The 45,412-nt window shown below is 68.1% G+C and carries 36 protein-coding genes and 1 pseudogene (1 of these 37 running past the window's edge); 15 read left to right on the forward strand and 22 right to left on the reverse strand.

Annotated features, from left to right (window positions below; genetic code table 11):
- Positions 1-888 carry the 5' portion of a serine hydrolase domain-containing protein gene (locus G554_RS14750; RefSeq protein WP_051232458.1) on the reverse strand. The gene continues 633 nt to the left of window position 1, outside the view, so the window shows 888 of its 1,521 coding nt (coding positions 1-888); the start codon lies at positions 886-888; the stop codon falls past the left edge of the window.
- A gap of 235 nt (positions 889-1,123) precedes the next feature.
- Here G554_RS14750 and G554_RS0104955 point away from each other — a divergent pair, with 235 nt between their 5' ends.
- Complete coding sequence (locus G554_RS0104955; RefSeq protein ID WP_051232459.1) at positions 1,124-2,662, forward strand: potassium/proton antiporter; 1,539 nt, start codon at positions 1,124-1,126, stop codon at positions 2,660-2,662.
- Positions 2,663-2,675: 13 nt separating this feature from the next.
- On the opposite strand, the gene G554_RS14755 is transcribed toward G554_RS0104955, so the two are convergent.
- Together G554_RS14755 and G554_RS0104965 are read right to left on the reverse strand one after the other, a co-directional pair.
- Positions 2,676-3,257, reverse strand: coding sequence for a LytR C-terminal domain-containing protein (locus G554_RS14755; RefSeq protein WP_051232460.1), 582 nt, complete (start codon positions 3,255-3,257; stop codon positions 2,676-2,678).
- 12 nt (positions 3,258-3,269) lie between these two features.
- Positions 3,270-3,563, reverse strand: a complete 294-nt coding sequence (locus G554_RS0104965; protein ID WP_027587040.1) for a type II toxin-antitoxin system VapB family antitoxin — start codon at positions 3,561-3,563, stop codon at positions 3,270-3,272.
- Positions 3,564-3,729: 166 nt separating this feature from the next.
- On the opposite strand from G554_RS0104965, the gene G554_RS14760 reads away from it, so the two are divergent.
- Together G554_RS14760 and G554_RS18650 are read left to right on the forward strand one after the other, a co-directional pair.
- Positions 3,730-4,890 carry a MalY/PatB family protein gene (locus G554_RS14760; RefSeq protein ID WP_027587041.1) on the forward strand — a complete coding sequence of 387 codons (1,161 nt, stop codon included), beginning with the start codon at positions 3,730-3,732 and terminating at the stop codon, positions 4,888-4,890.
- A 127-nt stretch (positions 4,891-5,017) separates the two neighbouring features.
- Positions 5,018-6,331: a PRC-barrel domain-containing protein gene (locus G554_RS18650; protein ID WP_051232462.1), complete on the forward strand. Its 1,314-nt coding sequence runs from the start codon at positions 5,018-5,020 to the stop codon at positions 6,329-6,331.
- Positions 6,332-6,469: 138 nt separating this feature from the next.
- Here G554_RS18650 and G554_RS0104980 read toward each other — a convergent pair whose 3' ends face one another.
- From G554_RS0104980 to deoC, 3 genes are all read right to left on the reverse strand, one after another.
- Entirely contained in the window at positions 6,470-7,441 is a 972-nt protein-coding gene (locus G554_RS0104980) for a septal ring lytic transglycosylase RlpA family protein (protein ID WP_027587042.1), read from the reverse strand.
- Positions 7,442-7,587: 146 nt separating this feature from the next.
- Positions 7,588-8,964, reverse strand: coding sequence for a M20/M25/M40 family metallo-hydrolase (locus G554_RS0104985; protein ID WP_084648320.1), 1,377 nt, complete (start codon positions 8,962-8,964; stop codon positions 7,588-7,590).
- 157 nt (positions 8,965-9,121) lie between these two features.
- Positions 9,122-9,784: a deoxyribose-phosphate aldolase gene (deoC, locus tag G554_RS0104990; protein WP_027587044.1), complete on the reverse strand. Its 663-nt coding sequence runs from the start codon at positions 9,782-9,784 to the stop codon at positions 9,122-9,124.
- 114 nt (positions 9,785-9,898) lie between these two features.
- On the opposite strand from deoC, the gene G554_RS0104995 reads away from it, so the two are divergent.
- Complete coding sequence (locus G554_RS0104995; RefSeq protein ID WP_027587045.1) at positions 9,899-10,822, forward strand: ribokinase; 924 nt, start codon at positions 9,899-9,901, stop codon at positions 10,820-10,822.
- A 61-nt stretch (positions 10,823-10,883) separates the two neighbouring features.
- Here the strand turns inward: G554_RS0104995 and G554_RS14770 are convergent, their stop codons facing one another.
- The 3 genes from G554_RS14770 to G554_RS16665 form a co-directional block, all read right to left on the reverse strand.
- Positions 10,884-12,530, reverse strand: a complete 1,647-nt coding sequence (locus G554_RS14770) for a glycosyltransferase family 39 protein (protein ID WP_027587046.1) — start codon at positions 12,528-12,530, stop codon at positions 10,884-10,886.
- Between the two features lie 89 nt (positions 12,531-12,619).
- Positions 12,620-13,813: a glycosyltransferase gene (locus G554_RS0105005; protein WP_027587047.1), complete on the reverse strand. Its 1,194-nt coding sequence runs from the start codon at positions 13,811-13,813 to the stop codon at positions 12,620-12,622.
- Between the two features lie 2 nt (positions 13,814-13,815).
- Positions 13,816-15,897 (reverse strand): glycosyltransferase, encoded by a 2,082-nt coding sequence (locus G554_RS16665; protein ID WP_154654179.1) that lies wholly within the window; start codon positions 15,895-15,897, stop codon positions 13,816-13,818.
- Positions 15,898-16,099: 202 nt separating this feature from the next.
- On the opposite strand from G554_RS16665, the gene G554_RS14790 reads away from it, so the two are divergent.
- Both G554_RS14790 and G554_RS0105020 read left to right on the forward strand, forming a co-directional pair.
- The gene (locus G554_RS14790; protein WP_245569950.1) at positions 16,100-17,221 is read left to right on the forward strand and encodes a DUF1972 domain-containing protein; all 1,122 of its coding nucleotides are present in this window, start codon (positions 16,100-16,102) and stop codon (positions 17,219-17,221) included.
- Positions 17,221-18,408, forward strand: coding sequence for a glycosyltransferase family 4 protein (locus G554_RS0105020; protein ID WP_036924678.1), 1,188 nt, complete (start codon positions 17,221-17,223; stop codon positions 18,406-18,408). The genes G554_RS14790 and G554_RS0105020 overlap by 1 nt, the downstream gene beginning before the upstream one ends.
- Before the next feature lie 13 nt (positions 18,409-18,421).
- Here the strand turns inward: G554_RS0105020 and G554_RS0105025 are convergent, their stop codons facing one another.
- From G554_RS0105025 to G554_RS14805, 5 genes are all read right to left on the reverse strand, one after another.
- The gene (locus tag G554_RS0105025; protein ID WP_036924681.1) at positions 18,422-19,126 is read right to left on the reverse strand and encodes a CDP-alcohol phosphatidyltransferase family protein; all 705 of its coding nucleotides are present in this window, start codon (positions 19,124-19,126) and stop codon (positions 18,422-18,424) included.
- 191 nt (positions 19,127-19,317) lie between these two features.
- Positions 19,318-20,259, reverse strand: a complete 942-nt coding sequence (locus tag G554_RS0105030) for a glycerophosphodiester phosphodiesterase (protein WP_027587050.1) — start codon at positions 20,257-20,259, stop codon at positions 19,318-19,320.
- A gap of 13 nt (positions 20,260-20,272) precedes the next feature.
- Positions 20,273-21,691, reverse strand: a complete 1,419-nt coding sequence (locus G554_RS14795) for a tyrosine-protein kinase domain-containing protein (protein WP_161626464.1) — start codon at positions 21,689-21,691, stop codon at positions 20,273-20,275.
- A gap of 94 nt (positions 21,692-21,785) precedes the next feature.
- The gene (locus tag G554_RS14800; protein WP_051232470.1) at positions 21,786-23,120 is read right to left on the reverse strand and encodes an O-antigen ligase family protein; all 1,335 of its coding nucleotides are present in this window, start codon (positions 23,118-23,120) and stop codon (positions 21,786-21,788) included.
- A gap of 29 nt (positions 23,121-23,149) precedes the next feature.
- Positions 23,150-24,667 carry a lipopolysaccharide biosynthesis protein gene (locus G554_RS14805; protein ID WP_071162159.1) on the reverse strand — a complete coding sequence of 506 codons (1,518 nt, stop codon included), beginning with the start codon at positions 24,665-24,667 and terminating at the stop codon, positions 23,150-23,152.
- Between the two features lie 333 nt (positions 24,668-25,000).
- On the opposite strand from G554_RS14805, the gene G554_RS14820 reads away from it, so the two are divergent.
- A complete protein-coding gene (locus G554_RS14820; protein ID WP_154654180.1) occupies positions 25,001-27,532 on the forward strand; it encodes a right-handed parallel beta-helix repeat-containing protein in 2,532 nt (843 codons plus the stop codon).
- Positions 27,533-27,632: 100 nt separating this feature from the next.
- Here G554_RS14820 and G554_RS0105055 read toward each other — a convergent pair whose 3' ends face one another.
- Together G554_RS0105055 and G554_RS17135 are read right to left on the reverse strand one after the other, a co-directional pair.
- Entirely contained in the window at positions 27,633-32,294 is a 4,662-nt protein-coding gene (locus G554_RS0105055) for a PKD domain-containing protein (RefSeq protein WP_245569951.1), read from the reverse strand.
- Positions 32,295-32,359: 65 nt separating this feature from the next.
- Positions 32,360-32,722, reverse strand: coding sequence for a DUF4352 domain-containing protein (locus G554_RS17135; RefSeq protein WP_051232472.1), 363 nt, complete (start codon positions 32,720-32,722; stop codon positions 32,360-32,362).
- On the opposite strand from G554_RS17135, the gene G554_RS17140 reads away from it, so the two are divergent.
- The 4 genes from G554_RS17140 (at position 32,709) to G554_RS14830 (ending at position 37,073) form a co-directional block, all read left to right on the forward strand.
- Positions 32,709-33,122, forward strand: a complete 414-nt coding sequence (locus G554_RS17140; RefSeq protein ID WP_051232474.1) for a hypothetical protein — start codon at positions 32,709-32,711, stop codon at positions 33,120-33,122. The genes G554_RS17135 and G554_RS17140 overlap by 14 nt on opposite strands.
- A gap of 295 nt (positions 33,123-33,417) precedes the next feature.
- Positions 33,418-34,827: an MFS transporter gene (locus tag G554_RS14825; RefSeq protein WP_084648324.1), complete on the forward strand. Its 1,410-nt coding sequence runs from the start codon at positions 33,418-33,420 to the stop codon at positions 34,825-34,827.
- Positions 34,828-34,837: 10 nt separating this feature from the next.
- Positions 34,838-36,130, forward strand: coding sequence for an alpha/beta fold hydrolase (locus G554_RS0105070; RefSeq protein ID WP_051232476.1), 1,293 nt, complete (start codon positions 34,838-34,840; stop codon positions 36,128-36,130).
- A gap of 34 nt (positions 36,131-36,164) precedes the next feature.
- Positions 36,165-37,073, forward strand: coding sequence for a hypothetical protein (locus G554_RS14830; RefSeq protein ID WP_051232479.1), 909 nt, complete (start codon positions 36,165-36,167; stop codon positions 37,071-37,073).
- 75 nt (positions 37,074-37,148) lie between these two features.
- Here G554_RS14830 and chaB read toward each other — a convergent pair whose 3' ends face one another.
- The 5 genes from chaB to G554_RS0105100 form a co-directional block, all read right to left on the reverse strand.
- Positions 37,149-37,379, reverse strand: a complete 231-nt coding sequence (chaB, locus tag G554_RS0105080; RefSeq protein ID WP_027587054.1) for a putative cation transport regulator ChaB — start codon at positions 37,377-37,379, stop codon at positions 37,149-37,151.
- A gap of 461 nt (positions 37,380-37,840) precedes the next feature.
- Complete coding sequence (locus tag G554_RS0105085; protein WP_027587055.1) at positions 37,841-38,932, reverse strand: YihY/virulence factor BrkB family protein; 1,092 nt, start codon at positions 38,930-38,932, stop codon at positions 37,841-37,843.
- A gap of 97 nt (positions 38,933-39,029) precedes the next feature.
- The gene (locus G554_RS0105090) at positions 39,030-39,326 is read right to left on the reverse strand and encodes a DUF4235 domain-containing protein (RefSeq protein ID WP_036924694.1); all 297 of its coding nucleotides are present in this window, start codon (positions 39,324-39,326) and stop codon (positions 39,030-39,032) included.
- Positions 39,327-39,358: 32 nt separating this feature from the next.
- Positions 39,359-39,739: a DUF3618 domain-containing protein gene (locus G554_RS0105095; RefSeq protein ID WP_127843499.1), complete on the reverse strand. Its 381-nt coding sequence runs from the start codon at positions 39,737-39,739 to the stop codon at positions 39,359-39,361.
- A complete protein-coding gene (locus G554_RS0105100) occupies positions 39,726-40,124 on the reverse strand; it encodes a phage holin family protein (protein WP_027587058.1) in 399 nt (132 codons plus the stop codon). The genes G554_RS0105095 and G554_RS0105100 overlap by 14 nt, the downstream gene beginning before the upstream one ends.
- 190 nt (positions 40,125-40,314) lie before the next feature.
- Here G554_RS0105100 and G554_RS0105105 point away from each other — a divergent pair, with 190 nt between their 5' ends.
- Positions 40,315-41,115: an SDR family NAD(P)-dependent oxidoreductase gene (locus tag G554_RS0105105; protein ID WP_027587059.1), complete on the forward strand. Its 801-nt coding sequence runs from the start codon at positions 40,315-40,317 to the stop codon at positions 41,113-41,115.
- A gap of 110 nt (positions 41,116-41,225) precedes the next feature.
- Here the strand turns inward: G554_RS0105105 and G554_RS0105110 are convergent, their stop codons facing one another.
- A complete protein-coding gene (locus tag G554_RS0105110; RefSeq protein WP_027587060.1) occupies positions 41,226-42,407 on the reverse strand; it encodes an NAD(P)/FAD-dependent oxidoreductase in 1,182 nt (393 codons plus the stop codon).
- A 535-nt stretch (positions 42,408-42,942) separates the two neighbouring features.
- On the opposite strand from G554_RS0105110, the gene ligD reads away from it, so the two are divergent.
- The 3 genes and pseudogenes from ligD to G554_RS17145 all read left to right on the forward strand — a co-directional run.
- Positions 42,943-43,896 (forward strand): non-homologous end-joining DNA ligase, encoded by a 954-nt coding sequence (gene ligD, locus G554_RS0105115; RefSeq protein ID WP_027587061.1) that lies wholly within the window; start codon positions 42,943-42,945, stop codon positions 43,894-43,896.
- 258 nt (positions 43,897-44,154) lie between these two features.
- A complete protein-coding gene (locus G554_RS16680) occupies positions 44,155-44,703 on the forward strand; it encodes a GNAT family N-acetyltransferase (protein ID WP_084648325.1) in 549 nt (182 codons plus the stop codon).
- Positions 44,704-45,194: 491 nt separating this feature from the next.
- Positions 45,195-45,412 (forward strand): annotated as a pseudogene (locus G554_RS17145) (ISL3 family transposase); the annotation flags it as partial.

The raw sequence follows: 45,412 nt of genomic DNA on the forward strand, positions 1-45,412 counted from the left end.
ATTGCGGCCCGGGATCCAGCGGTTGCCGATGGAGGGGATGACGGTGTGGATCCGCTGCATGCGGGCCCTGGAGGAGCCCGACAGCACGCTGACCCGCGGTTCGCCGTCCTGGCCTCCGCCGAAACCGGCCATCTCGAAGGGTTCGGACAGCCAGCCCGACCAGCGGGCGATGTTGTCGACGGTGGAGAACAGCGCACCGATCGGGGCGGTGGCCCCCGACTCCGACATCTCCCTCTCGATCCAGTTGCGGCCCTTGTCGAAGGTGGTGAAGCCGCGGGCCAGGCTGAACCGGTCGTCGTAGTCCCCGGCCCGGTAGCGGGTGTCGTCGAGGCCCAGCGGGTGCAGCAGCTCGCGCTTGAGGAAGCTCTCGTAGTGCTCGCTGGTGATGACCTCCAGGATCATCGATGCGATCGTGAAGGCGATGTTGGAGTACTGATATGCCTGACCCGGCGGCTCACTGAAGTGCAGCCCGCGTTGCAGCAGGCTGACGAACTCGCCGCGGGGGATGTCGAGATTGCGATCGGACCAGGCGTTGTCCTCGGGCAGCCCGGAGCAGTTGGAGATGATCATCTTCACCGTCACCACCTCCCCCGACAGGTTGCGGAAGGAGGGGATGTACTGGCCCACCGGAGTGTCGAGATCCAGCTCCCCGCGCTCGACCAGGAGCAGCAGGCAGGCCACCAGGAAGCTCTTGGACATCGAGGCGATCCGGAAGACGTCGGAGCGGGCCGGGGCCGTGAAGCCGTCCAGGCTGGTGGCGCAGTAGGCGATGACTCCGCTGCGGTCGAAGACCGCGGCGGCCCAGGTCGGAGCCTGCAACTTCCAACCCGGGACTGCCTCGTCGACCATCGCCGTGACAGTCGCCGGATCGATCCCCTCGCTCGTCATGTTCACCTCTCCGGTACCCCTCGCGGAGGCCGTCCTGGCCATCCCACAGCCCGAAGATAGCCCCACGAATGGGCCCGACAGCCCCAGAAAGGGGTCTGGAAACACAGCGGTTACGCGATTGTCCAGACCGCGTTGCGTTGGGGACCATCCGCCGCCCGGATCTGTCCTCCCCGAGGCTGCGATCCGGACCACCAGCCAGCGGCCGAGCCCCCGCGCAGCTGTCCGCGAGTCAGGCATGACAAGGCCTCGGTGGCACAATGACCCTGTGCCGATCTTCGACCTCGACCTGCTGATCGGGGCGGCAGTTGCTCTGCTGGCGGCCTTCGCGGCGCGAATCAGCTCGCGCCTGGGACTGCCCGCATTGCTGCTGTTCCTGCTGGTCGGCATGATGTTGGGGCCGCTGGGATTCGGTATCCAGTTCAATGACGCCGCGCTGGCCCACGGCCTGGGCTTCGCAGCCCTGGTGCTCATCCTGGCCGAGGGTGGCCTGAGCACGAAGTGGACCTCCATCAGACCGGCCCTACCGGTCGCCGGACTGCTGGCCACTGTCGGTATCGGCGTCTCGATCGGCCTGATGGCGCTGTTCGGACACCTGGTCATCGGACTGCCATGGAATGTCGCCATCCTGCTGGGGGCTGTCACCGCGCCGACCGACTCGGCCGCCGTCTTCTCGGTGCTGCGAGGGGTGCCGGTGCCCTCCAGGGTGCGGTCGGCACTTGAGGCCGAGTCGGGCCTCAACGACGCCCCGACGGTGCTCGTGGTCATCGCGATGACCGAGATGATCGCCGGCCACCCGCCGCACGGCGGTATCCCGGGCCTGATCGGCTCCATCGTCTTCGAATGGGCCGGGGGCATCCTCCTGGGTGTTGCTGTCGGCCTGGTCGCGGTGCGGGTCACCAGGCGGGCGAGTCTTCCCTCCTCGGGTCTCTACGCCCTGGCGGCACTGTCGTGGGGGGTGCTGGCCTATGGACTGGGGGTGTGGCTCGGGGTCTCCGGTTTCGCCGCGGTCTACGTGGCCTCGGTGGTGGTCGGCAACGGCGATCTGCCCTACCGCCATGCCACTGAGTCGTTCTCCGAGGGGGTCGGATGGATGGCCCAGATCGGTCTGTTCGTGATGCTGGGCCTGCTGGCCAATCTGGAACGACTCAGCTGGGCCGAGGTGATCCAGGGCACGGTGGCCGGGTTGTTCCTCACCTTCGTGGCTCGCTCGGTCTCAGTGGCGGTCTGCGCGACGCCGTTCAGGATTCCCTGGCGGCATCAGGCCTTCCTGTCGTGGGCCGGGCTTCGAGGAGCGGTCCCGATCATCCTGGCGACCATCCCGATGGCCGCACGTATCGATGAGGCCCAGCATGTCTTCGACATCGTGCTGGTCTTCGTGGTCGTCTTCACCAGCCTCCAGGGCCCGACCCTGCCGTGGGTGGGACGCAAGCTCGGCCTGGTTGACCCGGATGCCGCCAAGGACGTCGACATCGAGGTGGCACCCCTCGATCAGATCGACGCCGTGCTGCTGCAGGTCCATGTGCCCGACGACTCCCTGCTGGTGGGGGTGACGGTGCGCGAGCTGCGGCTGCCCCACAATGCCTTCATATCGCTGATCATCCGACGTGAGCAGTCCTTCGTCCCCCGGGCCTCGACCTCGTTGTCACAAGGAGACGAGCTGTTACTGGTGACTCCGGAGAAGGACCGGCGTCAGGTCCAGGAGAGGCTCACCGAGATCGGTCGCGGCGGCCGGCTGGCCCGTTGGCACGGGCTGCGGGTCACCACCGAGGAGTGAACCGGCCCCGGCGTCAGGAATTCGACGACCCGCTGGCCGCCGGGGTGGCCTGAGTCGACGACCCGGGGGTCGGGGTCGGACTGGCGCTGGGAGCCGGCAGACAGACCGCGCCGTTGACCGCGATCGAGGTGGGGGCCTTGGCGTTGAAGCCCTCGTAGCTGGTGCCGACCTTGACGGTCACCGAGTGGTCCACCTTCGCGGTGTCCACCTGGATGACCGCCTTCTGGAAGAAGCCGGCGACGAGCTTGACCTCGGGGGAGTCCTTGGCGGCGCCGACGATGACGGTCTGCTTGACCCGGTCATCGGTGTTGCCGGTCGCGGTGACATTGAACCCCTTGGCTGTCAGCTGCTTTCCGACGTCACTGGCCAGTCGGCGGGTGTAGCCGCCATTGACGACGTTGACACTGACAGATTTCGTGGTGAGGTTCTTGCCGACATCGGTGGGCACGCAGGGCGGGATCACGTCGCCGGGCATGGGCGCCGTGAGCCCCTTCCACCCGAAGCCGAGGGCCAGAGCGATCAGCGCCAGCAGGAACAGCAAGGTGATGGGGGTGGCGGCGATTCGCAGGTAGCGGCGGGTGGATTCTGAGGTCATTGCGGTCCCGTGTCAGCGCAGCTCGAGGACCCGGGCGTGGACGGTCTGGCGCTGCTGGAGGGCCGCTCGCAGGGCTCGGTGCAGACCGTCCTCCAGGTACAACTCGCCACGCCATGACACCACATGAGCGAAGAGGTCACCGTAGAAGGTGGAGTCGTCCTCGAGCAGGCTGCCGAGGTCCAGGTTGCTCTTCGTGGTGACGAGCTGGTCGAGACGCACCTGGACAGGTGGAATCTCCGACCATTGCTTCTGCACGTACCCGTGGTCGGGGTAAGGGCGGGAATCGCCGACTCGTTTGAAGATCACGCAGCGATCCTACCGGGTGGCGGGACAGACCACCGGAGTGTGCGCGCAGGTTCGGCCGGGCGAGCAGCCTCGGTGTCCATCCCGTCGCGGCTGCGGATCCGGACAGGTCGTCAGGCGTAGCGTTGTCGCGCGCACCGGGACCGGCCGGGCACCAGGAAGGATGACGATGACCCAGTTCGACTTCGACAGTCCCACCGCCGACTGGCTCCGCGCTCGCGGAACCGGTCGCTGGCATGACGTGACCGAGGACGTCATCCCGTTGTGGGTGGCGGAGATGGATTTCCCGGTGGCCCCTCCGGTGCAGGCCGCGATTCTCGACGTCGTCACCAGGCAGGCCTACGGCTACCCCCGCGACAACGGCCTCAAGGAGGCCTGGGCGGACTGGGCCGGGCGGTACGAGGGGCTGAGCGTCGACCCGCGCAAGGTCGCCATGCTGCCCGACGTGCTCACCGGTGTCCGGCTGGCCATCCGGACCTACTCTCCCGACGGCTCCCCGGTGGTGCTGCCCTCCCCGGCCTACATGCCGTTCTGGGAGGTGCCAGGTCTGGAGCACCGCGAGATCATCACGGTCCCGATGATCACCGGAGCCGACGGCCTGGGCACCCTGGACATGGACGGGATCGAGGCGGCCTTCGCCAAGGGCGCACGATCCATCATCCTGTGCCAGCCCTACAACCCGCTCGGCAGGGTCTTCACCGCCCAGGAGCTGGCGCCGCTGGCCGAACTGGCCGATAAGTACGACGCCTTCGTCATCGCCGACGAGATCCACGGACCGTTGGTCCCCGAGGGCCGCACGGTGCCCTTCGCCACGGTCTCCGAACTGGCTGCGGCCCGATCGGTGAACATCAGCTCGGCCTCCAAGTCGTGGAACCTGGCCGGTCTCAAGACGGCCTTCATCACCTTCTTCACCGACCAGAACCGAGCGGCCTGGCTCAAGGGGGTGCACGAGCTGGAGACCGAGGGGGCCACCACGGTCGGGATGGCTGCCAACCTGGCGGCCTTCACCTCCGGCCAGCCGTGGCTCGATGAGGCCAATGCCTATATCCACGCCAATGCGCTGTGGCTTCACGACGAGCTGGCCCGCCAGCTGCCGCAGGTGCACTTCGCCGTGCCCCAGGGCACCTACCTGGGCTGGCTGGACCTGCATGACGCCGGACTGCCCGACCATGCCGGCAGGTGGCTGCTCGAGCACGCCAGGATCCGCCTCAACGACGGGCCCACCTTCGGGCCGGGCGGGGCCGGACATGCCCGGATCAACCTGGCCACCCCGCGGCCGCTGCTGATCGAGGCCACCGGACGGATGATCGAGGCGATCAACCACCGCTGAGCGCTGGGACTCGGCGGGCTTGCGGCGCGGACGCTCGACTGGTGCGCCCATCCGTGCAAGCGTGGGCGTACAAGTGGCGCGGAGTGACCGATTTCCTGCTCCGGCCCCCTGAGGAGAGGCAGCACGAATGGACATCAGTGCCATGGATCCGCAGAACGTTCAGGAGCTCTTCGACACAGACGTCGTGGGACCCGACGGGGAGCAGATCGGTTCGGTCGAACAGATCTTCGCCGACGACGTGACCGGCACCCCGACCTTCATCACCGTGCGCAACGCCGACCGTGAGTGCTGCATCCCGGTCAGCGGCGCCGATCTCGGCGAGAATGCCATCACCATCCCCTTCTCCAAGGATGTCGTGGACGCTGCGCCCACCGCTCCCGATACCGAGGAACTGTCCTTGGAGCAGGAGACCTCGCTGTACCGCTACTACGGCATCCGTCCCCCGCGCAGGTCCACCGTGGGCAGGTCCGATTCCGAACAGGCCGCCTCCGAGTCCCCGGTGACGCCCAGCCACGCCCAGGCCGAGGAGCCCGATGAGCTCGACCACGAGCCCACCGAACCGGCGGCCCCGGTCCGCGATTCCACTGAGTCCGATTCCGCCGATTCTGATTCCACTGGGCCCGATTCAACCGGGGCCGACCCCATCGAGCTCGACCCCACCGTGCCCGACGCCACCGACCTCGACTCCGCCGGCTCCGAGGTCACCGAGCCGGCCGGACCTGCCGATCTGGAGCTTCCCGAGCAGACCGAGGCCGAACCCTGGGATGCCAACGAGTTCCGGTCCATCGCCGATGTCGAGGAGTCCCAGGACCCGGCCGCTCCCGAGCCGACAGCCGACGACGTCGCGGCCGAGGAGGCCGCGGTCCTCGGTGATGATGCCTCGGCGCTGGACGATGAGCCGTCCGAGGTCGGTGAGGCCGACCCGCCGGTCGAGGGGCGGCTGCCGGCCGAGGTGGCCGGCACGGCAGCGGTGGCCGGAGTCGCCGGGCTCGAGGGTTCGGCGATCAGCGAGGATGCCTCTCCTGATGAGGCGTTCGCCGATCAGGGATCCCCCGAGGAGCTCGAGGACCCGCTTGCTGCGCCGATCCTCGAGGCCGAGGACGTCGCCCAGATCGATGCCGAGGAGGACTCCGAGGTCTCGGCGGAGCAGCTGGCCGGGGGGCTTCCCGCCGGTGCCACGCTGCGCAAGTACGTCATCACCGAGATGGTCACCGTCCAGGTGCCGGTGCGTCGGGAGGTGGTCTGCTACCAGGACGCCGACGGGGTGCTGCACGAGCTGGAGACGGTGGCGCCGCCGGCCTCGGCGACCTCGGCCGAGAGTTCCACAGATCCGGCGAACTGGTGGTCCGGCAATGACCCGGCCAGCACTGACGAGCCGGCCGGTACCGATGCTGGAGACCCGGAGGACGGGAACGCGGCGGCCGACCGCCATCAGTCCTGAAGCCGGAGCCGATCCGGATGCTGACCCGGACTCAGACCACGGACACAGCGAGCGGGCCCACCGAGAACCCGGTGGGCCCGCTCGCTGTGTCCCGCTACCGTGCCGGCGTGATGCTGGCTCGGTGTGCGGGGATCGAGGTCACTTCACGACCTGGTATGAGACAGTGGCGACGCCGGCGCTGGTGCTGGCGATCTGCTTGAAGGCACCGGTCGACAGGTCCAGGCATCGGCCCGAGACATAGGGTCCACGGTCGTTGATCCGCACGACGACCGACTTGCCGTTGGCCTTGTTGGTCACCTTGAGGCGGGTGCCGAAGCTCAGGGTCTTGTGAGCGGCCGTCATCGCGGAGGAGCGGAAGCGCTCGCCGCTGGCGGTCTGCGATCCGGACTCCTCGCCGTAGAAGGAGGCCTTGCAGCTGCCGACCGCGCCGGTCGTGGTGACCCGCTCGGCTGATCTGGAGACCGTGCTCGTCCGTGTCGGCAGAGCGACCTTGGAGTAGCTCACGTTACGGCTGACGAGGTAGCCGACCTTGCCCTTGTAGAGCACCTTCGTCCAGCCATTGGAGGAGGCGGACAGCGCCTTGACGTGGGAGCCCTTGCTCAGCGAGCCGATGCTGGCGCTCGACTGGCTGGCCCGGCTACGGACGGCGACGCTGGTCTTGGCCCAGACCAGGCGCCCCCTGGAGGAGGCCGCAGTGGTGCTGGCCTTCTTGGCGGCGGCGACCCTCGCGTGGCTGAGGTAGCTGCTGGAGATGTAGCCGACCTTGCCCTTGTAGAGCACCTTCGTCCAGCCATGGGAGGAGGCGGACAGCGCCTTGACGTGACCGGAGCGGACCAGCAGCCCGATCTTCGCGCTGGAGGTGGTGGCCCTGGCGCGGACGTTGACATTGGTGGTCGCATAGACGAGCTTTCCCGCGCTGCTGGCGGGCTTCGGTGAGGCGACGGGCTTGGGTGCCGCGACCGGTTTGGGGGCGCTGGCGGTCTTGGCCTGAGCCGGGGCGGCGTGGGCCTGGGTGACAACTGATCCCATCACGGCGACGCCGGTGGCGGCGCTGAGGGCCACCATGCGTCGCAGGGGCTTGCTGTGCCCTGAGGTCTGAGTGCTGCTCATGTCGTGTTCCTTCCGCTGGGGGCCACGAATGGCCCGGCGAGAACCGACAATAAGGGCAATCTGAGAAATTCTCAACTATGTGGATGAGCTGAGGGCGTGAAACGCCTCGTCCCGCCGCCTGATGGCCCGTCCCATGACGGCGTCTCTCAGCTGGGGTTCACGAACCGTGTGACCAGACGTCGCAGTGCCTCGACCGTCAGCTCGAGGTCGGCCACCGAGATGTGTTCGTCGGTGGCGTGCCAGCGCCCCAGCATCCTGGCCAGGGAGCTGTCGCGGTGGTAGAGCGAGAATCCGTATCCCAGTCCGCCGAGTCGACGCGCGAAGCGCAGGTCCGAGCCGCCCGAACCGATCACCGGAACCACTGCGGAGCCGGGGAAGAACTCGCCGATGGTCTCCTCGATCGCGCGGTAGAGCGGTGTGTCGGTGGGACTGGCGGTGGCCTCCTCGCAGATCAGGCGCTCGATCTCCACCTCATCGGCGAGATCACCGAGGGCGGCGCGCAGTGCCCGGTCGACGTCCTCGTCGCTCTGTCCGGGAAGGGTCCGGATGTCCAACTCCAGATAGGCCGTCCCGGGGATCACGTTGATCGCCTTTCCGGCTCCGACGACGGTCTCGGCGACCGTCAGGTGGGAGATGGCGTGGGCGTAGGAGGCCAGCGGGCCGAACATCTGGTAGACGTCATCGCCGGCCCCGCTCAGCAGCTGCTGCTCGGTGGCCGGGTCGAAGTGGAAGGAGGTCACGAAATGGGTCCACAGCTCGTCGTGGGCGCCCGGCAGCTCCATCCTCGCGATCCGGGTGGCCACCTCGGCGATCCTGGTGACCGCAGAGGTCTTGCGATAGGGGGTCGAGCCGTGGCCTGGCTGGGTGTGCACCACCAGGCGACGTTGGGCGGCGCCCTTCTCGCCCACCGCGATCACGATGGCGTCCGCCCCATCGGCCGCCGTCAGATGTGAGCCGCCGAACTCCGAGATGCAGTTGCGCCAGTCCAGGGCTCCCGGCCGGTGGCTGGACAGCCAGGCTGCCCCCAGCCCGCCGCGGGCCTCCTCGTCGGCCACCCCGGCGAAGGTCAGGGTGCCCCTGGGCGGGCCGGCCAGTGCGATCTCGCGGGTCACGACGGCCATCGCGGCGGTCAGCCCCATCATGTCCACGGTGCCTCGACCCCAGATCTGGCCCTCGCAGATCTCGGCGCCGAAGGGGTCCTTGCGCCAGGCGGGGGCATCAGCCGGGACGACGTCGGTGTGGCCGAGCAGGGTCAGCGGCTCGGCCTGCGGGTCGGTGCCCTCGACAGTGACGATGAGGGTGACGCGGCCCGGATGGGGCTCGACCCGCTCGATCCTGACCGGAGCGCCGGCGAAGAAGGCCTCCAGGGTGTCGGCATTGCGCACCTCCTGGCCGGAATCGGGGGTGAGGTCATTGGCGCAGGCGTTGCGCACCAGCTCCTGCAACAGCTCGATGGTGGTGCGGGTCCGGTCCTCCGTGCCGGCGGTGCCGACCTGCGGGGAGAGCGAGGAATGACTGGACATCGATACTCCTGGGAGCGGAACTGTGCGGCTGCTGATGGGCCGCGAAGGTGGTTCCCAAGGCTATCGTGGTAGGCCCGGCCGGCCGGTGGGTCCCACACTCCGGCACCGGGGGAGACGTCGTCGCCAGCACGACGCCCGGCCCGGCCGGCGGCGTCCCTCAGTCCGCAAGGCCCGCCAGGATGGCCCGCGAGGAGGAGACGCCGAGCCGACTGGCTCCGGCATCGACCATGGCGATGGCGGTGGCGGCGTCCCGGATGCCGCCGGAGGCCTTGACCCCGAGCCGGTCGCCGACCGTCCGGCGCATCAGCTGGACGGCGTGCACGGAGGCGCCACCGGCGGGGTGAAAGCCGGTGGAGGTCTTGACGAAGTCGGCCCCGGCGCGTTCGGCGGCCCGACAGACCTGCACGATCTGCTCATCGGACAGCACTGCGGACTCGATGATGACCTTGAGGACGACGTCGGGGGCGGCGGCACGCACCGCGGCGATCTCGGCCTCGGTGAGGTCGTAGCGACCGGTCAGCGGGAGGGCCAGGTTGATGACCATATCGATCTCATCGGCGCCATCGGCGGCGGCGATCTCGGCCTCGGCGGCCTTCACCCGGGAGTCGTGGGCGCCGGAGGGGAAGCCGCAGACCACCGCGACCCGGAGGCTGCTGGGATGGTCGAGGGGCAACTGGCTGGGGGAGACGCAGACCGAGTAGGTGCCCAGCTCGAGGGCCTCCTCGACCAGGGCGCGGACCTGCTCGGGGGTGGCCTCCGGCTTGAGCAGGGTGTGGTCGATGATCCCTGCGATCTCGGCCTTGGTGGGGTGGTCTGTCAGAGGCATGACATAGCCTTTCGGTCGTCCGGTGTTCAGAGGTCAGACGGTCCTCGGGACCGATGCTGATCTCGCCGGGGTCCAGCATGGCGCACGCGAGGATGCGAGGGAACTCCAATGGATGCTCAGGTGGTCGTGGTCGGATCGATCAACGCCGATCTGCGGATCACCGTCGAACGCCATCCCCGGCCCGGGGAGACGCTGCTCGGCGGCGACGGCTCGGTGACCCCGGGGGGCAAGGGTGCCAACCAGGCCCTGGCCGCCTGCCGGGCCGGCGTTCGGGTGGCGATGATCGGGGCCGTGGGCCGCGACCCGAATGCCCATGCCGCACTGAGTCTGCTCGACGGGTCCGGTACCGACCTGTCGGGCGTCGATGCGGTGGACGGCCCGACCGGGGTGGCCGTGGTGATGGTGGCCGATTCCGGGGAGAACGAGATCGTCGTGGTTCCCGGCGCCAATGCGACCGTCAGCGCCGAGGCGGTCGAGGGCCATCGGGATCTCGTCGAGGCGGCGTCGGTGGTGCTCTGCCAGGGGGAGACGCCGGTCGACGGCATCGCCCGTGCCAGCCGGCTGTGCGAGCAGGCCGGTGGACGATTCATCCTCAACCCGGCACCGGTGATCGAGCTGCCCGCCGAGGTCGTCCGTCGGGCCGATCCGCTGGTGGTCAATGAGCACGAGGGCGCGCTGGTGGGCGAGATGCTCGGGGTCGGCGTCGACACCGGGGAACTCGAGGAGGATCCGGCTCGGTGCATCGAGCTCCTCAGGGCCCAGGGCTGCCGCTCGGTGGTGATGACACTGGGATCGAAGGGAGCCCTGGTGGCCACCGATGCGGGTGTGGCCGCGATCGAGGCGATCAGGGTCGAGGCCGTCGACACCGTCGGCGCCGGTGACGCCTTCACCGGCGCTCTGGCCGCCCGCCTCGCCGAGGGCCGGGATCTGGACGAGGCATGTCGCTATGCCACGCGGTTCGCGGCGTTGACTGTCGGCCGGGTGGGCGCCCAGGAGTCATATCCCACCCTGGAGGAGGTCGCATCGCTGTGAGGACGCGGCGGAGGACCGCGCCCTGGACTGCGGGCCGCAATGGTGCGAAGTCGAGGATGCCTCAGCACCGGTCCTGATAGATGTACAGCGTCGATGCACCGAAGGGCGCTGCGACGAAGGTGCGGTAGCTCACCGTCGTGGGCGTGCCGGTGGACTTCTGCGGGGAGCCGGAGATCAGCGTGCATGCCCGGGATCCGGCGAAGTGCTGCAGATACCAACCACCCGGCGGCCCGTCGACGTGGACGCTCCAGGTATAGGGATGAGAGCTGTGACTGCCGACCCACTCCAGCCCGGCATCCACATCCTGAGGGCGGGCACCGGCGACGACGAGTCGCTGCGCGGCCTGCCACCTCGCCGCGTCGTAGGAGTAGGTCGCCGATGTCAGCAGCACGCCGATACCAGCGAGCACCGCGGCCACGGCGAATCCGGCCGGCGTCCGCAGTGGTGGTGAGTCGGCGGTGGTGGGGGATCGCCTCAGAAGCAGGCCGCCCACCACTGGGACCATCAGCAGCAGGGCCCTGGCGAACATGAACTGGCCGGCCAGGGTCTGAGCGACCGTCCCGACCAGCAACAGCGCACCAGCGGTGCAGAGCAGCACATCACCGCGGGGGATGCCGTTGGCGACGAACTGGCCGACCAACAGTCCAGTTCCCAGCACAGCGGCTGCAGAAGTCCCCACCACCAGCGCCGCCGGGAACGGGATCGGTGCTCCGACGGAGGCCACCGGGTAGGCGACGGATCGACCGATGAGGTAGTTGCCGACGAGAAACGAGATGCCGTGGGACTGCCACCACACCGCCACCGCGGCGTACAGCAGGGCCGAGCCACCTGCCAGCCAACGGGCCAGCGGACGCCACTGCCGAGGGCGCGCCACCGCGACGAGCACCGGGAGCAGGAAGAGTCCCATCGTGGCCGGGATCTTGATCACGGTTCGTATCGCGTAGGCCCCCAGGGCTCCGGAACCGGTCGGCGGATCACCGCCCGGCAGGGACTGTCTCCAGACCTCGAAGGCCACCACGATCAGGACAGCGAGGATGCCGCTGGCGTACACCAGCCGTCGCGAGGGCCGTCTCAGCCACCAGCCCGCGACGAGCACCGCGCCGAGCCCCACCAGGGCCTGCTCCCGGATGGTGACCGCCCACAGCCCCGCCACCACGGCGAACCACCACCACGCCGCCGAGCTGCGCCGAATCGCCTGATCGCCGGCCCACAGGCACACCAGCGTGCCGGCCAGTGCCGGGATGTCGGCCATGAACTGTGTCGACAGCAGACCGAACTCGGGGACCGCCCCCAGAGCCGCCGCGATCAGCAGAGCTGCGGAGCCGCCCACTCGGGGCCGCACCAGCAGATAGCCGGCGACGATGCACACTGCGCCGCACAGCGCGACGAAGAGGTGCTGGACCACCAGACTGGTGCCGGCGGGGCCGAGAATCAGCACCTGACCCATCAGGGACGAGCGATTCCATCCGACCAGCCTGATCCGGCCCGTCTCGCCGAAGTACTGAGCGATCTTGGAGTACGCCCATGAATCATTGTGCGGAATGCTGAGGCTCCCGGTGATTCCCGAGATGACGAGCGGCAGCACGACGCAGATCATGATGATCACTGACAACCAGGCGATCTGGGAGGAGTTCTTGTCCAGACGTGGCGAGGCACTGGGAGATGTCAGCTCATCAGCGACGCGAATGTCGGATGTTCTCGACGCCATTCCTCCACTCCTCTGCCTGGAACTCTTCCTGGAATGTGGACGGTGATTCGTCGGGATGAGAGGCGATCCCGATATACCGTCTCCGGGATTCACCGGGCCTGCTGAGGCAGGTCCGCCAGTGCTGCCGCCAATGACTCGACGCCGAAGGTTCGTCTGGCATGGTCGCGGGTCGCCCGGTCGATCGCCGGCTCCGACAACTCGCGGGCCACGGCGGCCGCGAAGGCGTCGGGATCGTCGGCCACCTCGAAAGCCGCGCGGATATCCCGCGGCAGACCCGACAATCCCTGGGTCCTGGTGACGATCGGCGCGTCGGTCATCAGCATGTCCAGCATCTTGAGCTGGACGCCGCTCCCCACCGCCACCGGATTGATGAGTACTCGGGCGCCGAACTGGTAAGGGGTGACCTCCGGCACGTCGAAATGTGTGCGGACCTCCGGGACGGCCGCCAACTCCTGGGCGAGATCCGGCCCCGGGTGCGAACCGACGATGCGGACGACCACACCGGGGTGCAGTTCGCGAAGCCTGGGCAGTACCTCCCGGACGAACCACCGGACACCCCCGACATTGTTGGGGGTGTGAAGGCCACCGGTGAACACCACATCGCCGGGAATCCTGTCCTCAGGGGGCTCGGTCAGTGCCAGCTGTGGCAGCGGCGGAAGCCACCGCAGGTTCTCGACCCCGGCGTGCCGCCACTGGGCCATGTCGTCCAGGGAGATGTCGAGGACCTGGTCAGCGGCAGCCATCAACTTCAGCTGATAGTCCAGCAGGCCCACACAGGCCAGCCGCCAGGCGATCCGGTCGCGGGGATGAGTGGCTGCCGAGGCCTGTTTCCTCAGGTACTGGTGTTCGACATTGTGGGAGCGGTATGCGATCGGGAGATCCAGCTGCGCCTGCAACCTCAGGCCCAGCTCACCGAACCACGGCCCATCGAGCCAGATGAGGTCGGGCCCGAAGTCGGCGACCTTCTCGTCGATCTCGGCCATCTCTGCCGCATCGGGCACCCGGGTGGCGGCATGCCAGGGGACCCTCCGCATTCCGGCCAGCTGACGGACGGTCCGCAGCAGTCCGCCCTTGACCGGTATCGACACCCGCTGGCTCACGACACGGTCGGTGTCGGCGAGATCACCGGCGCTCGGCAGCTGAGCCCCGCGCGGATCGTAGGAGTTCACCAGCATCACCTGGTGCCCGAGCCGGACGAAGGCCTGAATTCGACGCCAGACGTCGGCCCGGCCGCCTCCCCGCGGCGGGTTGGGGTAGGCGAAGGCGCACACCAGCACTCGCATCGTCAGGTCCTCTCCGTCGCCCAGCCGGCAGCCGGGCCAGGCTCGCGGACTCGGGGGGCCCGGGGCGCTCTGGTGCGGCTGAGGCGGGATCGGGAGTCGGGACGCCGGCCGGCCAGTGCCTGTCCGAAGGCCGCACGGTGGCAGATCCCCGCCTGTTCCCACTCGCGCCCGCTCAGCCGGGGATGATCAGCGGTGCGTTGCTGCGCCGCCGCCAGGGCGTCGCCCAGTGCCTCGGGGGTCAGCTCGCCCTCGAACATCATCACCCAGCCCTCGCCCATCTCCCGGCTGAGCGCCTCATTGAACTCGTTATGGGGAACCAGCACCGGGCGGTCCAGCGAGAGGGCTGCCAGCACGCTCCCCGAGTTGTGCATCTCCTGGTAGGGCAGGGCGACGACCTCGGCGCTGCAGACCTCGCGGACGAAGTCGGCGTCGTCGAGGAAGTCCAGGGCCAGACTGATACGCGAGTCGGCTCGGGCCGCTGCCTGGAGGTCGGCGGCGAGCTCGCTGGAGGAGGGCCGCCCCGAGATGTGAAGCGAATAGCCGGGGCCGGCCAACCCGGAAAAGGCATGAACGAGCGCCTCGGTGTTCTTGTAGCGGCGGATCTTGCCGACGAATGCGACCCGCCCCGGAACGGCTGCAGGCGTGTCATAGCGGGCGAACCAGTCCCGGTAGTGGCCATGTGGAATCAGCACATCGGCGACGCCGGGCGCGGCCGGGGTGAACTCGTTGAGGACGATGCGTTCGCGGGTCAGCTGCTCAGTGGCATGCAGCAACCAGTACTCCGCTCTGGTGAGGCCCTCGGGGAGTTCGAGATTGTGGACGGTCCGCACGACGGGAGTCCTGGTGATCCACAGCCGCAGCAGGAACAACCCGTACAGGCACCGCCTGACCGGCGTCGAGAACGCTCCCCTCCGCTCGATCAGCACCTCTGGCCAGTGGGCATGGAAGACGTCGTAGGAACCCAGCAGGGCATCACGCCAGTTCCAGCAGATCACGCTGAGACCCGGGGTGGCGCGGATGGTGTCGCGAAGCTGCGTGATGTAGGGATTGGTGAGGCCGCTCGGCTGCTGGAAGGACTCCAGCACCCGGATCCGGCGGCCGCCCCCCCGATCTCCTTCGGCAGGGACGGCCGGCATCTCAGCGGGCGGCACCGGACCCGCCAGACCGATCCGGATCGCTGCGGTGACGCCGCGCAGATAGCCCCGCCACGGGCCCACCGACTGGAGGAACTGGCGTCGGCCTCCCTTGAGCAGGGTCTCCATCGCCGTGCGGGGGGTCTGGAGCAGCCATCTGCGGCGGTCGGCGGCATCCAGCCATTTCGCCGCGAAAAGGGCCCGGTTGCGGATGTTGTGGAAGTAGTAGGCCTCGGACTTCGCCGTGCTGCCGCCGGCGCGAGGACTTCCGCCATCGCGATGAGTCCCGCCCTCGTCATGGATGGCGACCACGGTGGGGTCGACCGAGACCCTCGCCCCCACCTCCAGCGCGCGCCGGCACAGATCCACGTCCTCCCAGTAGAGGAAGTAGTCCTCGTCGAAACCGCCGATTCGCTGCCACAGGTCGGTCGACAGTGCCATCACCGCCCCCGAGACCCACTCCATCACCGTCTCCTGGCCGCGGCGGTGACGAGACGACATCACCGTTCCGTCGCTGAGCCGCAGGTCCATGATGGCGCTCATCCAGGGCTTCGCCTCGGAGGTCACGATCCGCGGGGCGACCAGCAACGACCTGTCGGCGGCGACCGCCGCTGTGAGACGATCCACATCCTCGGGCGCCAATCGGGCATCCGGGTTGAGGAGGAGCAGCTCCTGGGCCCCCTGGGCGATCGCGCACGCCGCACCTCGGTTCATCCCGCCGCCGAAGCCGAGATTGGTAGAAGGGGTCTCCACCAGCCATCCGTGGATCCCGGCCAGCCGTCGGATCTCATCGCGTTCCTGCTGGTCGGTCCAGTTGTCGACGACCACGACAGTGGGCCGAGCCCGGACGCCTGACCCCGATGCAACGCTGGCTACCAGGTTTGTCGCCAACAGTTCACTGCTGCCGAAATTGACGACGATGACCGCAGCGGCACGGGAATCTCCAGACACAGTGTCACCTTTCGCGGCACGGACGGATCGGAGTGTTCTGAGCGATGTGCGGCACACGATATCGGTGCAAGGTCAACGTGATGGGGAGAATTCGTGATCCCGCCGAACAGCCAGCCTGTTGTCCACTGATATGACACCATGAGTCATGGTCGAACCGGCTCCGAACAGTTCGCTGAACATCGCATTGATCGGCACCCGCGGCGTGCCTGCACGATATGGCGGATTCGAGACCGCGGTCGAGGAGATCGGTCGTCGCCTCGTCGACCGCGGCCATCGGGTGATCGTCTTTTGCCGCAAGCCCGGTGACGGCTCGGCTCCCCTGGGCCAGTACTACGACATGGACCTCGTCACCTTGCCGGCCATGCCTCGCAAATCCCTGGAGACGCTCAGCCACACGACATTGTCGGTGCTGCACCGGTCGCTGGGACGCACGGATGCGGCGATCGTCTTCAATGCCGCGAACTCCCCGCTGCTGCCCGTGCTTCGGGCGCGGGGCATCCCGACCGCGACCCACGTCGACGGCATCGAGTGGCGCCGTGCCAAATGGCAGGGCGCCGGTCGCCGCTACTACCGGCTCGCCGAGTCATTGGCCGTCAAACTGTCCGACGCCCTCATCGCCGATGCCCGCGGCATCGCCGAGTACTACCGCGACGAGTTCGGCGCCCAGACCCGCCAGCTGGCCTACGGTGCCCCGATCATCGACTCCCCGGCCTCCGACAAGATCGCCGAGCAGGGCCTCACGCCACGTGGCTTCCATCTGGTGGTGGCCCGTTTCGAGCCGGAGAATCACGTTCTCGAGATCGTGAAGGGGTACAGCAACTCCCGGGCCAAGCTGCCCCTGGTCGTGGTCGGATCGGCCCCGTATGCCGGGGAGTACACCCGCAGGATCCACCGAGCTGCGGACGGCACCCGGGTCCGCTTCCTGGGAGGGGTGTGGGACCAGGAACTCCTCGACCAGCTCTACGCCAACAGCGCCAGCTACCTCCACGGCCACAGCGTCGGGGGCACCAATCCCTCCCTGCTGCGGGCTGCGGGTGCCGGCGCCTCGGTGATCGCCAAGGACGTGGTCTTCAACAGCGAGGTGCTCGGCGGCTGCGGCCTGCTCTTCACCGACACCGCCGATGTGGCCTCGGCCATCGAGGAGATCGAGGCCCATCCGGACCAGGCCCGTGCCCGCGGGGACCGGTTGCGGACCGAGATCGCCCGCTACTCCTGGGAGACTGTCACCGACGGCTACGAGGAGTTGCTCCATGATCTGGCGCGCATCGGGCCCACCCCGTTGCGCTCCCACCCGAGCGGGCGCCGGTCGGGGGGCGGCCGCTGATGCCGGTCTCCCCGTTGGCTGGTGCCACCATCCTGGTCGCCCATCCCGGTGCCGAGCTGTACGGCTCGGACCGGGTGCTCTTCGAGTCGGTCACCGGGCTGATCGATGCCGGTGCCGAGGTCGTCGTCGCCCTGCCCGTCACCGGGCCCGCCGTCGCCGAACTGGAGTCACGGGGAGCGCGGGTGGTGATCTGCCCCACCCCCGTGCTGCGCAAGAGCGCACTGTCGCCCAGTGGGTTGGTGAGCCTGACCGGCCGGATGCTGGCCGGTGGGGTGCGCGCGGCCCGGCTGATGCGTTCGGTGCGTCCTGAGGCGGTGGTGGTCAACACCATCACCATTCCGGTCTGGCTACCGGTGGCACGGGCGATGCGGGTCCCCTGCCTGTGCCATGTCCACGAGGCCGAGAAGTCCGCGCCGGCTCTGATCCGCAGGGCCCTGTACTCCCCGCTGGCCACCGCCACCCGGGTGATCGCCAACAGTCGCTACAGCCTGGCGGTCCTCAAGGAGGCTGTGCCGTTGCGGATCCCGCCCAGCGCGATCGTGGCGAACGGTGTGGCCGTCCCTGACGGCAGCGAGATCGTGGCCGGGCCCCGCACCCGACCCGGCGCCGGCACGGCGGAGGATCCGGTCAGGCTGCTGTTCATCGGCCGGCTGTCGCCGCGCAAGGGCCCCCAGGTCGCTCTGGAGGCCGTCGAGAGGCTTCGAGACGCCGGGACCACGGTCCGGCTGTCCCTGCTGGGAGCGGTCTTCCAGGGCTACGAGTGGTTCGAGTCCGAGTTGCGGACCTGGGTGGCCGAGCATCGGCTCGGCGATCAGGTGGACTTCCTGGGATTCCGCGACGACGTCTGGCCGGTGGTCGCCCAGGCCGACATCATCGTGGTGCCCTCCACCAGGGATGAACCCTTCGGCGACACCGCGGTGGAGGCGATGCTGGCCCGCAGGCCACTGGTGGTCGCCTGGACCAGCGGGCTGAGGGAGGCTGCCGACGGCTACGCCACCGCGCGATTCTTCCCGCCGGGAGACGCCGCAGGGCTGGCGGCCGGCGTCCAGGACATTCTGGAGCACTGGTCCGAGGTCTCCGAGCTCACCGCCGCGGATCGCCGGCTGGCGCTGTCGCGCCACGCCCCGGCGGTCTACCGGCAGGCCTTCGCCGGCCAGGTCGCGGCGATGCTGGCCGAGCACGGCTGAGCAGACCGGCGCCCTACAGCTGCTTCATCCGGCCGAACCAGGTCGGCAGAGCCAGGCAGAGGTACCCCACCTCGGCCAGGGTCAGCAGTGTGAAGACCACCACGAAGGCCCCCTCGAAACCCCACAGCAGGAATGACAGGCACACGACGCCGTAGTCGGTCGGCAGACCCAGCAGGGACCTGGTCACCGAGGAGCCGCCCATCTCGACGGCCTGTGCGACGCCTTGGCGGGCTCGCAGCAGGTCATTGAGGATCATCGCGAAGAACTGGACGGTGGTGGCGGTGGCCATCACCATCGGCACCAGCAGCCAGATCATCGAGGGCAGCGCGACGAAGCGGTACCAGCCGATCACCACCGCCAGCGGCAGGGCGACATTCTTGAAGGAGTCGATGACGTGGTCGAGCCACTCCCCGGCCGGCGACCCGCCGCCGCGCAACCTCGCCACCTGACCGTCGGCGGAGTCGAAGGCGTAGCCGAGGGCCAGCAGCAGCCACGCCACCACACCGAGCCAGACCGAGGCCGGCACCACCGCGAGGGCCGCGATGGCTGCGATGCTCAGTGCCGCGCTGATCGCGGTGACCTGGTTGGGGGTGAGTCCGATGGTGTGGGCCCAGGCGGCCAGGATGCGGCCGACCGGGCGGTTGACGTACAGCGAGTAGGCCGGAGCTCCGCGCCCGCGGCCCTTCTGCGCGGCCGCCAGCTGACGGTAGGAATCCATGTAACTCAGGGCACTCACCCCCTCATCAGGGGCTCTGTCATCCGCTGAGCCCATCGTGGCACGGTCATTGGGAGTGGGCAGGACAGTATCAGCTGGCGCTGCTCGGGGCGGCCAGTCGCACGGTTTCGGTGGCTGGACCTGAAACTCCCGAGCATCCCAGCACCCCCTCGATCACCCCAGAACCCCCTCGATCACCCCAGAACCTCGGTGACGCCGGCGATCATCAGTCCTTGAGCGCCATGATCCAGGGCCACCTGGCGCTGTGCACGCTGACTGAGCACGTGGGCGACCAACGGCCGGCCGGTCGCCGAGAGGTCCCTCCACTGCTGGGCGGGGGCGTCCCAGTCCAGCCCGAACATCGTCCAGGGCTTCTGGGTCCTGGCGAGCAGCTGCGGGTCCTCGTCGAGATCGGAGCTGAAGTAGAACCCCCAGCTCTGGATCCGGTGCGCCCCGGAGAGCTGGGCCCAGGCGGTGTTCTGGGCCATGCTCTTGGCCACGAAGACCTCCTTGGGCTGGCGCACGTGACGGGCCATCAGGGCCAGCAGCTCCGGGTACAGCTCCGGTTCTGCCGCCTTGGGATCGATCCACAGTGCGTGGGAGGACTTGTAGCTCTCGATGAACTCGTCCAACCTCCAGTAGGGACGGTTCGGCTGGTCCGGGTACCGGGCGGGCGGCGAGATGGTGTGCTGCTGGACCTCCCTCCAGGTGTGCTCGGCGATGACGAATCCGTTGGTCCCCGAGGACCTGTCGAGGGTGCGGTCGTGGCACCCGAACCAGACGCCGTCCGAGGTCCGGCCGACCGACATCTCGAGGGCATCGACCCCCGTCCGGACGGCCTGCTGGTAGGCGTACTGGGAACCCTCCGGCCAGTCGGCCGAACCTCCACGGTGGGCCACCGTGAATGGCCTGGCCGAGCGCATCCTGGCGACCGGTGACAGCCGTGCAGATGCCGCCGGTTGCGGTGAGGAGTGCCGAGCGGAGGTCTCCGGGGGCTGCGGCGACTGTCCCCCGTCGGCCTCGCGTGAGCCCACGACGGTGCGGGCAGCGGCCCCTGCCGCGGCCAGCACGGCGAGCGATCCCGCACCGATCAGCAGCGCCCGCCGGGGGAGATGGCCCCGCTGGTCCTCAGCCATCTGTGGGCCGCCATCACGATGCGGCCCGGGAGCGCCGGGACGCCGTTGTCGGTGCCTTGACGGCGGCATCCAGGGCCGCTCCTGCCTGGCGGCCGAGTCGGCACTGATTGAGGACCAGTCCCAGCACCGTGTTCCCGGCACTGTCGAGTGAGGACAGCGCCTCGAGAAGGGTGCCGCGTCGGGTCCGGTCGGCATTGACGACCACGACTGTGCCGTCGGCCAGCGGAGCGAGCAGGTCAGCGTCGGCGACTCCCAGTGTCGACGGGGTGTCGAGGATCACCAGGTGATAACGCGGGGTGAGCGCTGCGAGCAGCGTCCTCATCGACTCCGAGGTGAGCAGCTCGGCCGGATCAGTGGCGATGCCGCCGGCGGGCAGGATGTCGAGGCCACTCGCGTCGTCGTGGCGTATCGCACCCTCGAGGCCGGCCCTGCCGTTGAGGACCCCGATCAGCCCCTCCGACTCCGCCAGTCCGAGCCCGGACGCCAGCTGGGGGCGACGGAGGTTGGCGTCGATGAGGAGCACCCGGCGGCCGAGCCCGGCGGCGGTCAGCGCCAGGTTGGCTGCCACGGTGGTCTTCCCGTCGCCGCTGCCCGGAGAGGTGACCAGAAGGCGGAAGTGATCCTGATCGGTGGCCGGTCGTTGTGCCGTCTGGTGGATCAGGGCTGCGTGAATCCGGCGGAACTGCTCAGCTGCCAGGCAGCCCGGATCGGAGGTGGCGGTCTGCTCGGTGATGCTCTTGACCCTGGGCACGGTGCCGAGAATCGGACGGTCGACGACTGACCTCAGCTGCTCGGGGTCGGTCATTCTGGTGTCGAAGATCGCACCGAGCAGCACCACAGCGATGCCGATGATCAGGCCTGCGAAGGCACCGAGCATCCCATTGAGGGATTTGTCGGGAGAGGACTGGAAGCGCGGTGGCACCGCCGTGTCGACAAGGGTCGCCTCGATACTGGGGGAGTTCTTGGCCTCCGAGCTGGAGGAGACGGTACCGACGACCTTGGTGAGGTTCCTGGCGATGGCATTGGCCAGGTCTGCTGCACGGGTGGGCGAACTCGACTCGACATCTATCTGAAGCACCAGGGTCTTGAGCGGAACGGTCACCACGATGGCGTCCGACAGATCCTTGACCGTCATGTCGAGGCGCAATTCGTCGATCACCGGCTGGAGCACCGCCGAGGAGGTCGTGATCTGGGCGAAGGTCTGCATCTGGTCCTGGGCGAACATGCTGCCATTGGCCAGATCGGCGGCCGTCGAACCGCCGTTGACCGAGAAGGCCAGAGTCGAGGTGGAGCGGTAGGTGGGAGCCAGCAGAGCCGATGCACCGTAGCTGCCGAGACCTCCGATCACCATGAGAATGAGGACCAGCGACCAGCGCCGGCGCAGGGCGTGCCGGATCCTGGCGAGGGTCCAGCTCGAGGGATCGGGTGTCATGTGAGCGATCCTCCTGTCGGCGGCGGACAGCTGATGGAGCGGGCTGGCAGCTGCCACCATTGCCCATCCATGAACGGAGCCTACTGTAGGGCCCTCACTGCCGCGGGAGTGAGGAGTTCCGGGTCAAAGTACGCGCCGATCCCTGCCCCACCGGAATTGCTCCGGTGTCGTCGTCGAAAGATGCTCGCAAAGCCGCGTCCGCCGGTGTGTCGCGTGACCTGGCGAAGCGGCTCCATGCCACCGACAGCCCAATCATGAACCAGAAGAACATCCCGAACTGAGTGATGAGGGCGACGGTGAACAGTGAGGGAATCACGGCGACCACGGAGATCGTCGCAGGATTGACCCTGTTCCTCATGAAGACCGGAGTTCCAGCGAGGATGAGAACCACGCAGACAATGACCAGCGCGACCCATCCGAGTCGCAGGCCGGTGAGCAGGATGGCATTGTCCGTCGAGCTGGCGAAGTTCCCGAGATAGTGACCGGCGACGGTCACTCCCTCGAAGCTGCGGGCCGAGCCGAAGAGACGGACGAACCTGAACAGCGAGAACAGGTCGCCACGGTAGGTGGCGCTGGTGGCAGCCTCCCCGTCGTCCTCCGCGAAGATCGTGCTCACGAATGGGGCCATCGCGACCGCGGCGGCACATCCCAGGATCACCACTGCGATGCGGGTCATCCGGCTGATCGCGGGCAACAGGGCCACCGACAGGACGACCGCCAGGACCAGAGCGATCATCCCGATCCTGCTCAGTGTCACCACGGTGCCGGTGGCGATCAGCAGTAATCCCAGGATGCGGAGCACCGGTTTCCAGGGGGCACTGAGAATGAAGGGGGAGGACATCGCCAGCGCGGCCCCCAGGGAGATCGAGTGTCCCCATGCCCCCTCCGCCCGTAGATCGCCTCCGCGCATCTGGAGGGATCCCCAGGTGGAGTACAGCGAGTTCGAGCTCCGCATCAGCATGAAGAAGTTGGTGTCGGTCATGGACTCGATCACCGCGAGCGCGGCGGCGACCATGGCACAGATCGCCAGACAGCCGCAGATGTATCGAGGATCCACCACGGACAGGATCAGCCTGCCCCATATGTAGAACAGCAGCCATTCGGTGACGATGGGGATGGCATTGCTGATCCCGACCAGCCCCAGACCGAATTCGAAGAACACGACAACGAGGAGCATCACCATGAAGGCGTCGGCAATGCAGGGCTGGATGTATCTGCCGAGGGCGGCGACCGCGAGCAGCGTCACCACCGTGATCGCCGAGAAGAAGAGGTGCGAGCCGACGAACTGGCCGATCCACACCGGCACGAAGAACAGCACCACCGACCAGATCGTGAAGGTGGTCCTCGGCATGGCCCGCATGGCTGCAGCGATCACGAAAAGAGCGCACAGGGCGACAACCCCCAGTCCGACAGTCGCTGCGGTACTCACGCGTCCTTCCTCCTCCGGTGGCGTGAACCCTACCGCCGGTCATGGTCCTCGGCGGCCGATGTGGTGGGCCTCGGATCGGTGGGTCCGGGGCTGCCCTTCTGCCGGGTGACCATGAGGCGAAGGAAGCCGACGAGAGAGCGGGCGTCTCGGCGGTAGACCGGCAGCACCAGGAAGATGCAGCCTGCAGCGAGACCGGCCGCCGAGCCCGCCAGGAGCAGCAGCCAGAGATTGGCGTCGAGCTGGTGACTGGTGGCCCAGGACGCCGCGGTGATGGTGCAGGTGAGGATGAGCACCCGAGCGCCTCCGAGCCACAGGGCCCGAACCGGGATCGGGGTGATCCGGCTCAACCAGATCCAGGAGAGCGTCCAGGTGAGCAGGGGCCCCGCGAGGACGCCGGCCGCCACCCCGTTCACGCCGAGGAATGAGCCGGCGACGACGCATGCCACGCGGATCACCAGGGCGACCATCGAGTACCGGAAGAGCTGATGGGCCAGGCCCCGGCTGACATAGACCCAGTAGCCGACGAAGGCCAAGGACGTCATCATCGAGGAGCCGCAGAAGAATCTCAGCAGCGGTGTGGCAGCCAGCCACTGGTCGCCGAGCGCGATCCGGACCACCGGATCGGCCAGTCCGGCCACCAGGGCCAGGGGGATGCCCAGGCCGAAGCCGAGGGCGAGCTGGCCCGAGATGACGAAGGAGTCGAACCTCCTGAGGTCCGCCTGGACCCGCGACATGACCGGGATCGCCACGCTCGACAGGGGCGAGCGGATCTGGTTGAAGGAGGAGGAGATGAGCTGATAGGCGCGGTTGTACAGCCCCAGGGCGGTGGTACCGAAGCGGGCGCCCACCAGCACGGTGTCCACCTGGTTGCCGGCGTAGCTGGCCAGGCTGGACGCCACCATGTTCCATCCGAACCTCATGAAGTGGCCCACCGGATGCCTGCGTGAGTACCACCGGGGCAGCCATCTGCCGGCGAGGGCCGCTCCGACCAGCAGAGTCAGACTGTTGACGATCTGCTGGATCACCAGAGCCCAGTATCCGGCTCCCATCAGCGCGCTCACGATGGCCGAACCGAGCGCGAGGACAGCTGCGACGATGTCGATGACGGCCATCGCGCGGAACCTCAGTGCCCGCATCAACTGCGCTCGGTACTGCGTCGTCACTCCATTGATGAGGAGGACGACCGACAGCACCTGGACGATCCCGATGAGATCCGGCTCGTGCATCAGAAGGTGCACCGGCCAGGCGGAGCAGAACATCAGGACAGCAAGGATGACGCCGATCCCCACGTTGATCCAGAACAGATTGTCCCGCTGCCCGTCGGACAACTCCGGCGCCTGGACCGATGCCGAGGTCAGCCCGAAATCGCGGAAGATCTCCCCGATGCCGATGATCACCAGCACGATGGCGATCAGGCCGTAGTCGTGGGGGGTCAGCAGCCTGGACAGGATGACCACCGACAGCAGCTGCAGCACCATCTTGGCGGCCTGGGCGCCCAGGGTCATCATCGCTCCGCGTGCGGCGGAGTGGCCTAGCGAAGGGGTCATCCCCCGCCTCCCGTGACTGTGGCTGGCTGGTCCATGCGGGGACGGCGTCGGCCTGGTCGAGTCATCGTGATCCTCCCTCTGCTCGACAGCTCGTGCCGGCGGCCGCCCTCCAGGGTTGTCGCAGACTCTGCCACGCAGGTCGGTCATGGCGGGGCTGTTCGGCGCTGTTGGTGGGGGAGGGCTCCCTGTCGCGGACCGATCCGGGGCGGCGTCTCATAAACTAATCCTGAGTAGAACCTGAAAAAATCAGATGTTAGTGTGACGCCACAGCGGAGGTCCTGGGGGGCCTCATCCACCTGACCCGGAGGAAAAGTGAGATATCACCACCACCATGTGACGCTGCCAGTGGCGTTACTCGCCGGCCTGGCGGCCACTGCGATCGGTATCGGATCGATCGCACCGCAGATGGCCTCGGCATCGTCGACCACACTCGCTCTCGACACCATGACCCGGACCACATCGACTGGCTGGGGATCCGCGACGACCGGAGGCGCGTACAGCACCTCGGTGGCCAAGACCACCAGCGTCAGGAACGGTTGGGCCAAGCTGGTGAGCCCGGCCCCGGGGGGAACCGGGACGATGACCCTGAACAAGGTGACCTCGCAGAACGCGGTCAGCAGGATCGACGTGTCACTTCCCGCACTGCCTGCCAAGGGCAGCACGGTGTACATCAGCAACTTCATCCGGGGGCAGTTCACCACCTCCTACTCGGTGATGATGGTGGTCCACTCCGACGGCACCAGCCTGCTGGTGCTGGACCGCAGGATCGCCAACCAGGAGACCAAGTTCAGCACGGTCACCGGTCCCAGGATCCAGCCGGGCCATCCGGTCTCCCTGGAGATATCGGCGGTGGGAACCAGCTCGGTGCGGTTGGGCGCGAAGGCCTGGCCGGCCGGCACGGCCGGACCGGCGAAGTGGGCCGCGATGGCCACTGACTCGACCTCCAGCAGGATCGTGAAGGCCGGGCCGATCGGCATCGCGGTGTACGCCTCCCGAACAGGCAAGGTCACCCCGGTCACCTTCGACAACCTCTTCGCGACCACCAGCAGCACCCCGGCGGCCAACCCGGTCACCCCTGCTCCCACGCCGACAGCCCCGTCCAGCACCGCCAAGCCGTCGACCACTGCCAAGCCGAGCAGCACTGCGACGCAGACGACCACCACTGCCACGCCGAGCAGCACTGCGACGCAGACGACCACCACTGCCAAGCCGACCTCCCCGGCCGCTGACCCGGGCAACGGCATCAGCTACCCGGGCAAGCGGTTCAACGCCGGTTCGGCGGAGCCCGGAAGCACCTCCTATCCCATCCCCGCCGGGGCGATCTTCGTGGCCACCAACGGCTCCGACTCCAATCCCGGAACCGTGGCGAAGCCCTTCAGGACCATCTCGGCGGCCACCAAGGCGGCCAAGGACCATGGCACGGTCGTGGTCCGCGGCGGCGTCTACCACGAGGACGTGCTGGTCTTTCCCCACAACGGACTGACGGTGCAGGCCTACCCGAAGGAGGCCGTCTGGCTCGACGGATCCGAACAGGTCACCGGTTGGACGAAGTCCGGTTCGACCTGGGTGCGCAGTGGCTGGACCACCTTCTTCGACTCCAGCCCGACATTCACCAAGGGAGCTGCCGACGGCCAGGCCCCCTACTGGCAGTTCGTCAACCCGTCCCATCCGATGGCCGCCCATCCCGATCAGATCTGGATCAACGGCGCCGCCCTCACCCAGGTGGCCTCCCGCAGCGCGGTCGTCGCCGGGACCTTCTACGTGGATCAGTCGGCCAAGCAGCTGGTCATCGGCAGCGACCCGACCAGCAAGCGGGTTGATGTGAGCACCCTGTCCGAGGCCATGTCCGTACGCTCGACCAACGGGACCATCCGGGGGATCGGGGTGCGGCGGTACGCCACCAGCGTGCCGATGATGGGCTCGGTGTCGACCTACTACACCGGCGTGACCTTCGAGAACATGGTGATCGCCGACAATGCCACCACCGGCCTGATGGTCGGTGCCGCCAACGGCACGGTGCGCAATGTCACGGTGCGCAACAACGGTCTTGAGGGGATGGGGGCCAACCGGGCGGACGGCCTGACCGTCACCTCGCTGCTGTCTGTGGGAAACAATTCCCAGCAGTTCAACTCGGCTCCGGTCTCGGGTGCGATGAAGATCACCACCTCGCGCAATGTCTCGGTCACCGGGAGCTCCTTCATCAACAGCTACACCCAGGGTCCGTGGTTCGACCTGAGCTGCACGAATGTGACCTTCTCGGGAAATGACATGGTCGGCAATGCCGGACGGGGAGTGACCTTCGAGCTCGCCGATCACGTCACGGCCGTCAACAACCTCGCGGTCAACAACAGTGAGGGAGGCATGTTCGTGCTCGACACCAGCAATGCGACCATCTGGAACAACACCTTCGCCGGGAACAACGGTGGAACTCTTGACATCACTCGCGATGACCGTGGCAGTGCAGGCAATATCTCGTTGGGCAACAATGTGCTGTCCCAGTCGAGCGGGCCGTTCATCCTTCGAGGTGCGGACTGGACCCACGCCCTGACCTCGAGCCAGATCGTGACCCAGAGCGACGGGAACCTGTTCCACAAGCCATCGGCCACCACCCCGCCGACCGGCGTCTGGTACCCCGATGGGAAGACCTACACGACCTACCCGACACTGGCCGCCTTCCAGAAGGCCTCCGGACGAGAGACGCACTCCCAGGAGGTCCTCGGCACCTCGCCGCTGGCAGCCAACTTCGCGTTGACCCCTGCTGCGGCCTCCCGGGCCGCGCAGGCTCTGCCGGTGCCGGCCGCGGTGGCGGCAGCCACCACCGGCCTGACCGCCGGCCAGCATCAGTTGGGGGCCGTCATCCGCTGAGCAGCCTCGACAGAGAAGAAGGGCCGGTGGCCGGTCGGATCAGTCCGACCGGCCACCGGCCATCTCTGCGCCCCGTGCGTGCCTCGTCCGACTGTCCCGGTCAGTCCGGGACGACAGCCCGGAACTGATCGAAGGCGTAGTCGCCGGGAGTTGTTGCCGAGGCGGACCGCCGGGCCGAGACTCCTACCGTCCCCTCGCCCTGGAGGCCGGCGGCCGTGTCGGTCGAGGTGAGCTGCCAGCTCGTCGGTTCTGCCCCGGTGGCCTTCCAGATCTTCACCTGGATGGTAGTGGTTCCCGATCCGGTGACCTGGGCCTTCATCATCAGGGTCTGACCCGAGGACCAGGTGAGTCCCGGCACCGCGGAGCTGCTCAGCACCGTGGCACCGCGCTGGGTGACCAGCCACACGGTGCCATCGGGCCGCAGCCAGGCGAGCATCTGGTAGTTGTCACCATTGGCCTGTTGGCGAGCGAAGAACCCGACATAGGAGGGTCCCGAGGCCGGGTCATTCAGCGGAGTGATCCGGGTCTGGAGGAGGACGTCGCGGGTGGGCACCCCGGCGACGGCCTGGAATCGGGTGTTGTTGGCCGGCATGGTCAGCTTGCCGGTGCCATCGGAGACGCTCGCGGCGGTGGAGCTGCCGAGCAGGGTCGTCCACGCGCCACCCGTGTCGGCGGTGCCCCATCCATTGGTCACGGTGCGGGAGAAATCGTCGGAGGCCAGCACTCCGCCAGGATCGGGTTCAGGATCCGGTTCGGGCTCCGGTTCAGGATCTGGCGCCGGTGCGGTGACGGTGACCGACCTGGTGGTGGAATTGGTGAGCCCGTTGGAGTCGGTGACGGTGAGTTTGACTGTGAAGGTGCCGGCCCTGGTGTAGGTGTGGCTGGCGGTCCTCCCGGTGCTGTTGGCGGTGGAGTCTCCCCACTCCCAGGTGTACGAGGAGATGGTGGCGGTCCCGGCAGCCGTGGAGCCGGCGGCGTCGACGGTCACCTTGAGGTCGTCGGTGCTGGAGGTGAAGCCGGCGGTCGGCGCCGTCGGTTGCGGTGCGGGGCTGCTCAGGCTCCTCACCCGGTAGGCGTCGAAGGACGCCGTGGCGGACGAGCTCGCCGAACCCGAGCGGTAGAAGTACAGGCTCGAGTAGCCGGCTCTCTGGAGGGCGGCGGTGGAGTCCGTCGAGGTGACCTGCCAGTTCGAGGGCTCGGCGGATCCGTTCTTCCAGATCCTGGCTGTGATCGTGGTGGGGCTGGTTCCGGTGACCCTCGTCCTGAGGTTGAACACATCGCCGGCGGTCCAGCTGAGACCACTGACCGGAACGGCGTCGAGGACCGTGTTGGTCTGCTGGGTGACCAGCCAGACGGTGCCATCGCTTCGCATCCAGACCCGCACGGTGTAGTCGCTGCTGGAGGACTGTCGGGAGGCGATGCCGACGTAGGAGTTGCCCTGCGAGGGGGCGGTGCTCAGAGCGAACTGCACCGACGACTCGCTGTCCTGGACCGACAGACCGGTCAGCGCCATGTTGCGGGTGTCTCCTGGTGTCAGCGTGATCCTGCCGGTCGAACCGTCCACCGATCCGGCGGATGCCGATCCGTGGACAGCCGACCAAGTGCCACCGACATCGGCAGCCCCCCATCCCGAGGCGACAGTACGGCCGAAGTCGTCGGAGGCGGCGTAGGTCGCGGAACTGACGGTGGTCTGACGGGTCGTGGTGGCGGACTTCCCAAGACTGTCGGTGACCGTGAGGGTGACGGTGTAGGTGCCCGCAGAGCCGTAGGTGTGGGTGGCGGTTCGGCCTGATCCGGCGGCCGTTCCGTCACCCCAGTTCCACGAGTAGCTGAGGGTGGCGCCGTCGGAGGCGCTGGATGCGCTGGCATCGACGGCGACATCCAATCCGTTCGGGACTGTGGTGAATGAGGCGGTGGGCGCGGAGTGCGTCGTCGTCACCGTGCCGGTCCTGGTGGCCTGGCCGCCGTCATTGTCGGTGACCGTCAGGGTGATGGTGTGGCTGCCCTCGGTGGTGTACGAGTGGGAGGCCGTCATGCCGGTGCCCTTGGGGGTGCCGTCTCCCCAGTCCCAGGAGTACTCGGTGATCGAGCCATCCGGATCGGTGGACGAGGTGCCGTCGACCAAGACGCTCATCCCGTTCATCGTGCTGGTGAAGTTGGCGCTCGGAAGCTGGTTCGCGGCCGTCACCGTGATCGGGTGGGTGACCCGGCTGGTCAGCCCGGAGTCATCGGTCACCGTGAGGGTCACCTGATAGGTACCGGGAGCCGAGTAACTGTGGGTGGTCGTCCGGCCGGAGCCGGCCGCGCTGCTGTCGCCGAAGTCCCACGAGTAGGAGGAGATCTGCCGACCGTTGGCGGCGCTGGACGCCGAGGCGTCGAAGGACGCCTGGAGGTCGGTCCTGCTGGAGCTGAAGGAGGCCGTCGGCGGGGTCTGTCCCTTGCCGACGTTGTAGTGAGTGCTGATCTGTGCGGCGCTCAGGGTTGACGGGTAGATCGCCACGTCGTCGATGGCTCCGTTGAAGTAGGCGGAGCTGGGCTGGCTGGTCCAGCCGCTGATGTTGTCCCCGCCGATCCGCCAGTAGCCGGTGTAGCTCTGGGCGGAGGTGACGGCCGGATTCGAGGCCACCAGGGCGCCGTCGATGTAGAGCTTCATGCCGTCGCTGCCGAGGGTGGAGACGACGTGGTGCCAGTTGCCGTCGTTGTAGGACTGCGGGCTGGTGATCGTCTGCACCGAGCCGGGGTAGACGCCGAAGATGACGCGCCCGTTGTTGGCCATGTAGATGTGGCGGTCATAGTTGCTGGAGGTGCCGGTCTGCCGGTCCCCGTAGCCGAGGATCTTGCCGCCCTGGGTGCTGGTGGTTCTGAACCATGCCTCCTGGGACAGTCCGGCGGGTGCATTGGCCGTCGAGGTGCTCGAGACGATGCCCTGGGAGCCGCCGTTGAAGGCCGAGGCCGAGGAGCCCTGCTCGGAGACCCCGCCGGGAGTCACCGTGGTGACCCCGGAACCGTAGACCGGGTTGTTGGTGCCGGCCCAGTCGACCGTCGATCCGCCCAGCCGGTAGAACAGCGAGGGGTCGTCGTTGAGCACCGCGCTGCCGTAGGCCGAGGTGGTGCCTGCGGTGGCTGTGACGGTGGTAGGCGAACTGATGCGTGAGTTGCCGTCGGAGTCGGTGGCGGTGATGGTGTAGGTGTAGCTGGTTCCCGGCGTCAGCCCGGTGTCGGTGAGGGCCACGGTGGGTTGGTTCCACCAGGTGGAGGCCACCGTTTTGGTGGCCACCGGTGTCGAGGAGCCCTGTCTGCGCAGGGTGTAGGTGAGGTTGAGGTCGTCGCGGTCCCAGTTCGCCGGGATGCTGACCCGGGCGGTGCCCGGATTGACGGAGATGGCCTGGGGGACCCAATCGGCGGTCTGCACCCTGGGAGCCTGTTTCGCGCCCCCGGGCGGGTTGGTGGAGAACCTGGTGAGGCCTTGCACCAGTCCGTTGTTGACACTGCCGAACTCCCCGGCGATGGAGACGTATCCGGCGGTGCCGGTGATCGACAGGCCGGCCTGGCCCAGACCCGAGGTGGTGCCGACCAGGAAGTCGGGGAACCAGTTGTAGGCCGAGGGTGCCGGGGTGCCGCTCCAGTCCTTGTAGATCGATCCGACGCTCGGGGAGCGGGTCAGGGTGCCGTTGGCCGCGGTGGTGTAGGACTCCACGTACCGGTAGGTGCGTTCGGTCTGCTCGGGCCACAGGTTGACGGTGTCGCACTGGTGGGTGTGGGAGGTGGTGTAGACCACCGAGCCGCTGGAGTAGATGCCGTAGTGATCGCCGTGGCAGTCGGAGACCCACCGGATCTTGCCGGAGCCGGCGTCAGCGGCGAAGGCGCCCTCAAGGTTGCCGACGGTGACGCTGGAGAACACCCAGCCTGTGCCGTAGACGCCGCTGGAGTCCGTGTTGAGGGCGAAGATGCCGGCCTTACCGGCGTCAGCGCCGGAGTTCCAGCCGTTCTGGACGGTCTGGGGAGCCTGCCAGGAGGTGTTCAGCGCACCGGACGTCGGGTCCAGGTTGGCCAGGCCGCGGGAGATCTGGCTGTTGACGGAGTAGAACCGGCCGCCGGCCACCACCTGCCCGGTCTGCGGCTCCATCACCATCGCGTCCACCTGGAGATCGGTGGTGGGGGCCCAGGGCAGCAGCGCACCGTTGCCCGGGGCGAAGGCGGCCAGGTTCTTGCGGGCGGTGCCATTGCCCTGGGTGAACAGGCCGCCTACGTAGACGGCACCGGATGTGGCCGCAATCGCATAGACCCCCGAGCCGCCCACCGAGGGGGCGAAACCGGAGACCAGCTGACCGGTGCTGGCGTCCAGGGCTGCGAAGTTGTAGCGGGTCTGGCCGTTGACCGAGTTGAAGGAGCCGCCGATGTAGATCCGGCTGCCATCGGGGGAGGCGGCCACCGCCTTCACCACGCCGCTCACGGTCGGGGCGAATGAGGTGATGAGGTTCCCATTGGTGATGTTGTAGGCCAGCACATTCTGGCGCGGCGTCAGATTGGTGTCCTTGGCAGCCCCGGCCGGCCGGACATTGTTGAACTGGCCGACGGCGTAGACGGTGGTCCCGATGGTGGTCTGGGCCCAGACGTAGCCGTCGTTGATCTGGACGGTCGGCAGGTTGTCGGCGGTGACGTGATCGGATCCGCGCTGCAGCACCGGGGGCGGCGCCGGCAGCGGGTCATCGGCTCGCGCGGTGGGCGCGACGGCGAGGTTCCCGAGAACCAGAAGTGCCATCGAGGTGATGATGGCGATCCAACGTCGGAGGAGACCGGAACGGTCCCAGGATCCGGTCGGCATGATCAGGCCGTCCTTCCTGTGAAGATGGCGATCGGCTCGCCCGCCGCGTAGTTGACACTGATGGTGACCGGCCGGGCCTTGGCCGGGTTGAGCATGAAGACATAGGAACCACTGGTCGTGGAGCCGGGAGCGACGCTGCCCTGGAGGGGGCTGGGCTTTCCGGCGGTGGTGCCGATTCCGTAGCCGTCCTTGTCGGCGGCCAGTGACACCACGGCGGAGGAGACGTCGATGGCCTTCTTGGACCTGTTGTCGACCCTGACGGTGACTCGGACCGCCGGGCCGCTGACCTCACCGGGGGTCGCGGCGGTGACGCTGGTCGCCTGGACCGAGACCAGGGAGACGGTGACGTCGGTGGTGAAACTCACCGGATTGTCGAGGGCGGCCTTCCTGGTGGGAACCGGTGGCGGGGCCGTCGGGCCGTTGGCCGCCCTCCTGGCGGGGGGCTTCCAGGTGCCGGTGGGGGAGGGCAGCGGCGCTGAGCTGCTCGCAGATGGCGACCCCGGGGCGGAGGCCGCCGGGGTGGAGCGGCCCGGTGTCGGGGCCCCGGCGCTGGTCGACGCGCTCGCGGCAGAGGACGCCGCCGGGCCGGCCTGGGCCGGGCTCGACAGCGACGGGCTCGAGGCGGAGGGTGCCCCAGGGGCCGGCTCGGCCCTGGGCCCGGACGAGGAGCAGGCGGTCAACGCGATGGCACAGGTGCCGGCCAGCGCGGCGAGTGTGGCGGCGCGGGCATCTCCTCCGGTCAGCAGCATGGCGGTAACTGTATAGACGAAAGTTTCAGTGTGGACAGCGTCATTATTGGCCATTTGTCCAGTCCTGAGAGAAGCCAATGACAACTATCAGCTCATGTGGACAGGTGTCACTTGTTCTGGCAAGCCGCAGGCTATTTGGGGGTTCCGGTCTGACCATTTCTCGGCACTGATCTCATGCGGACAGCGAAATTTCCGCCATCCTCGGCGCCCTCCGGAAACACCCCCGGAGGGCCGGTACGGGCATCTCGTGTCCTGGGCTCGATGGGAGTCGGCGGTGACCGTCGCGGATCGGCACTAAAATCAGTCCAGACATGTCTGTCGATCCTGCCGGCTCCACAGGGGGCCCCTCCCGTCCTGGCCCACGCCCCGGCTCGGGCGATTCACGAGCCGGTGATCCCCGCGGGTCCGATGTTGGCTCCGGTAGCTCCGCCGCACGGCTCCAGCAGACAGCCTGGCAGGCTGCTCTTCCGGCGATCTCCTTCCTGCTGTTCACCTCGATGCTGCGCTCCCCGATCACTGCGATCCCGCCGCTGCTGGGCCGGATGGGCGCGGATCTGGGCATGACCCCCAGCGCGATGGGTGCGCTCAGCTCGGTCCCGGTGCTGTGTTTCGGGGTGCTGACGCCGTTCGCCTCGGCCGTGCTGCGGCGCCTCCAGATCAACTCGGCGGCGCTGTGGACCCTGGCGATCATCGTCGCCGGAGCGGTGATCCGCTCGCTGGGCAGTGTCCCGGCGGCCTTCGCCGGTACCGCGGTGATCGCTGCCGGGATGACGATGGGAAACCTCATCGCCCCGATGGTGATCGCCCGCAACTTCCGGGGAAGGACGGCGCTGATGACCGGCGCCTACTCCGCCTCGGTCAACGTCGCGGTGACACTGTCGACCGCGCTGGCCGCCCCGCTGGCGCTGGTGATCGGGTGGCAGGGCTCGGCGATGGCCTGGGCCATCGTCCCCGGGGTGGCCGCCGGCATCGTGTGGTGGCGGGTCTTCCCACCGGAGCGCCGGGCCGGCCAGGATCACCCCGGCCAGTTGGCCGGCGCCGCACTGGACACTTCGGCGGTCTCGGACGGCGGGATCGTGCCCGTGGGGCACCGGGCCGCTGCCGCGCCGGTCGAACCCGTCCGATCGGGCAGGATCCTGGCCTGGCCGTTGGCCTGGATCCTGGCGACCGCCTTCGCCGCCCACACCTTCGCCTACTACTCGATGGTCGCCTGGCTGCCTACCGCACTGCGCGAGGTCGCCCATATGGGGGAGTCCGGAGCGGGCATCGCCTCCAGCGTCTTCCAGATCACCGCCGTCTTCGGACCGCTGATGCTGCCGGTCATGATGAACCGGCTCGGCTGGCCGATGCTGCGTGTGATGTGCATCATCTGCGGGTGCTGGCTGGTGCTGCCGTTCGGGATGCTGGTGGCCCCGGGGCTCTGGTTCATCTGGTGCTTCTTCGGCGGGATGGCTCAGGGATCCTTCTTCAGCGCGCTGTTCACCATCGTCATCGGGCGCACCCGCACCGCCGACGAGAACCGACGGCTGTCGGCTCTGGTCCAGACCGTCGGCTACATCGTCGCCGCCACCGGCCCCGTCCTGGTCGGCGTGTTCCGCGAGTCCCACCCGGGGTGGACGCCGTTGTTCGGCCTGGTCGGGCTCGGCACGGTGGTGATGACGGTGTGTGCGATCATCGGGGTCCGCGACACCTCGAGGCCACCCCAGCCGGTGAGCAAATAGGGTTGGGTCCATGACCTCCCGTTCCACACGTCGACTCACCAGCCCGATCCCCGCCCGGGACTGGCAGCACCACATCCCCGGCCTGCTCACCCGCGACATCCGGGTCATCGCCCCGCTGGACCATTCCAATGACGCCGATCCGCGCACCATCGAGGTCTACGCGCGGGTGGTCGCCACCCCCGACGGCACCCGCCGGCCGTATCTGGTCTTCCTGCAGGGCGGACCCGGCTGCGAGTCGCCACGACCGACCCTGTCGGATCCAGGATTCCCGGGCTGGCTGGCCCGTGCCCTGAAGGACTACCAGCTGGTGCTGCTGGACCAGCGCGGCACCGGGCTGTCCTCCCCGGTCTCCGAGCCGGTGGGTTCGGCCGCCGACCAGGCGGAGTACCTCAGCCACCTTCGCGCCGACGAGATCGTCGAGGACTGCGAGGACATCCGGCGTCTGCTCGGCGTCGACCAGTGGGCGGCGCTGGGGCAGTCCTTCGGCGGCTTCACCCTGCTGCGCTACCTGTCGGTGCACGCCGAGTCGCTGAGCGCCGGCTACTTCACCGGCGGGCTGTCTGCGGTGGGACGCCATGCCGACGAGGTCTACGCCGCCACCTACGCGACGATGGCCGCCAAGTCGGAGCAGTACTACCGACGGTTCCCCGCTGACCGGGAGGCGATGTCCGAGCTGCTGGAGTTGGCGCAGGCCGGTGGTGTGCACACCCCCAACGGCGACCTCGTCTCGGCCGGCCGGGTGCGATCCCTGGGTCATCTGCTGGGGGCCTCCGGCGGCGCCGAGAAGCTGCACTACCTGTTGGAGCGGGAACCCACCTCCCGCGGGTTCCGCTACGACCTGGCGGAGATGCTGCCCTTCGGGGGGCGCAATGCGCTCTACGCGGTGGTCCACGAGTCCTCCTACGCCGACGGTTGCACCACGGCCTGGTCGGCCTCGCGGATGCTGCCGGAGTCCTTCCGGGCGGATCCGACCCTGCTGACCGGCGAGCACCTGATGCCTGAGTGGTTCGAGGAGGACTCCTCGCTGCGGGCCTGGAAGGACACCGCCGAGATCGTCGCCGAGCACCCCTGGCCCACCCTCTATGACGCCGACGCGCTGCGCACCGTGCAGGTGCCCTGTGCCGCCGCGGTCTACTTCAATGACGCCTACGTGCCGCTGGAGTTCTCGATGGAGACCGCAGCATTGATCCCCACCATGCATCCCTGGGTGACCAGCCAGTACGAGCACAATGGGTCCAATGCCTCGGGGGGCGGGGTGCTGGACCGGCTCATCGGGTTGGCACGGGGGGAGCTCGCGAGATGACCCGCGGGGCCGGCGACCACCGGAGGAGGCGGCCATGATCAGTAGTCAGCAGGAGCTGGAGGACGCCCTGGCGGCCGGTTCCCAGGTGCTGGAGGTGGATTCGCCCGCTGCCGCCGAGCTGCAGCTGCCACGCGGTGCCGGGTCGATGTTCAACAGCATCACGGTCCATCTGCGCGGCAGCTCACGGATGGCGATCAGTGACGCGATGGTGATGGCCCACGACGAGTCGACGGTGATCAGCGGCCCCGACGGGGTGGTGACCGCCGACGGTTCGGCGACCGTGCTGGGTTCGGGGGTGGTCAATGCCTCCGGCCGGGCCCATGTGGTGGCCGGCGGATCGGCGTCGGTGACGGCCTGGGGGCATGCCCAGCTGGAGCTGTCGGGGGCGGCTTCCGCGCGGGTCAGCGGCGAGGCGAGCGTGCTGGCAGGTGAGGACTCCCGGGTGTGGGCCGGCGGGCTCTCGCAGGTCGAGTTGCGCCAGGATGCGATGTGTCTGGTGTCCGGGCTGGCCCCCGACGGCGGGGTGCGGATCGTCACCCCCGATGCCGTGGCCCCCGGCCAGGAGGGGCAGGTCTACCGTGCCGGCGGTGGAGTCTCCACGTTGGCCGACCCTGCCACCTGGTGCCAGATGTTCCACGTCGCCGTCGACAACGGCGTCGCCACGGTGTTCAAGGCGGTCGACACCTTCTGGACCACGGCCTGGGCGGTGCGTCAGGGGATCTTCTACCGTCCGGGCAGTCTGCCGGTGGCTCCCGATTGGGAGGACGCCGACACCGGGGGCGGGTTGCATTTCTCCCCGACGCCGTTCCAGGCCCGCCAGGTGGTGCGCAGTTGCACCCATGTGGTGGCCTGCGGGGTGCGGATCGACGAGATGCGGCCGCTCACCGACGAGGTGTGCAAGGCGCCCAGGGTGGTGCGGGCCTGCGAGAAGGTCGACGAGTGAGGTGGGCCGGCGAGTCCGTGCAGGGGACGCCGGCCGCTGACGGACCGGCGACCGGCCATCACGCCCACACCGCCGTCACTTCTTCGGATGCCACCTGTCGTCGTCCCCCTTGGTGTACTTGTCCTTGACGGCGGCCCACGCGACCTTGTGCGCGGCCTGCTCCCGCGACTCGTCGCCCTGCCGATCTTTGGGGCTGCGGTACTGCTGGAAGGCGCTGTTGAAGGCCTCCTTGTAGATGTCCTGGGCATGCTTGGGCAGAACCTTCTGCACCGCCTCGGGGAGCTCATCGATGCTGTCGTAGGGCATGTTGTGTCTCCTTTGTTGAGAATCCTCGCCGCGCGGTTGCCGGGCATCCTTGCGGGGGCTCGAGGGCGTCTTTCCTTGATGCGGCCGAGTTGCTGGGTACCGTGAGTCGAAACTCAGGCAGGAGGTCAGCTATGACGCATCACAGCTATCTTGCAACGACCCGGAGCATTTCCGGAGGTCCCGCCGCCGCAGCTCCACCAGCACCTGAACCCACCGTTCCGGATCCGACCGTGGTGCCCGATCCAGGGGTGCCGCCCACGCCGTCACCCGGTCCCGGTCCGGCGCATCCGCCGGAGCCCCCGGGCCCCCAGCCGCCGACCGAGCCGCCGGCCCCTCCCGAACCGGTGCACCCGCCGGCCCCCGAGCCGAGCCCGGCGCCGCCAGGACCGCCCATCCCCCCGGTGCCACCGGCCCCTCCCATCCCGTTGTGACGCCGCCACCGACCTGACCGGCCAGTGCATTCACCGCGGGGTATGGGCGTCGTCATCCCCGTCCGCGTGATCCGCGGATCTGCGCAGTTCCCGTGCCTGCTCGATGTGCTGGTCGTGCTTGCGGGCCTGTTTGTCACTGGCGCGGGTGTCGCGGGGCGGCAGCTGGAGAACCGATTCCGCGGCCATGCCGGCCTGCAGCTCACGGGCCCGTTCGAGTTCCGAGTCGATCTCGGCGCCGAGCAGCAGGATGGCGTTGACGATGTAGAGCCACAGCAGCAGGACGATGACCCCGGCCAGCGCGCCGTAGGTGGCGTTGTACTTCCCGAAATTCGACACGTAGAAGAAGAATCCGGCGGAGGCGGCCAGCGAGACGAGGATCGCGATCACGGCACCCACACTGACCCAACGGAATCTCGGCTGTCTGATGTTGGGAGTCGCGTAATAGAGCAGCGCGATGACGAGGACGATGATGAATGCCAGCACGAACCACTTGAGGATTCCCCAAGCGGTCATCACGGCCGAGCCGATTCCCAGCAGGCTGCCGATAGCCTCGGCCACCGGCCCGGAGATCACGAGGGTGATCAGTCCACCTGCGCCCAGCAGCAGGATGAGAGCCGTCAGGCCGTACATCTGCGCGTTGAACTTGATGGCGCCTCGTCCCTCGGGGACCTGGTAGATCTTGTTCATGGCCCGGCTGAACCCCTTGATGTAGCCGGACGCCGACCACAGCGCGACGGCCAGGCCCACGATCAGGCCGATCCCGGGGGCCGGGGCGGTCAGCACCGCGTCGAGCGCCGGCCTCACCGTGTCCCAGGTCGAGGAGGGCACCGCGCCTTTGAGCTGGTCCAGCAGACTGGTGAGGGCCTGACCGCTCTGTCCGAACAGGCTGAGGATCGACACCAGTGCGATGAGCCCCGGGAACATCGACATGACCGTCCGATAGGTCAGTCCGGCGGCCAGATCGGTGCACGAGTCGGCGGTGAACTGGCCGACCGCCGATCGTGCCACGAAACGCCATGACGGCGGCTTGATCTGAGTGGGTGACTTGGGCTTTCTGGCGTCATCGGGATCGGGAGCATCTGTACCGGCCGTGCGACCGCGGTCGGGGGAGCGACGACTCATGGCGTCACCGTTTCCTTTCGGGTCGTGGTGCCGGCGTGTGCTCGATCCGTCAATGACGGCTGGGCGCAGGTGTCCCGCCCGGCTCTGGCCGTCGGGCTCACTTGCCCGGCCACTCGCCTGTGGCCCGCTGGAACATCCTGGCCCCGCCACGATCCACCAGAGCCTTGACGCCTGCGTAGATCGCTCCCTGTACCGCGGCGGCGATCAGTACCTGTCCGAGCCCGAACTCGGACCTCAGTGCCTCCGGGGTGCCCTTGGACTGGGAGCGGGAGGCCCTCTTCCAGACCTGCTTGAACACCGCTCCGGCGAGGACGCCGCTGATGATGCTGCTCACCATGCCGACCGGACGGTAGAGGATCTTCGCCGACGTGTTGCTGTTCTTCTTCGCCATCATGGGACTCTCCTTAGATTTCCTGGACCACGGCTTCACCGACGGGCCGCTCGGATCGTCAGGATCAGCGTAACCGCCGCGGCGGATCCCACCAGCGCCAGCGCGATCCACCCGGAGGCGGTCGGCCTGCCGAACCGCGAGTCCTGGTCGCTCGGATGGGTGAAGGTCTCCTCCGACTGCTCGCGGAGGCGACGGGCACCGGCGTCGACCCGCTGCTTGGCCTCCTCGAAGCGGTGACGGGCCCTGCTCCTGACATCCAGCCTCTCCGCCAACGATTCCACGCTGTCGAGCAGTTGATCCCTGGAACGTCTGACCTGTTCCTCGGCCGCGCCCACGGAGGGATCGTCGCTGCGCCCGTCGCTGCTGCCGGCGTCTGGTCGATCCGCGAGCGGATCATGGGACTCAGGAGTTGTCATGGTGCGCGCCTTCCTTGATCTGCTCGACGTCCTGCTTGACGTTGTCGACTGCTCGCTGCGGGGCGACGGAGACCTGCTTGATCCTGTTGCGGCCGACAAGGACTGCGATCAGGGCCGCGAGGAACAGCACCGCGGTGACGATCCCCGCTGCAGCCCAGGCAGGTACGACCAGGGCGAGGAGGAGAATCAGGGTTGCGAGGAGGGCGGCGAACCCGAAGGCCGCCAGGAATCCCCCGGCGCTCATGAGGCCGGCGGCCTGGCCGCTCCGCTTCGCCGTCTCAGTCATCTCTGCCCGAGCGAGCTTGAACTCGCTGCGGATCAGATCTGTCAACTGGTCCGGGATCCTCACCAGAATCTCTGGGATCGATTCCTCGGAACTACTCATAAGTGGATCCGCCCCTCACGTCGTCCAGAGCTGCACGATTGATGCTCACTGTTGTCGACTATATGACGCGCTGTGCTGAACCGGTACCCCCTTAGGGGTGGGGTATCCGGTTGCCGGCTTGATTGGGTCGGCGACTGCGTCAGTCTGGGGTCCAGAGAATCGTCAGGAGTCGATGAGAGGAGCTGGGATCATGGAACTTGGAATTTCGGGCAGAACGGCGCTGCTGACCGGGGCCGATTCAGGTATCGGGTGGCACACCGCCAAGGAACTGCTCGGTGAGGGGGCCCGGGTAGTGCTCACCGACCAGGCGGAGGAGCCGCTGCACGCCGCCGCCCAGAAGCTCAATGCCCCGCCCGAGCGCTGCATCTGGCACCCCGCCGATATCACCAGCATCGAATCGCTGGAGGCGCTCCGCGGCTTCGTGGAGGACTCCTTCGGCGACATCGACATCCTGGTCCAGAGCGCCGGCATCACCGGAGCCCAGGGGCAGTTCCACGAGATCTCCGATCAGGGCTGGGTCGACACCCTCACCACAGATCTGCTGGGGCCGGTGCGCGTCCTCCAGCAGTTCCTTCCCGCACTGCGCCGGGGCGGATGGGGGCGCATCGTCCTGCTCGCCTCCGAGGACGCCGTCCAGCCCTACGATGACGAACTGCCCTACTGTGCGGCGAAGGCCGGGATCCTGGCGCTGGCCAAGGGGCTGTCGCGCAGCTACGCCCGCGAGGGCCTGCTGGTCAACGCCGTCTCCCCGGCTTTCATCCACACACCGATGACCGACGCCATGATGGAGCGCCGTGCCGCCCAGCTCGACGTGACACGCGATGAGGCCATCGACTCCTTCCTCGACGAGGAGCGGCCCTTCATGGAGCTCAAGCGGCGCGGCACCCCGGAGGAGGTCGCCGCCGTCATCGCGTTCCTGTGCTCGGACCGCGCCTCCTTCGTCAACGGATCGAACTACCGGGTGGACTCCGGATCGGTCGCCACCATCTGAGCCGGGGCGCCCACGATCCCGGAGGCCGGGGTCGGCCGGGGGAGGTGGAGCTGAGGACGGTCAGACCTCGCGGCCTCCTGCTGCCTGCGCAGCTGTGTCCAGGCGGCGGATCACTGGATGCTCCGGGCGATCTCCTGGCGATCGGTCGGGCGGCGGGCCAGCAGCGCCCGGGCGGCGTCCAGCCTGCCCTCGGCCTGCCACAGCAGGACGCCGACCGGCTCGCCGGCGCTGTTGAGGTAGATGGCCACCGGCTTCCCGTCCCCGGTCTGGGTCTCCAGCACATCCATGCTCGGGTCCAGGGTGCCGACGGCCTGCCAGCCCACCCCGAAAACCACCGAGTAGAAGTACGGCGTGTAGGTGTAGGGCTCGGGGTCTCCTGCCATCGAACGGCCCACGGCGTGCCCCATCTTGCGTGCGCTGTCGACGTGTTCCACCCTGGTGCGTCCCAGAATCGCATCCGGGTAGCAGGCGACATCCCCGGCAGCCCAGATGGAGGGGTCCGAGGTCCTCAGATGGGCGTCGACCACGACTCCGTCGTCGACCTTCAGATCGGCCGACTCGGCGAGTTCGGTGGCGGGCACGGTGCCCAGCCCGGCGATCACCGTGTCGGCGTCCAGGGTGCTGCCGTCGTTGAGGGTCACGACCGTCGTCCGGCCGTTCCTGGCGATGACCGAGGCCTGCCTGCCCGGCAGGATCTTGACCCCCGCGTCGGTGAACAGGCGCTGATAGCCGGCCGCGATGTCGGCGGGGAACATCGAGCCTCCGAGGGTCTGGCCGGGGAGGATCAGGGTCACCTCGCACTGCTGACCGATGAGCGCCGCGGCCAGTTCCGAGCCGATGTACCCGCCGCCCACGATGACGAACCGACGTCCGGGGGTCGCCAGATGGCGCACTCGGTGGTAGTCCCTAGCGCTGCGGAAGTAGATGACGGCGTCGTCCTCGGCGCGGTCGAGCTCCCGGGGGTGGACGCCAGTGGCCAGCAGCAGTCGCTGGTAGCCGACTGTCTGCCCGTCGGCGGTCCGTACCTGATGCTCCTCGCGGTCGATGGAGGTCACCTCGGTCTCCAGGTCAAGATCCGCCCCGGTCGCATCCTGGGTGCCCAGCGGTACCTGGTCCCAGCTGAAGCTCGGATCGGTCCACAGCTTCTTGGTGAGGGCGGGTCGGCTGTAGGGCGCATCCACGTCGGCGCTGAGAATGCCGATGGTGCCGCTGTCATCCAGCTCTCGGATGCCGCGTGCCGCGTCGTCGGAGACCATGCCGCCTCCGATGATCAGATACTTGTAGTTCTTCATATGTCCTCCTGAAATCGTCGTTGTCGATCCGGATAGTGCTGCTGGGGTGCGGGCCGACCGCCCCTGAGGTGCCAGCGTCTCGCCGAGCAGCCGGTTGGATCCCGGGAACGGGGAAAGACGTGGACGAGCGCCGGCTCGGTGGGCTGATCTGACAGGTATGACGGTGCGTTCCTGCCGAGATCGAGCAGCTTCTCCGTCGGCCGCCTCGGGCTCTCAAGGGGCGTCCAGATGGGTCTGGGGGCGGCCTCCTCGGCCCGCAGATTCCGCGCCTCCTGAGCGGCTGGCCAACACCTTCGGATGAGGGCGTTGATCGCACTCCTGCTCGACGCGTGGCCGAACGGCGCCGCTGGATCTGCGGTGCCCAGCCGCGATTCACGCTACTGCTATGCCTTGGGGACTCAAATCATTTCCGGTTCATTGTCTTGGTCCCGGTCCTGCGGTGACTCCTGGCTGGGTAGCCTCCAGGGAACCGATCCGAGCCCGATCCTCGGTCCGGCCGAGCATCGGCAACGACTGACAAGCACAGGGAGCCGTCATGGCCGAGAAATCGGATGCTGACACCGCAGACCACAGTGAGCCCTTGCTGGAGCAGGGGCCGAGATCCAGGACTGTCGAGATCGACGGGCACAGACTCAGACTCACTCATCTGGACAAGGTGATGTACCCGCAGACCGGAACCACCAAGCGCGACGTCATCAACTTCTACTGGCAGGTGGCGCCGCGGCTCATCGCGCACGCCCACGACAGACCCGTCACCCGCAAACGCTGGGTGAACGGCGTCGGCACCTCGGAGGAGCCGGGGGAGTCGTTCTTCCAGAAGAACACCGGCCGGGACACACCCGAATGGGTGCCCCGCGTCAGCATCGAGTATGTGCGCAAGACCAATGAGCATCCGCTGGTCAACGAGCCGGCCGTGCTCGTCTGGCTGGGGCAGACCGCGACCCTGGAGATCCACACCCCACAGTGGCGCGCCTACCGTACCGGCCGGCGGCACCGGCCCGACCGGCTGGTCCTGGACCTGGACCCGGGGGAGGGGGTCGGACTGGCCGGCTGCGCAGAGGTCGCACTCCAGGCCCGCGAGGCCCTCGCCGACCTGGGCCTGGACGCCGTCCCGGTCACCAGCGGCTCCAAGGGCATCCACATCTACGCCCCGCTCGACGGGTCGTGGACCTGGCGGAAGGCCAGCGACTCCGCGCATGAGCTCGCCCGCTCGCTGGAATCCGAACACGCCGACCGCGTGGTCGCCACCATGGGCCGGGCAGAGCGGGCCGGCAAGGTCTTCATCGACTGGAGCCAGAACAACACGAACAAGACGACGGTGGCGCCGTGGTCGTTGCGAGGCCGACTGCGCCCCACGGTGGCGGTCCCGCGGCGCTGGGAGGAGGTCGAGGACTCGCAGCTTCGCCAGCTGGACCACGTCGAGGCGCTGGAGCGCCTGAGCGAGCCCGATCCGCTGCAGGAGGTGATCGACCGGCTGAAGCGCGATTGAGAGGCCCCGGCACGGGCCGTGATCGGCTCAATGTCTCCCGTCACACCCGAGCTCGGCAGGAGCAGGGTCCGTTGTGCTGCGTGGTTCGGCATTGTGCCCACTGGACCGTGGGGGCCCTGAGTGGGCCAGACGACGTGCGGCTCGTGCCGGTGGTGCACCGTGGGACACGACCGTCCAGGAACTTCCGGGTCAACGAACCGGACCCCTCTTCCACCCCGACGCTGATCAACCGCGCACCCGCCGCATACGCTGATCGCCATGGATGAGGCACCGGCGCATCTTCACCTTCATCGTTCGACCGCGGGCCTTGATCACCGCGATTCCCGTAGCGGCGTCACAGAGTTCATCCCGGTTGCCTCAGCAGAGGATGTGGCACCGCTCATGCTGGCTGCCTATCGGGGAACCCCTGACGACGAGGGTGAGACCTTGGCTGACGCCGTCGCCATCCTCCGCTCGGCCATGGCCGGAGCATTCGGGCCATGGTTACCGGAGGCATCGTTCGTGGCGCGCGACCGGGGTGGTCGATCATCGGGTGCCATCGTCACCGCGCTGGAGGATGACGGCACCCCGTTCATCGTGTTCGTCTTCGTTGATCCTGACCGCGGTGGGCACGGCATCGCTTCACTGCTGATAAGCCGGTCGTGCCGCGCACTGTCGGATTCCGGACACCGGACGATCCGTTTGTGGGTGAACACTGCCAACGAGCGGGCGGTGAGCCTCTACCGGCATCTGGGGTTCGTCGAGGTTGTCGCAGACAGTCGTCACGGCTCCTCTGCCGTGGGGCCAGCCACTGCGGTCGGCAAGTGAGTTGAGGGTTGGTGAGATGGCCGGTGATCTGTGAGCGGGGTCGCCGTTGATGAGGTCCAGCACTTCGGTGAACTGGGTAGTGGGGTCGGCCTGTTGGTAGATGGTCTCCACGCTGCGGGTGGCAGGGGGAAGGTGGGCACTTGCTGGGTTCTGTGGTCAACATCGTCACGTGTTCGCGGGGGAACAGTCATGCATGCGGTGTAGCCGTACTCGATTGCGAGTTGGTTGTCCACGCCGGTGTCGGCGAGGCGGGGCAGGGGGTCGGTGGCAGCGACCGTGGTGAGCACCAGAACAGGGATACCTGTCCCCGCCACCGCGATGAGTTCCGCGATGGCCAGGGTAGTGCGGGCCGGCGAGAAGGACGATGAGTGGCTCTTCGCGATCCGGGGTGTAGCGGGGGGTTGAGTCTGGCTGGCGTGTCGGGGTGGGTGTGAGGGTCGGGGTCTTCCGATGATGGGAGTTCCTACGCTGCCCATCTGAAAGACCCCGACGTGTCCCACGCTACCTTTGCTGCCCCCGATCTGACCACGTTCGCCCGCCTGGATGACCTCGGCCTCGTGGTGGTGGGCCAGAGAGTCCTCCCGGATCGCTGCGAGGTGGCCTGCCGGGTGGTGGACGATGACCGGTGGTGTCGCGAGTGTGGGTGCGAAGGGATCCCCCGCGACACCGTGGTCCGTCGCCTCGCCCACGAGCCCTCGGGCTGGAGACC

This window comes from Acidipropionibacterium thoenii DSM 20276, assembly GCF_000423445.1.
Lineage (GTDB): Bacteria > Actinomycetota > Actinomycetes > Propionibacteriales > Propionibacteriaceae > Acidipropionibacterium > Acidipropionibacterium thoenii.

What these genes read in the sequence shown, in the direction of transcription:
- G554_RS0104955 (WP_051232459.1), top strand. Translation starts at nt 1,124, where the DNA reads ATGACAAGGCCTCGGTGGCACAATGACCCTGTGCCGATCTTCGACCTC.
- G554_RS14755 (WP_051232460.1), bottom strand. Translation starts at nt 3,257, where the DNA reads ATGACCTCAGAATCCACCCGCCGCTACCTGCGAATCGCCGCCACCCCC.
- G554_RS14760 (WP_027587041.1), top strand. Translation starts at nt 3,730, where the DNA reads ATGACCCAGTTCGACTTCGACAGTCCCACCGCCGACTGGCTCCGCGCT.
- G554_RS18650 (WP_051232462.1), top strand. Translation starts at nt 5,018, where the DNA reads ATGGACATCAGTGCCATGGATCCGCAGAACGTTCAGGAGCTCTTCGAC.
- G554_RS0104980 (WP_027587042.1), bottom strand. Translation starts at nt 7,441, where the DNA reads ATGAGCAGCACTCAGACCTCAGGGCACAGCAAGCCCCTGCGACGCATG.
- G554_RS0104985 (WP_084648320.1), bottom strand. Translation starts at nt 8,964, where the DNA reads ATGTCCAGTCATTCCTCGCTCTCCCCGCAGGTCGGCACCGCCGGCACG.
- G554_RS0104995 (WP_027587045.1), top strand. Translation starts at nt 9,899, where the DNA reads ATGGATGCTCAGGTGGTCGTGGTCGGATCGATCAACGCCGATCTGCGG.
- G554_RS14770 (WP_027587046.1), bottom strand. Translation starts at nt 12,530, where the DNA reads ATGGCGTCGAGAACATCCGACATTCGCGTCGCTGATGAGCTGACATCT.
- G554_RS0105005 (WP_027587047.1), bottom strand. Translation starts at nt 13,813, where the DNA reads ATGCGAGTGCTGGTGTGCGCCTTCGCCTACCCCAACCCGCCGCGGGGA.
- G554_RS0105020 (WP_036924678.1), top strand. Translation starts at nt 17,221, where the DNA reads ATGCCGGTCTCCCCGTTGGCTGGTGCCACCATCCTGGTCGCCCATCCC.
- G554_RS0105025 (WP_036924681.1), bottom strand. Translation starts at nt 19,126, where the DNA reads ATGGATTCCTACCGTCAGCTGGCGGCCGCGCAGAAGGGCCGCGGGCGC.
- G554_RS0105030 (WP_027587050.1), bottom strand. Translation starts at nt 20,259, where the DNA reads ATGGCTGAGGACCAGCGGGGCCATCTCCCCCGGCGGGCGCTGCTGATC.
- G554_RS14795 (WP_161626464.1), bottom strand. Translation starts at nt 21,691, where the DNA reads ATGACACCCGATCCCTCGAGCTGGACCCTCGCCAGGATCCGGCACGCC.
- G554_RS14805 (WP_071162159.1), bottom strand. Translation starts at nt 24,667, where the DNA reads ATGACCCCTTCGCTAGGCCACTCCGCCGCACGCGGAGCGATGATGACC.
- G554_RS0105055 (WP_245569951.1), bottom strand. Translation starts at nt 32,294, where the DNA reads ATGGCACTTCTGGTTCTCGGGAACCTCGCCGTCGCGCCCACCGCGCGA.
- G554_RS14825 (WP_084648324.1), top strand. Translation starts at nt 33,418, where the DNA reads ATGTCTGTCGATCCTGCCGGCTCCACAGGGGGCCCCTCCCGTCCTGGC.
- G554_RS0105070 (WP_051232476.1), top strand. Translation starts at nt 34,838, where the DNA reads ATGACCTCCCGTTCCACACGTCGACTCACCAGCCCGATCCCCGCCCGG.
- G554_RS14830 (WP_051232479.1), top strand. Translation starts at nt 36,165, where the DNA reads ATGATCAGTAGTCAGCAGGAGCTGGAGGACGCCCTGGCGGCCGGTTCC.
- chaB (WP_027587054.1), bottom strand. Translation starts at nt 37,379, where the DNA reads ATGCCCTACGACAGCATCGATGAGCTCCCCGAGGCGGTGCAGAAGGTT.
- G554_RS0105085 (WP_027587055.1), bottom strand. Translation starts at nt 38,932, where the DNA reads ATGAGTCGTCGCTCCCCCGACCGCGGTCGCACGGCCGGTACAGATGCT.
- G554_RS0105090 (WP_036924694.1), bottom strand. Translation starts at nt 39,326, where the DNA reads ATGATGGCGAAGAAGAACAGCAACACGTCGGCGAAGATCCTCTACCGT.
- G554_RS0105095 (WP_127843499.1), bottom strand. Translation starts at nt 39,739, where the DNA reads ATGACAACTCCTGAGTCCCATGATCCGCTCGCGGATCGACCAGACGCC.
- G554_RS0105100 (WP_027587058.1), bottom strand. Translation starts at nt 40,124, where the DNA reads ATGAGTAGTTCCGAGGAATCGATCCCAGAGATTCTGGTGAGGATCCCG.
- G554_RS0105105 (WP_027587059.1), top strand. Translation starts at nt 40,315, where the DNA reads ATGGAACTTGGAATTTCGGGCAGAACGGCGCTGCTGACCGGGGCCGAT.
- G554_RS0105110 (WP_027587060.1), bottom strand. Translation starts at nt 42,407, where the DNA reads ATGAAGAACTACAAGTATCTGATCATCGGAGGCGGCATGGTCTCCGAC.
- ligD (WP_027587061.1), top strand. Translation starts at nt 42,943, where the DNA reads ATGGCCGAGAAATCGGATGCTGACACCGCAGACCACAGTGAGCCCTTG.
- G554_RS16680 (WP_084648325.1), top strand. Translation starts at nt 44,155, where the DNA reads ATGGATGAGGCACCGGCGCATCTTCACCTTCATCGTTCGACCGCGGGC.